Here is a 54,719-nt window from a genome sequence, read left to right as displayed (position 1 = left end):
ATACCAATCTGCTTATATATGGGGTCTATTTAACGTTAAGAAAATTACGCTAGAACTAGGCAAAAGTTTTTATATCTAGTTGTTCTAAATAAAAAACTTTTAACGACGTTATAGTGCAATTTAATTCGTTAAATTGATCAAAGATTTATGCAGGTTGGTATAAAACCAAAAAAAGGGCCTTACGGCCCTTTGAGTTAAATAACGAAAGGGAGGTTATTAATTAAAAACGGTATTCTGCACCTACGTAGTAGTAAGCACCGTTAAATCCAAATGGAGCCGAGCGACGTGAGTAGTCAAACACACCTGAGCTACTTATTACTGTGTTGCCACTAGCATCCACAATAGTACCTGAGCGAGAGTTACCTATTTCGTTTTTATCTGGGTAAACGTCAAACAAGTTATTTGCACCAATGTTTACCGACAAACCTTCAGTAACGAAGTAGTTAACTTTAACGTCAGTTAAAATTTCTGCGCCATACGTTTGACGTCCGCCATCTTCTACTGTGTACTCACCAAAGCGATTAAGTGACAGGTTAACTGTCCAATCATCACGTTGATAAAGTGCACTTAAGTTAATGCGATCCTCAGGTTGCCACTCTTCTATAATAGAGATATCTTCCGCTGAAAATATATCGTCTACACTTACTGTCTCAAGGCTTGAGCCAGCAGGAGAAAATAACGATACAACATCTGTTTTAGTGAAGTTAGCTGCAAGTGTAAAATCAAGCGTACCGCCTAAACCTTCAGTGTTCCACGTTGCTACAAAATCAACACCACGAGTTTCAGTATCAGCACCATTTAAGAAAAACTGCCCTACGCCAGCCCCCGCACTATTTAATGCAGCATCAAGGCTTGTAGATAAACCTTTACCTAAGCGGTCACTAATTACAATACGGTCGTCAATATCAATTGAATAGTAATCAACGGTTACATTAATATTATCTGTAACGTTATACACAATACCTAAACTACGGTTTTGTGATTTTTCTTCTTTAAGCTTTGGAATACCTAAGCTTTGCGCAAGTGTTGAATCATTTCTAAATGTACCAACCTCTTCTGCAACTAAATTACCATTAGTACCAACAACAAATTGCGTACTTACGTTATTAAAGTAAAGCTGCTGCATTGAAGGCGCTCTAAAACCTGAGCTTAATGCACCACGTAGTGAAATATCGTCGGTTACAGACCAGTTACCAGCAAGCTTAAAGTTTACTGTATCACCAAAGCCTTTGTAGTTATCGTAGCGAAGTGCACCCGATAAAATTACATCTTCAATCACATAAGCTTCTGCATCTATGTAAAATGAAATTACATCACGCGATTCATCAACTGATGACGCAGGAGCTGAACCACCAAAACCTTGTGAACCACCTGATGCATCTTCAGAACCAACACCACCACTTAAGCCGTTGTAAATACTTACACCGTTGGTTGTATCGTAATCGCGGTATGCGTACTCATTACCTTCTAAAATGCGATATTCGTCAGTACGGATTTCTGCACCCATTGCTAAAGAATAATCATCAAAGTTTTGCGTAAAATCAATGTTGATTGTTTGCAGTGATAATTCCATGCCGTAAGCGTACGCTTCACGTGGGATAGTTGTACGAATATCAGCAGCACTTAAACCTTGGTCATAACGTAAAAAGTTAGCGTATGAGGCATTGATAGTGTCACTTGTCGTGTAATCAATGCTGTTTTCACCGTAGGTGTAAGACAAATCAAGACTTGCATCGTTATCAAACTCAGTTTTATAACCAAAGTTGTATGAGATATCGTCGATAGTTGTATTAATTTTTGGTAAGAAACCTAGCGGAATTGTCGCATCGTTATCTTGCAGTACTGGGTTACCACCTGCATTTGCATTATGACGGAAAAATGCAGCCGACTCGTTTTCACGTGTTGAGTAAGTAATAAAGCCGTAAAGCTCGCCATCACCTAACTCGTAACCGGTATTAATTGTTAAACCAAACTGCTGAGAATCAGCATCACCAATTCTAAAAGTATCACGATCGGCTGTCAGTTCTCGCGGATCGCCAGCAAGTAAAGTACCGTCACTTAACTCTGTACAACCATAAAACTGACAAGAGCCATGTAAACCTGCACGGTTAGTCGGTGCACGGTCACGGTAATTGATAGTTGTATTTAAATAACCGTCATCACCTAGCGCAAAGCCTTTATTAAAATCAAGGTTGATGGTTTCGCCATCACCTTCTGAATATTGGCCGTAGTTAATAGCCGCTTTACCGCCTTCGCTACCATCTTTAAGTACAATATTAATAACACCAGCAATCGCATCAGAACCATACTGAGCAGCAGCGCCATCACGTAATACTTCAATGCGTTTAATTGCAGAGGCTGGAATTGCATTCATATCAGTACCTGCAGTACCACGCCCAACAGAGCCATTAATATGAATAATACTTGCTTGGTGACGACGTTTGCCGTTAATTAACACCAATGTTTGGTCAGGGCCTAAACCGCGAAGTGTCGCAGGTCTTAAAGCATCAGTACCGTCACTAATTGCAGAGCTTGAAAAGTTAAATGAAGGAGCGATAGACTGTAGCATACGACCAACTTCTGTTTGGCCTGTATTTTCAAGCGCTTCTGCACTTAAGATATCTACTGGAACGGGTAAATCTTCAACTGAACGTCCTGCTACACGGCTACCGACAATAGCTATTTTTTCAATTTTTTCTTGAGCGACTTCTTCTGCTGCGTTTACACCTTGCGAATTAACTGCAAGTAAGGCTGGTAATACTGCTGCACTGACCGCTGAAAGCTTCATCATGTTGTTATCATTCCTGTTGATTTGTTTGAGTTTTATACTCAGTAAACCATTTTGATCAACAACCGCATCGAGCTCTGTCCCACCTAGTAATGCCTCTAGGGCATCTAGTTGAGTGTAAAATCCATAAACTGAATTTGCGTCATACTGCATTGCCAACTCATAAGAAAACACCACTGTTTGCTCTGTTTGTTTAGCATATTCAATTAAGGCTTTGTCTGCTCGCTGCGCTTTTATATCAAATTGCACCATTTGCCCAGTGGTTTGAGTTGCTGCTTGTACACTCAAGCTAAAAATAGCCGGTGCAAGCACACTAAATCCACTCAATAAATGCGTTTGGTTACTGCGCAACTTATATAAACAGCTGACAAACAAAAATCCTCTATGGCTTTGTCTCTTTTTTTTAATGTTTTTTTTACGTTCAATCTTTATTGATGCAACTTTATCTAACATTAGTCTGATTTGCATAACGTCTACTTATGATTCTGTATGGTGTTTTAGCGTTACTACATGCTCACCTAAACGCTCATGATCAATCGAAAAATTAGTTTGTAAACTTTCTAGTAAACCTTCAACGTCACCCGCTTTAAATACCCCAGCTACTTTAATACTGGCAAGCTCGGCTGAAGAAAGCTCAAAACGTGTCGCGGTATAACGACTTACTTCATTTAAAGCATCGCTTAGCTCTTCTCCGTTAAAAATAAGCATGCCATTTTGCCATGCCAAATCGCGTTGTACGTCGTTCATTGAAAGTTGGGTAATTGGCTTTGTAACACTCTGCTCTATAACTACCTTTTCGCCTGAGGTAACAATGTTGGCATTAATTTGACGAATTTTTTGCGTGCTGTTATCTGCAAGTTGATAATCTTTAAAGTCATTTGCATCAACCGCTACACTAGGGTCGGTGATCATCACTTTGCCTTCGGTAACAACAAGCTCTAAATCTGATGAGGTATTACGCTGTACATTGAACACGGTACCGAGTGCGGTAAAGCTTTTGTCGCCTGCCATAACACTAAACGGACGCGTAGCATCTTTTGCTACATTAAACCGCCCTTCTCCACGACTAAGTAATAACTGCCTGCGGCCTTTGCTATAAGCAACTTCTAGCAAGCTATTAGTATTAAGCTGCACTATGGTGCCATCTGGCAGCACATACGTTGCTTGCTCGCCTACTTTTGTTTTGTAAATTTTAGTGTAATTAACTTTAGCAAGCTCTTCGTTGTAGCCATTTTCTAAGTTAATTAATAAGTAGCTGCATACCATTAACGCTGCAAACAAACTCGCTGCAATTGAGTAAGAAAACATCCACTTGTTTTTTGATGTTTTAGTATTGTTGCGCTGAGGAAATAAATGACTTAATTCGTTTAATACTGAAAGCTCATCCCAAAGCTGAGCAAGCTTGTATATAGAGTCTTGATGTGCGGTGCTTTGCATCATCCATAATTTAAATTGCTCTTTTTCATCATCAGTTAAACCACGATCAATCGCGCTTATCCAATCACATGACTTTTCTAAGATTAAATCTTTTGAATTAAATTGATGAACATTACTCATTCTGCGACCCTCTTAACTGATATAGGATGTGCCTGAGCTTTAGGGTTCGTTTGAGGGCTTTGCTCATGTTCACGCATGTACAACATGGTTTGTAACAATCCTTTGGCAATGTGTTTTTCAACAGTGCTTTGGCTTAACTGCATTTGGTCTGCTATCTCTTTTTGGCTCATACCGTAAACTTTTTTTAATATAAAGCATTTACGAATCGATGAGCTTAGTTGCTCAGTAGCTCTACAAAAAAGTAAAAAACGCTCTTTAGATGTGTATTCGTCTTCGAGCTTCATTGATTTGAGTAATACGGGTAATTCGTTATCATTTTCTAACGAATCATTAAATTTGTTGTCCCACTTAGCTATATGGTTGAGTGCTAGATGTTTTGCTGTTTTTAGCATATAACTACGGGTAAACTGGATGTCTTGTTTTAAATCAGCTTCATAGCTTTTTACAAAGGTTTCTTGCACAATATCTTCTACATCGTCGGGTTGAACAATGCGCGATACAAAACGTTTGAGCTGTTTAGAAATATCAACAAATGTTGACGTGAACTTTACTTTTTTCGTCATCCTTAACATACACCTGTTGTTATTTTTATTACCGACAGGTTACGAGTTTTTGATATAAAAACAAGCTCAAATGTTAATTCTGGGTTATTTAAATGGATAGGAAGATAAATGAGTAAATTTTTAGATTACATCCGACTTAGCTTCTTTGCATTCGGTTTACTACTTGGAGTGCAAATTCCTGCATTTGTAAGCGATTTTGGCCAAGCATTATCAGCCCAATTAATTGAAGCTAAAAATGCCATTGCACCATTTAAAAACGATGCCGCTAAGTATTTTAATAATGATTTAGATAAGCTAATAAAACACTATAAAAATATTGATGATGGGATTGTGAATAAAGGTGCAAGCAATATCAGTACACTTTACACGCGACAACAAGACTTACAAATCGCTGTAAATAGGTTTGCGCAATCTCCATATATTTTTACATTGATCAGTGGCATGAGCGATGTAAAGCAACAAGTGTGGCAACGCTTTGAAGGTCAAATCATTTTAAAAAAAGACTCTATAATAGCCGCCATTATTGCAGCCATTATAATTGCCTTACTTGCCGAGCTTACTGGTTATTTGTTGTTAACTGGAGTAAAACGCTCATTCAAGCGCTTATTCGCAGCTCAAAAATAGTGATTTCATAAAATCATAAAACACATCGGTTTTACGGGTAGTTAAGCTATTTTGCGGACGCAAAAACCAAACTGGAGCATCATCTTGTGCCATTACACCGGGCATAACTTCAACTAAAATGCCATTTTTAATATCTTCATGAATAGCTATCATTGATTTAATTGCAATGCCATGACCCGCAATAGCTGCTTGAGTCATATTATCGGAATTAGAAATGGTAAAGCGTGTTCTCGCATTAAAAGTATGTATTTTACCTTGTTCATCAAAAAGCTTTAATTGGCGCTGCCACGGCAGGCAAACCCAATAGTGTTCGCTTAATTGAGCTAAGCTTTTAGGCATACCATATTTTTTTATGTAGCTAGGAGCTGCGCAAAGTATACGTTTGTTGTTTACTATTTTTCGCGACAGTAAACCGGAATCATTTAATTGCCCTACACGAATTGCCACATCTTGTGCGTCATCAACCACATTTACAAAATGATCCGTTATTAAAAAATCAAGCTTTAGTTCAGGGCAAGCTTGCTCAAACTCATTGAGTTTAGGCATTACGTATTTTGAAAAAACCCAAGGCGGCATGGTCACGCGTAGTAAACCACTCACCGATGAGCTACGCGCGCCAATACTATGTTCAGCATCGTGTAGAGCTTCTATTATAGCCCCCACACGCGTATAAAATATTTCACCTGCGGGAGATAAGCGTACTCGCCTGCTATCTCTAAAAACAAGTACTGTAGCAAGCTCACGCTCTAGTTTACTTAAGCGATGGCTCACCGTTGCAGGCGATAAATGCAGCTCGCGGGCAGCAGCAAGCACGCCCTTATTTTCAACTACAGCTATAAATGTTTCTAGGTCGCTTAAATTATACATAAAGATGCCATTGTGCACTTTTCAATGTTTAATATTTTCGAATGAAGCTTTCAGTATTGCAATGTTTATTTAAATATCTAAAACACTATAATTGCAAATAGTCTAATTATTGAGGTTCAATCATGAGTTTAAAAGCGCAAATAGATGCCTATAACGTACAAAAAGATGCCAAATTACCGGCTGACGTTTTGGCACTAATGAACACTACAAACGAAGAGCTAATTGCACAGCATATTAAAGACAATGCATTGCAGATTGGTCAAAAAGTAGAAAACTTTAGCTTAGCCAACCATAACGGCGAAAACATTGAGCTTGCAGATTTACTAAAAAAAGGCCCGGTAATTATTAGTTTTTACCGTGGTGGCTGGTGCCCATATTGTAATTTAGAACTAAAAGCACTTAACGACTACTTACCACAATTTAAAACTCAAAGTGCTCAGTTAATCGCAATATCACCACAACTACCTGATGAAACTCTCTCAACTGCACAAAAAAACGACCTTGAATTTGACGTGCTTTGCGATGTGAGCAATAAAGTAGCTGAGCAATTTGGTTTATTGTTTACACTTGATGAGCGTATTCAAGCGTTATACACACAATTTGGTATTGATTTTGAACACTACTACGGCGATAAAAGCTTTAAATTACCGCTACCGGCCACCTATGTGATAAACCAAGAAGGTGTAATTACATACGCATTTTTAAGCGAAGATTACACCCTACGCGCAGAACCTATTGATGTTATGACAGCACTTGAATCGGAGAATAATTAATGTCTATTTTAAAATCGTTAAAAACACTTACTCTTTCACTACTTGTGGGCACAAGCCTTGTATCTGGTTATGCAGTCGCTGATGAACCAAATGAACAAGCAAAACCTAAAGTGCTTATTTTTGATGTAAACGAAACCCTACTTGATTTAACGTCAATGCGTACCTCTATTGGTAAAGCACTAGGCGGACGTGAAGATTTATTACCACTTTGGTTTTCGACTATGCTGCACCATTCATTAGTAGATACAGTAAGCGGTAGCTATCACGACTTTGGGCAAATTGGGGTGGCGTCACTTCTTATGGTTGCTCAAAATAACAATATTGATATTACTAGTGAACAAGCTAAAACAGCTATTGTTACGCCTCTTTTAACGCTTCCTCCACACAGCGATGTTAAAGAAGGACTGGCAAAACTTAGAGCTCAGGGCTATAAATTAGTAAGCCTTACAAATTCTTCAAACAAAGGTGTAAAGGCACAGTTTGAAAGCGCTGGTTTAATGTCTTACTTTGATGCTCGTTACAGCATTGAAGATATTAAAATTTACAAACCAGACTTACGTGCTTATGAATGGGTACTTAAAAAGCTAAACGTAGCACCAAATGAAGCAATGATGGTTGCAGCCCATGGCTGGGATGTTGCTGGCGCAAAAGAAGCAGGCTTACAAACCACTTTCATTGCACGCCCAGGTAAAGCACTTTACCCATTAGCTAAAAAACCAGATCACGTTGTGAAAGATTTACATGAATTAGCCGCTCTACTTAAATAAGTATGCGCTGATGAATCAATACCCAAGCGGCCAATGTTAGGATGACATTGGCCGCTTTTTTATAACTCCCCCTAAATATGTCTTAGTGTAATTATTTTCATAATCAGTATGTTAGAAATTGAATGTAAACAAAGCATTTAGCCCAGTATGAGTTATTTTATCTGCTAGCAATTTAGTACTCACAACGCTACTATTAAATAAATACGTGGTGGAGAACATAATGAATAGTGAAAGATTAGGTGAGTTTGAGCAGTACTTTCAAATTAATGAAAGTATAAGAGTGAATTTATTCGCTGTATCGAACGGACAAGTGCCTAAATCGCAGCTTGAGCTAGAAGACGACATTCCCCCACTATTTAGATTAGCAAATGAAGTAAGTGAACTTGAGCAAAGCTCGTTACGCCCACTGCGTAACTTGGGCGATATAGCACAAGAGCTTGCTACATTTTTACAAGCCCAGTCACGTAAAATAGATTTAATAATGAGCCATATTTTGGCCTCAGAACAAGCGCAAGATAATGCAATTCAATGTGATAGCTACGGCGGTGGCGGTATTCGCTTTACATCACCCGAAGTACACTCAATTGGCCAAGCGTTTAGAACAAAACTATTTTTGCACCACGAAGCCTCTGCGGTTTATTGTTACACCGAAGTTGTGGCAGTAGAAAAACAAGATAGCGAACATTATCAATACACCATGCTCTTTACCGCAATTAGAACCACTGACCAAGAACTGATTGTTAGAGCGAGTTTACATGCTCAAACCCGCCAACTTAAAAAACGTCAAGAACTTGATCAAAACCAGGCCGACCTAAACAGTGATAATTAGCTGACATCTTTATGTAAAATGCTAAACTAGCGTCATCTTAATTAGTATATAAAATTCATGAACTTTAGACTTTTACCAGAATGGGCCGAGCAAGACGCTGTTATGCTTACATGGCCTCACAAAGACACCGATTGGGCTGATAATTTAGCACGTGTAGAACCTGTATATATTGAGCTTGCTAAGCATATAACAGCGCAACAGCAGCTTGTTATTGTGGCGCACAACAGTGCCCTAAAAATGCATATTACAGCATTGCTAAATAGCGCTAACGTCTCTCTTAATCGTGTTCATTTTGTAGTAACACCTACCAACGATACCTGGGCTCGCGATCATGGTCCGCTTACTTGCGCCGCTATTGATTCACCAGATCAACTAAAAGTATATGATTTTACTTTTAATGGTTGGGGCAATAAATTTGAAAGCGCATTAGACAATCAAATTAATCGTGCTTTGGTAAAAGAGCTAAGTAGCACAAACAACCAATATCAAGCGCTCGATATGGTACTTGAAGGTGGCGGTATTGAAATAAACGAGCATGGTGTGTTGCTAACAACCAGCGAATGTTTGCTTAACAAAAACCGCAACCCAGATTTAAATCCTGCTGACATAGAAGTACTTTTAAAAGAGCACTTGGGCGCGACACGTTTTTTATGGGTTGATCATGGCCATTTAGCGGGCGATGACACCGACAGCCACATTGATACTTTAGTGCGTTTTGCTCCAAATGATACCCTTGTATATGTGCAGTGTGATGATAAAACTGATGAGCACTTTAGCGCACTTGATGCAATGAAAAAACAACTAAAAACCTTTAAAACTGCCGATAACACCCCATATACCTTAATTGAGTTACCGTGGCCAAAAGCCGCTTATGACGATGAGCAAACACGCTTACCGGCTACCTACGCTAACTACTTAATTATTAATAATGCTGTGCTTGTGCCAACGTATAATGATGCCAATGATGAACGTGCTCTAGCACAAGTTCAAAAAGCATACCCACAACACACTATTATTGGCGTTAATTGCCAACCAATAATTGAACAATTTGGCAGCCTGCACTGTATTACAATGCAATTACCTCGTGGATTTTTAGCTGGAGCAGAACAATGACAAGCCCTGCAAAATTAACCGTTGCATTAGTGCAACAAAGCAATACCGATAACGCTCAGCACAATATGGCAAAATCAATAAGTGCCATTCGTGAAGCCGCTCAAAAAGGTGCAAAACTGGTTGTACTCCAAGAGCTACACCGAAGCCTCTATTTCTGCCAAACCGAAGATGTTGACGTATTTGATTTAGCCGAAACCATTCCAGGCCCTAGCAGTAATTCATTAGGTGAGCTTGCTAAAGAGCTAAGTATTGTAATTGTCGCTTCTTTATTTGAAAAACGCGCTACAGGCCTTTATCACAACACCGCGGTTGTATTAGAACAAGATGGCAGTATTGCGGGTAAATACCGCAAAATGCATATTCCTGATGATCCTGGTTTTTACGAAAAATTCTACTTTACCCCAGGTGATATCGGCTTTGAGCCTATTCAAACCTCGGTGGGTAAATTAGGCGTGCTAGTATGTTGGGATCAATGGTTTCCTGAAGCTGCACGTTTAATGGCAATGGCAGGCGCTGAGGTGTTAATTTACCCTACCGCTATCGGTTGGGATCCTAACGACGACATTGCTGAGCAAACTCGTCAAAAAGACGCGTGGGTTATTAGCCAGCGTGCCCATGCTGTTGCCAATGGTGTACCGGTAATTAGCTGTAACCGTGTCGGCCATGAAAGTGACCCAAGTGCGCAAAGCGATGGTATTGCGTTTTGGGGGAATTCGTTCATTGCAGGCCCGCAAGGTGAATTATTAGCAGAGGCTAATAATACTGATGAGCAAATTTTAGTGGTTGAAATTGATCAAAAACGCTCAGAAAACGTAAGACGTATTTGGCCGTTCTTGCGTGATCGACGAATTGATCACTATAAAGACCTAACAAAAATATACCGAGACTAAGTAACCTTAACTCAAGATGGCTCTTACTTGCTAAGAGCCAACTATAAATGGAGTAATAAATGGCGTTTGAGCAATGGGCAGCCTTGCCTTGGGTAAAATCTCATAAAGATAAAATTCAATGGGGCCAGCTAAGCGGAAGTGGTTTAAGTATTGCTATTGCTGAAGGCGTTAAACAACAAGATAACTTAGTCTTAATTGTTACGCCTGATACACCAAGTGCACTGCGCCTTGAAACAGAGTTAGAATATTTATTACCCGATAACCCAGTCATGGTATTTCCTGATTGGGAAACTCTGCCATACGATCATTTTTCTCCCCATCAAGATATTATTTCAGCCCGTTTGGCCACTTTAAACACCTTAAAAAAAGAACAACAAAGTGTGTTAATTGTGCCTGTATCTACTTTAATGTTGCGCACAGCCCCGGCCTCATTTATTTACGGTTCAACAATAAACTTTAAAGTGGGCGACAAGCTAGACACTCATAACTTTCGTGACAACTTAGAGCAAGCTGGTTATTTAAATGTTCAACAAGTAATGGAGCACGGCGAATACGCTATACGCGGCTCTATCGTTGACTTATACCCAATGGGTAGCCCACACCCATTTAGACTCGACTTTTTTGATGACGAACTCGATACTATTCGCTTATTTGATGTAGAAACACAGCGCTCTGATGAAAAAGTAGATAAAATTGAGCTACTTCCAGCGCATGAATTTCCTACTAACGACGCTGATATTGAACGTTTTAGAATAAGCTACCGTGAAAAGTTTGGCGCAAGCTCGCAGCAAGATTCAGTATACATGCAAGTAAGCAAAGGTAACTGGCCTGCAGGTATTGAATACTACATGCCGTTGTTTTTTGAAAAGCTCGCGACTATTTTTGACTACCTGCCAGATACAACAACCGTTATGCAGCTGGGTGATTTAGAGCATGCGGCAGATAACTTTTGGCACGATGTAAATGTACGCTATGAAAACCGCAGAGTTGACCCACTTCGTCCATTACTTGAACCTAATGCGCTTTATCAGCCAATTGAAGAGCTGTTTTCTAATTTAGGCAATTTTGCACGTATTAGATTATCCCTTGCAAAGCTTGGCACTAAAGCGGGTAATAAAAACTTAAGCGTTAGCGAGTTGCCAGCCATTCGAATTGATCATAAACAGCATGAACCTTATGGCGCGTTTATAAATTATGTAGCAGAGCAAAAAAAGAAAAAAGGCCGCATATTACTCAGTGTTGAATCCGATGGTCGTCGCGAATCATTGCTGAGCATTTTAAAACCAAGCGGTTTAAAATTTAAAGAATTTGAAACACTCGAACAATTCACAAAAAGCGCGAGTGATGTAGGTTTAATAGTAAGCCCGCTTGAACAAAGTGTCGTACTTGGCACTAAACCAAGCCTATCTATTATTACCGAGCAAGAACTGCTAGGCATAAAAGTATCTCAGCGCAGACGCCGTAAGCACAAGTACGAAGCCAGCCAAGATGCACTAATACGTAACTTAGCCGAGCTTAAAGAGGGCCAACCTGTTGTGCATCTCGATCACGGTGTTGGGCGTTACCAAGGTTTGCAAACAATTGATGCTGCAGGTGTAATTACTGAGTTTGTTACGATTACTTACGCAAGTGAAGCTAAACTATACGTGCCAGTGTCGGCGCTGCATATGCTGAGTCGTTACTCTGGTGGCGAAGAAGCTAGCGCCCCGCTGCACAAGCTTGGCTCAGATGCATGGGAAAAAGCAAAAAAACGTGCGGCTGAAAAAGTTCGCGATGTAGCAGCAGAATTACTCGACATTTATGCACAGCGCCAAGCAAAACCCGGTAATAAGTTTACGCTAGACGCCCCTGCATATCGCCAATTTAGCGATAGCTTCCCGTTTGAAGAAACTGACGATCAGCGCAACGCCATAGAAGCGGTATTAGGTGATATGCAATCAAAGCAAGCCATGGACCGCTTAGTATGTGGTGACGTAGGCTTTGGTAAAACAGAAGTGGCCATGCGCGCTGCTTTTGTAGCGGTTAACGATGATAAACAAGTGGCAATTTTAGTGCCTACCACTTTGCTGGCTCAGCAGCACTATGAAAACTTTAAAGACCGTTTTGCTGATTTTCCTATTGAAGTAGGTGTACTTTCGCGCTTTAACTCCACTAAAGAGCAAAAAGATACGCTTGAAAAAATGGCAAACGGTAAGCTCGATATAGTTATTGGTACACATAAACTTATTCAGCAAGATATTAAGTTTAACGATTTAGGCTTACTCATTGTCGATGAAGAACATCGCTTTGGTGTTCGCCAAAAAGAGAAAATTAAAGCACTGCGCGCTGATGTAGACATACTCACACTAACTGCAACGCCAATACCGCGTACACTTAACATGGCCATGAGCGGAATGCGCGATTTATCAATTATTGCAACGCCACCGGCTAAACGTTTAGCGGTTAAAACCTTTGTACGCCAACGCGATGTAGAACTAATACGCGAAGCCGTACTGCGAGAAATTAAACGCGGTGGCCAAGTGTACTTTTTGCATAACAATGTAGAAACTATTGAGCGTGTTGCACAAGAAATTAGTGAATGGGTGCCAGAAGCAAGCGTAACCTCAGCCCATGGCCAAATGCGCGAGCAAGAGCTTGAGCAAATAATGACTGACTTTTATCATCAAAAATACAACGTGCTTGTATGTACTACGATTATCGAGACCGGTATCGATGTACCTACAGCCAACACCATTATTATGGATAGAGCTGATAAACTTGGCCTTGCGCAATTACACCAATTACGTGGACGAGTTGGCCGAAGCCATCACCAAGCGTATGCCTATTTACTCACAGGTGACCCCAAAGCACTTTCTAAAGATGCGAGTAAACGCTTACAAGCAATCGAATCATTGGAAGATTTAGGCGCGGGTTTTGCCCTCGCTACACACGATTTAGAAATTCGTGGCGCCGGTGAGTTACTTGGCGACGATCAATCAGGTCAAATGCAAACTATAGGCTTTAGTTTGTATATGGAAATGCTCGAGCAGGCCGTAAATGCACTACGTGAAGGTAAAGAGCCAACGCTTGAAAACCTACTTCAAAAACAAACCGAAGTAGATTTAAAACTAGCTGCCCTATTACCTGATGACTACATACACGATGTAAATGCACGTTTAGGCATGTACAAGCGCGTTGCAAGTTGTGCTAACCTTGACGACATGGACGAATTACAGGTAGAACTTATAGACCGTTTTGGTTTACTGCCAGATGCAGCCAAAAACTTGTTCAGCTTGCAGCAGCTTAAAATGCAGGCCAGTAATTTGGGTATAACAAAAATTGAGGCAAACCCAAAAGGTGGTTATTTTGAATTTAGCCAAGATACCAAGGTTAACCCTAGCTTCATCATTGGTTTGATACAAAGTGCGCCTAAGGTGTACAAAATGGATGGCGCAAATAAATTGCGCTTTGCAATTAGTGAAGCTAACGCTCGCGAACGCTTAAAAATGGTCACTGCAATGATTGCAGATTTCGAAAAAAAGGTTAGCCATTAATGTTGCTAAAAAAATCGCTGGTTATTTTATGCTGCTTGTTTAGCAGCACTGCATTTGCAGAACGCTGGTTTGAGGTTGAGGTGCTTGTATTTAAACAGCGCCCAGCTCCGTATTTGCAAGAAGATTTTAGCCTTAAGCACAAAGCTATTGAGGATAAAAACTCTCTAGATTTAATGACCCCTCTTTATACAGAGCAAGCAATGCAAGCCTGTATAGATGGTGATGAGCGTTTTCAAAAACGCTCTTTTACAGATTCATTAGTAAATTCAAACCCGCAATCGGGTGTATGTGGTGACAGTACAAACTACCTACAAAGCTATGATGAGCTACCTGTTACACCTCTAGCGCCCGCTAAAGATGATATGCAGCAAACTTATTTATTAGCGCCAGAACAGCTGCAATTTAAAGCGCAGTACCGACAGCTAGATCGCAAAGGATTAACACCTATTCTACATACAGGCTGGCGCTTTGAAGGCGCAAGTAAGTCGCGTGCACCAAGCATGCATTTAATCGCAGGTAAACACCTTAAAAGTGACTCTAACTTAACCCCTAGCTATTCAAACCCTGATTTTGTAAGTTTATTAAATTCACAACCTGAACTATTTAACGACCCGGAGCAATCAAAGGCAGAATGGGAACTAGACGGTTTATTTAAAATACACTTACGACATTATTTATACATTACAGCTAATTTTGATATTAGCCAAAAGCTAAAAAATGGCGATATAGAGTCAGCCCGCTTTTCTCAGTTTAGACGTGTAATAAGTGGTGAAGTACATTACTTTGACCACCCACGAATGGGCATGATTGTCCAAATCAGAAAATTCAAACATTAATACTAAGTAGGATATAACAATAAAAAAACTCCTTATCATCGCAGCTACATTAAGCCTTGCGGCTTGTTCTAAGGTAAGTCTTGAGAGTTACGAGAAAATCAAAGTAGGTATGGATAAGACTGAAGTTGATACCATTTTAGGCTCTGCGGATAACTGTGTTGAAAAAACACTGCATACTAATTGTGTATGGGGCGACGAAGCAAAAAATATCGAGATCACGCTAGTATCAAACAAAGTAACTTTATATAGCAAACATGGTTTAGCTAATAAATAAATTTAAAAAAGGGACTGATTTTATCAGTCCCTTTTTTAATTACTAAAATTCACTTTTTGGAGTAGATAAGCTCAATATTGACGATTTTACTTCGATTTAACGTTATTTTATAGCGTTGATAAAGTGTTCTATCTTCCTCAGTTAGCACAAGCACCATGTTAAGTTGGTAGCGCCGTTCAACCGCCTGTTTAGATATTTTATTACTGTCTAAATGATATAACTTCCCTTCACCACGTTTTAAATAACGCGCAAATGGCGCAAGACTAAATTGTAGCGTTTGCTGAAGTGTATCGTACCCAGGTAAAAATTCTTTCGCGCTTACCCGTGTCTCACTTGCAAAGTGTAACCACTGCGCAGCTTGTTTATTTTGTTGACGACGTTTTGAAAATATAGATTTTACTTCTTTAGGGATTTTTTTAAAGCGTGTGTATTCAAGCCAAATTAGCTGACTCGCTATTTTGTCTTTAGTAATACTATTTTTAAAACTAAATCTCCACTTAGGTCGCCCTTGTACAATAGCTCGCCAAATCATACGCGTAATATCTTCTTTAAATATTTCACGTAGCCCGTAAATAACCCCTAAAATTAAAATAAGCGTCGCGGTGACTTCAGTAAACGTTGAGCGGGCATTAAGTATAACAACCATCACGAATGCCATGATAACTGCCGTTACAGTACCCTTAACTAATCGCTTAAGGTAGCTATTAAGAAACCGTGTTTGGCGCTGTAATATAACGCCATGCTCAATCAAGCGTTGCAGCAAGCGCATTTTATTTGTTATTCGATTAGCGTCTTGCATTGTGGTTTCAGAATTATAGTTTTTGTCAGCCCGGTACGCATTTTCGTTTTTACAAAACTGCATTAAATCGTTACGCTCTTTTGCATAATCGCTACTACGTGGGCCTTCATCTAAAAGCTTTAAAAATGATTGCTCAACATGCCAACTTAAATAGTTATCAGCATTGGTAAAAAATGGCAGTAGTTTTTCATCATCTGGCGTATAGCGACGCAGCTTTTTTAGAAGTCCTTCACTTTGTTCATATACTTCGTTAGCGCGTTTATAAAAGTCTTCTGCTTCATCAATTTTTAACGCGTCTTTAATATCGGCATCAAGGGCTAAACGTACTTGGTAACAAAATAAATTAAGGTTTTGACGATAATCTTGCTGCTCACCTTTGTTTTTACTCACAAAACGGCTTCGTACTAAAGGCAAGTGTATATTGTTAGCGTTATACGCTAAGTGTGATTTAAAGTGGTTATTAAAGTAAGATTCTTCGGTAAGTGTTTGCGGATTAATCCCCATTTCATTAGGGATAGAAAAATACAGATCTATGCGCTGTTCAGAACGAGGAGTTAGTTCTGGTTCAATGACAAAAGATAAGTTTTCATCTTGTTTTAACAATCAGTTCTCCTTCTAAAATATCGTTTTAGTGTACTTGTCTCCTTTATTTTGTTCAATAAAAAAGGCTCAGTAAATACTGAGCCTTAATAAGATTAATGTGCTAGTTATAGTTTAATATTAATACCAGCAAATAAACGACGACCTAATGTGTCATAAGTGTACGGGTCAGTATTCGAATCGTTGTTACCTGAGTAGTATGGTGGCTCTTTATCAAACATGTTATTAACGCCTGCAGAAACAGTTAACACATCATTGATCATGTAAGAAGCGCTAATATCGTGATATACGATAGACGGTGTTGTAGGAGCTAAACACGTGTCATCGCCGATACATGCAAAGCTATCCATTCCAGCAATATAACGAGCTTCATATGTAGCATCCCAGTTGTCGCCTTTAACATTTAAGTTAAAGTTAGATTTAATATCTGCATAACCGCCAGCACCACCAGTGATAAAGCCTGAGTAATCAACTACTGCACCGGTATCAACAACATACTCATCTAAATAAGTTGTATCTAAGCCTGTTTTCCAGCTTAAACCTAATGCTTCAAATGCATAAGTAAGGTTTAAATCAACACCAGATGTTTTCTCAGAACCAATGTTACGTAATTGGTTATTAAAAACAATACGGCCGTCAGCTTGGAATACTGCAGAAGTACTTGTACAAATTGCATTAGTGCTGCTATTTGCGTTACCAATACATTGATCAACCACATATTGATTGTTGTAAGTAGAAATAGCATTTTCAATTTCAATGTCGTAGTAATCTAGCGTCATTGAGAAACCATCAAACCACTCTGGCTCGTAAACAACACCCACTGTAAGCGTATCTGCTTCTTCTGGAGTTAAATTACTGTTACCACCAACGGTAACTTCAGCTTGGCTGTCTGCACCAGGGTAGCTAACTTGCTCGTATGATGGCGCGTTACCAGAATAAAGCTCATCAACTGTTGGGGCACGGAATGCTGTAGAACGAACACCACGCAGCATTAACTCGTCATTTACGCGCCAAGTTAAACCTAGTTTCCACGTTTCGTCTGAACCAAATGTACTATAATCAAATGCACGAACAGCTGCACTTAGCTCAACTGAATCAGCAAAAGGTGCATCAGCAAGTAATGGGATTGCAAATTCAACGTAAGCTTCATTTACATCAAAACCACCGCTAGTAGCATCAACGCGAGGATCGTTACCTAAACCCTGCGCTGCAATTGAATCTGGTGTGTACCATGCTTTTTCTTGGCGGCGCTCAACACCTGCTGCAAACGCAGCGTAGCCAGCTGGCATTTCAAACATTTCGCCTGAAAGTGATGCAGCTAAAATAAATAATTGGCTACCACCTGAGTTTTGCTCTGTGTAAATGTAGTCTTGAACATTAGATAAGGCCCAATCAGCCTCATCTAATGGGTTAAATGTTCCCGCTGTAATTGCTGTATTTATTGCAGAAACATTATGAAGGTTACTTAGTTTATCTACTGAATCATTGCGACCAAAGTTAGCAGAAAAATCCCAAGAGTAATCACTTATTACACCCTCTGCACCAACAACAATACGGACTGTATCTACTGTTTGAGATAAACCACGAGCACCACTTTCTGTCATACGACGACGATAACTAATTTCATCACCGTAAGCATAGTTAGTTGGTGTTGTAACATAATTACCATCAGCATCTTCTACAAACGCACCATCAACAACCTGACGTTGATCATACGTTTGACTTAATAAGCTATTACCCATGCTTTCATTATAGTTAAAACCAAAGTTAATTGGTTGTGGAGCTAATTGTTGCTCTGACCAGCGTTTAGTGTAAGTAAACTCACTAAAAAGACTAGTATCATCGCTTAACTCATAAGTACCCATACCAGTAAGATTCAAACGTTCCATTGGCGTGTATAAGTAGCTTTGTTCTGCATAATTGTAAGCATCAGCTTCATCAGTGAAACGATGTAAACTACCACCACGGTTACTTAAACCGCTGTCGTTTGCTACACCTTGTTGCTCAACTTCGCCATCACTGTTAGTAATACCCGTAGTGTTTACGTTATAAATATGGCCGCCTTCACTAAATGATGAACCACCGCAGAAAAGGCCGTTTTCACCTTCAAATAAAGGACAATCTGAAAAGCCACGATCACCTTGGCTAGCTTCTCCACGATTAGTATATTGAGCACCAAAAACAATATTACCTTTATCGAATGAAGTACCCACTGTAAAGTCGATCGACGTTTCTGATGCATCATGCTTTGATGTCATTGCAGAATTAACGTTTAAATCTAAACCTTCAAAATCATTTTTTAGAATGATGTTCACAACACCAGCAACAGCATCCGTACCATAAACAGCAGATGCACCATCTTTAAGTACTTCTATCTGTTTAATCATAGATACCGGGATAGTGTTTAAATCAACTGTAGAAGCTGCACCAGTACCTGAGTTAATCATACGGCGGCCGTTTACAAGTACTAAAGTACGTTGTGAACCTAAACCACGAAGGTCGATTGATGCATTACCACCAGAGCCGTTATTTACGCCCGGATTAGTCATAGCGCCACCAGTAGCAGTCATTTGCTGAAGCACGCTATCAACTGACGTAGCACCTGAAGCTCTGATTTCATCTGCGCCAATAAGTGTAACTGGGCTAGCGGTTTCCATGTCAGAACGCTTAATGCGAGAACCCGTCACTTGAATTTTTTCGATTGACTTTACTGCTTCGTCAGCCGCTAAAGCTTGCACACTTGAGAACATTGGAAACGCTGCGATTACAGCTAAACCAAGAGTTGATTTTTTCATGAAAGAACCCTACTTGTTGGAAATTTACCTTTATTGGTAATGCTCACTTTTTATTAGAATAGTGAGTCAGGTGGGCAACTTAGGCGCCTTTAACTGAACGAAAACTTAACGACGGCTCAATTTATATCAAGAAATAAAATAGAATAACTATAGTAGGTACATAGGTTACATTATGTTTCATTGTTAATTAATAAATACATTTTAAAAACAATGCCTTGAAAAAACAATGAAACATTAGAAACACACCTGAAACCAAAGTGATTCACTTTGTAATCAAATGTAATTAACTGAGCTATGTACCAAAAACAGACAAATTAACAACTTAATCACAGCACATTATTAAAACCGCAAAACTAAATATTAATTAATAACCATATTTATGCATACTTGGCGCTTAAATAGTCTTATTTAGCCATTTTAGAAGGTTTTTTGATTAGATTTTTTATTCATTCACAATTAAAATTGAACTTTTTGAGAGCACTTATTCACCATTGAAGTTTTATCGGTATAAAAACCTAAAAAGGCAATTTTATTGATCTTGTCACTCAAATAATCGTATGTATAAGAAAGCGAACTCACATCAAAAATGCAAAGCTGTATACAATAGTTTGTAGCCGCAACTTTAATAAGTTACGTAAAAAGAATAATTGAGAGTTTGTACTACAGAAGTGGCATTATCTTTAACGGTTAGCTCTAAATTCCAAAGCATATTTTGCTCAGAACAAATGCCAACCATGGTATTGCTTTGCCACAGGCCATTATGTTTTTTAAATTGCTGAGGAATGTAACCCATATACATAGTAATGCCTTTAAGCTTGGCATCTTCAATTGTAAGGTTTGTTGGTAAATCACTAAAAATAGTAAATGGAGTTTCGGGAGAAAGGGTTTTCTCGCTTAACCATACTTTAACATCATTTGAAAAAGCACAAGGCAAATTGGCTGTGCATGTGGCATTTTCTAGAAACTTTTCATCTGTATTTTTGGAGAAATCACATGCTGTTAATAAAAAAAATACCGCCGTGAATAAACTTAATCTATATATAAGCATAACAATTTCGCACTAAAGAAAAGCAAATACTAATAATCGCGACTGCAAATAACAAGTGCGAGTGTTACTATTAAGCCAAATTAGGCACAAACTGTATCAAAAAATAAACAACAAGCTCACAAACATTGATTGATGTCATAATTTTACGTAATTGACCTATCTTTTTTAGGCCAAAAAATTTATCATTTCACCTGCAAAAAATAAGGGTTTCTCAAGTTTTTTTTCTGAAGCTTTCATGTATTGAAAGTTTTAGATAACACGCTTGAGAAAATAGTAGGCCCCACTTTTAAAGGTGGGTAATTCATTTCTAAACGCATTTATTGCAGCGGAAGCCAGAAAATGAGCCAAACAGTAGCATCACAAACTGAGTATAACTATAAGGTTGTACGCCAATTCGCTATTATGACAGTGATTTGGGGCATCGTTGGCATGAGTATTGGGGTTCTGATTGCTGCCCAATTAGCTTGGCCAGCACTTAACTTTGATACACCATGGTTAACTTACTCTCGACTACGTCCGTTACACACGAACGCAGTAATTTTCGCATTTGGTACCAGTGCACTTTTTGCGACGTCTTATTACGTCGTACAACGTACTTGTCAAACGCGTCTTTTCTCAGACAAACTCGCCGCCTTTTCTTTTTGGGGCTGGCAGCTAGTTATTGTATTAGCAGTAATTACATTACCACTTGGTATTACTAGCTCAAAAGAATACGCAGAACTTGAATGGCCTATCGATATTTTAATCGCTGTGGTTTGGATTGTTTACGCTATTGTATTCTTTGGTACTTTAATCAAGCGTAAAGTGTCGCACATTTATGTTGCTAACTGGTTCTATGCTGGCTTTATTATCACTGTTGCAGTGCTTCATATTGTAAACAGCATGGCAGTGCCTGTGTCGTTAACTAAATCATACTCAATCTACGCAGGTGCGGTAGATGCTATGGTTCAGTGGTGGTACGGTCACAACGCTGTAGGTTTCCTATTAACTGCTGGTTTCTTGGGTATGATGTATTACTTTGTACCAAAACAAGCAGGTCGCCCAGTTTACTCATACCGTTTATCGGTAGTTCACTTTTGGGCATTAATTTCATTATACATCTGGGCAGGTCCTCACCACCTTCACTACACTGCGCTTCCTGATTGGACGCAAAGTTTAGGTATGGTTATGTCTATTATCCTATTCGTACCGTCTTGGGGTGGTATGATTAACGGTATTATGACCCTATCAGGCGCATGGCATAAACTACGTACTGATCCAGTACTACGCTTCTTAGTTGTTTCATTGTCTTTCTACGGTATGTCTACGTTTGAAGGTCCTATGATGGCAATTAAATCTGTAAATGCGTTATCTCACTACACAGATTGGACAATCGGCCACGTACACTCAGGTGCACTAGGTTGGGTTGCTATGATTTCAATTGGTGCTATTTACCACTTAATTCCTGCGCTATTCGCGCAAGGTCGTATGTATAGCGTTAAATTGGTTAATACCCACTTCTGGTTACACACTGTAGGCGTTGTTTTATACATTGTTGCAATGTGGATTTCAGGTGTAATGCAAGGTCTAATGTGGCGTGCAGTGAATGCTGACGGTACATTAATGTACAGCTTTGTGCAGTCTTTAGAAGCGTCGCATCCCTTCTATATCATGCGCTTTGTAGGCGGTGTATTCATCGTAACGGGTATGTTAGTTATGGCTTATAACGTTTACCGCACTATTTCAGCTGAGAAAGAATCTCTGAAACTAGACGCGCAAGCACAATTAGCATAACGGAGTGAGATGATGAGCAAGAAAAATTCACAAAACAAACATGAAATAGTAGAAAAGAACGTTGGCCTTATGGCTATTCTGACTGTTTTTGCTATTAGCTTCGGCGCGTTAGTTGAGATCACTCCGCTAATGTTTCAAGACGATACAACTAAACCAGTAGAGGGTTTACGCCCTCTTAACGCTTTAGAAATGGAAGGCCGCGACCTTTACGTGCGTGAAGGTTGTTCTAACTGTCACTCACAAATGATTCGTCCTTTTCGTGATGAAGTTGAGCGTTATGGTCACTACTCTGTAGCAGGCGAATCAGTATGGGATCATCCGTTTTTATGGGGTTCTAAACGTACTGGTCCTGACTTGGCTCGTGTTGGTAAGCGCTACTCGGATGATTGGCATTATGCTCACTTAGTTGATCCACGTGCTGTGGTTCCTGAGTCAAACATGCCAGGCTTTCCTTGGTTAGCAGAGAATACGGTTGATACAAGCCTTACTCTGAAAAAACTACAACTTTTCCGTGATACTTTTGCTATTAACCCAGAAAACCCAAAACATCCGGGTTTAGGTTATGGCGATGATGCAGAGCTTCAAGCAGATGTTGATAAAGTTAATGCTATGAATGATGGCAAAGGCGCAACAGAAATCCAAGCTCTCATCGCGTATTTACAGCAACTTGGTACCCACTTGAAGTAAAAAATTATGGATTACGGAACATACAGAGGCATTTTGACTCTGGTAATTTTAGTATTGTTTATTGTGATTGTTGCATGGGCATATAGCAAGCGAAGCAAAACTCGTTTTGACAGCGCTGCTAATGCCATTTTTGAAGATGAAAAAAAACATGACAACACGCTCTCTAACGAGGAAAAGGAGTCTGAAAAATGACTAGCTTTTGGAGTATTTGGGTTATTGTATTAACCCTTGCATGCTTATGCATCATCTTTGGCCTATTAGTTTGGAACTTAAAAAACTATGCTGGCGTAAAAGAAGGTGAAAGCTGTGGACATGAATTTGACGGCATTGAAGAGCTAAATAATCCACTACCAAAATGGTGGACCTACATGTTTTTCGCAACTTTCATTTGGTCAGTATATTACCTTGCAGCTTACCCAGGTTTAGGCAACTGGGAAGGTTTAGGTAAATGGACTAGTTCTAATCAAGGTATTACGTCTTTAGCTGAATCTAAAAAAGCAGTTGCAGAGGCAAAAGCGGATGGTCGCTTTGTAAAACTTGATAAAGAGTACGAAGCTGCAGAAGAGCGCTTTGGTCCTATTTTTAATAAACTTGCACAAGTACCCGTTTTAGATTTAGTTAACTCTAAATTTGAAGGTGATGCTGCACAGCAAATAGCACTTGATAATGGTAATAAACATGAGCAAACAGATGGCCAAGTAGCCATTGAAATTGGTCAGCGTTTATTTTCACAAAACTGTGCGCAATGTCATGGCTCTGATGCACGTGGTGGTGCTGGCTTCCCTAACCTAACTGATAAAGATTGGTTATATGGCGGAACACCTGACAAAATTAAAGAAACACTTCTTTATGGTCGTATTGCAGCAATGCCAGCTTGGGGTCCTGCTCTTGGCGAACAAGGCGTTAAAGAAATGACAGCACATGTGCTGAGCCTTTCTGGTCGTACTGTTAACCAAAAAGACGCAGACGCAGGTGCCGCTAAGTTTGCTATGTGCGCCGCATGTCATGGTGCTGATGGTAAAGGGTCAGTTGCACATAACTTACCATTTGGCGCGCCTAACCTGACTGATAACATTTGGTTATATGGTGGTTCTCAACGTGCTGTTGAAGAAACGCTTAACCACGGCCGTGCCGGTGTAATGCCTGCATGGAAAGACATTTTAGGTGAAGATAAGATTCACTTATTAACTGCCTATGTTTACAGTTTATCGCAAGATAAATAAGCACGCGGTTAATAAAATGTTTATAAATTAATTTATTTAATTCAATAGATTAATCCAGATCAAAAAAGCCTCCACTGTGAGGCTTTTTTTTAGTCTTTTACGTATAATTCCTATAAAATAAACCTCCCTAAACTAATTTAGAGCAACTATGCAACCTACTCCGTGGTATAAAAATTTTTGGCCTTGGTTTTTAATCTTTTTTCCGTTAGTTGCCATTATTGGCTGTATTAGCTTATTTATTACGGCAATAGGTAACGGTCCAGATATGGTTGTTGACGACTACTACAAAAAAGGTAAAGCAATAAACTTAGAACTGACTAAGTTTGAAAAAGCAAAAGCACTTTATCTACATGGCGAATTAAATGTAACAAACGAGCGTGTAAGCTTTAGATTTTCTAAAGGCGACTTTAGTAATGTACATGCGTTGAAGCTATCTTTTTATCACCGCACCATTAAAGCACATGACTTTGCAGTTACGCTTACGCCTAATGCTAATCAAGAATTTACTGCATTACTTAACGAGTATACGCAAGGTGCCTACTCTGTCTTTATTGAGCCAATAGATGGCAGTTGGAAAATGAAAGAAAATATAACGTTACCAACTGAACAAACCGTTTTAGTTACTCCTAATTATAAGTAGTAATAACTATGTCTAACTCTTGCTTTCATTGCCTTGAAAGTGTGCCAAACGGATTTAGCGCAAACGTTATAATTGACGATAAAGCTCAGCCAATGTGTTGCATTGGCTGCCAAGCTGTTGCGCAAAATATTGTTGATCAAGGTATGACCGATTATTATAAATACCGAACGGTTCGTGCTGGAAAGGTCGAACAGCTGGTACCTGAGCAACTCGCATTTATAAAAAGTTATGACAACGAAGACATTCAAGACGAATTTATAGCCACTAACGATAATATCTCAGAGGTATTATTAAGCGTTGAAGGTATAACCTGCGCCGCTTGTGCATGGCTTATCGAAAAACAACTCTTAAATTTAACCTCAGTTAAGCGTGTTGATGTAAATACATCTACCAACCGCGCGATGATTCAATGGGATAAAACCAGCACCCCATTAAGTGAAGTTATTACTTCCTTAGCTAAAATTGGTTATAAAGCCTACCCATTTCAATCAGATATTGAAGCTCAGCAAAAGCAACAAACTGCAAAAGCCTATATTCGCCGTTTAGGTGTTGCTGGTTTAATGACCATGCAAGTAATGATGTTTGCATTTGCCATGTACTTTGGCATGTTTTCAGGCATGGACAGTAACTTTGAGCAGTATTTTAGATGGATCAGCTTAGTACTTGCCTCCCCTGTTGTTTTATATAGCGCACTGCCCTTTTTAACCAATGCTATAAATGGCTTGAAAGCAAAACAGCTCAATATGGATTTACCCGTATCACTGGCTATTTTTGGCGCATTTGGCGCAAGTTGTTACGCCACATTTATGCAAGTCGGCGAAGTGTATTTTGAATCTGTGTGTATGTTCACCTTTTTACTGTTATTAGGTAAATACCTTGAATTTAGAGCGCGTTTAAAAGCCAGTGAGTTTACTGCCAACTTACAAAAACTATTGCCATTAACAGCCCGCACCATTAACGAAAGTGGCGAAGAGCTTATAATTGCAGCCAAAAAACTAAAACTTAATGACGTAGTACTTATTAAAGCGGGTGAAACGATTCCTGNGATGGCGAACTAATTAAAGGTAAAACCACCGTTGATGAGTCAATGATGACGGGGGAGCATCAACCTGTAACTAAATTTATTGGTCACAATGTTTATGCCGGTTGCGTTAACCACGACGGCGTTATTGAAATAAAAATTAATAAAATTGGCCAAAATACACTTTTAAATCAAATAATACGCCTGCAACATAACGCATTAACCAAGCGCCCTAAACTAGTTGAAATTACTGATAAAGTCGCACAGTGGTTCATAGCTTGTTTGCTTGTATTTGCTTCACTTACAGCGATCGGCTGGTACCAAATTGATCCTGAGCACGCATTTTGGATCACCATTTCGGTTTTAGTTGCTACCTGCCCGTGTGCGCTGAGTTTAGCTATACCCACCGCGCTTACATGCGCAGTGGCAACACTTACTCGAAAAGGCGTATTAATAAAACAAGCACATGTGCTCGAAACACTCTCACAAATCACTTTATTTGCATTTGATAAAACAGGCACACTTACGCAAGGTAAATTTAGCCTTGATGAAGTAGATATAATCGATAAAAAATATACAAAAACGCAAGTGCTAGATATGGCAGCCATGCTAGAGCGTTATTCTGAGCATCCTATTGCCAGCGCTTTTGATGAAATCACGCCCGTTCATAACACTCTTGATAACGTTGAAGTACATCCAGGGCTAGGAATTAGCGCACAAGATACAACTCATCATTACGCAATTGGTAAAAGTGGCTGGTTTGATAGCAAAAAATCGAATGCACAAGCAAGCTTATATATAAATAAACAAGTTGTTGCACGTTTTTACTTTGTTGATAAAGTAAAAAACGATGCGAAAAAGCTTATAGAGTCTCTTCAATCGCAAAACTTAACGTGTCATATGTTAACCGGTGACGCGTCAGATGCAGGGCAAAAAGTAGCTAAACAGCTTAAACTTGAAAGCGTACAATCAGGATGTTCCCCACAGGATAAACAAACCGCAGTTGAGCAATGGTCTTCACAAAGCGAAGTGGTTGCTATGGTCGGTGATGGCATAAACGACAGCCCAGTATTTGCCAGTGCGCATTTATCAATTGCTATGGAAACCGGTGCTGACATATCAAAAAATAGTGCTGATGTAGTGCTTCTTAATAGCGATTTAGCCTCCATTGGTCATTTACTTAATGTTGCCAAACAAACCAGACGTATTATTAAACAAAATCTTGCGCTGTCTTTATTGTATAATGCTTCCATATTACCATTGGCAGCGCTGGGCTTAGTAGCCCCATGGATGGCTGTTATTGGCATGTCTGCCAGCTCAATTATTGTGATTAGTAATTCACTAAGGCTATTAAAGTTATGAGCATAATTTACATTTTGATCCCTATTGCCATTTTATTTGTCATTATTGCTATTGGCGTATTTTTTTGGGCCGTAAAAAGTGAGCAGTTTTCAGATTTAAACAAGCAAGGTCATAGTATTTTGTTTGAAGACGACAAAGAGCAACATAATAAAAGTAATGATTGACCCTCTTTATACCAGCGCATTTTTAATGGGCCTAATCGGTAGCGGTCATTGCATTGCTATGTGTGGCGGTATTGCAAGCTCATTACAACTGGCTAGTGACAAACGCAAAACATTTACCTATTCATTTGCCTATAATGTTGGACGTGCCTTGAGCTACATGGCAGCAGGCGCACTTGTTGCAGGAATTAGTAGTCAATTTGCAAGGCAAAATACGTCCTTTTCTTTAGCCCTTTCATTCATTGCTGCTATTTTTATGCTCCTCGTTGGCGTGTATATAATGCGCTTGGGCCCTACTTTGCAGTGGTTAGAAAGAATTGGCAAAACCTTGGTGTGGCAACACATTGTTAAACTAAATAAATATTTAATGCCTATCAACTCTCCTTTTAAAGCCCTAGGTTACGGTGCTTTGTGGGGCTGGCTGCCTTGTGGTTTAGTATATTCAGCGCTTACATGGGCGATGACTAGTCCTAGTGCTTTAGATGGTGCTTTAGTTATGCTTTGCTTTGCTCTGGGTACTTTTCCCGCGATGATCACGTTAGGCGTTGCAGCGCAAAAACTAAATACTATTATTAACCATCCATGGACCCGAATTGTATTAGGCAGTGTTATAATTTGGTATGGTATCTACTTATTGATTATTGCAACCGACAAGTTGGTACATTAATCTACACAATGTCGTGAATAAAAATTTAAACGGATTAAATTATGGATTTCTCTCAAAGCCGTACTAAAGGTAATTGTGCTATTAGCTGTAATAACTGCAGTATCAGTCAATTGTGTTTGCCATTTTCACTTAATGGCCAAGAAATGGACAAGCTAGACGAAATTATTGAGCGAAAAAAACCTCTCCATAAAGGCGACTATCTATTTGAATCAGGTGCACCTTTACAGGCTATTTATGCGGTACGTTCAGGCTCATTTAAATCGTACACATTATCAGAGCGAGGTGATGAGCAAATTACTGGCTTTCATTTAGCTGGCGATCTAGTTGGTTTTGATGCGATAAATAAAATGACTCATCCAAGTTTCTCACAAGCACTTGAAACGTCAATGGTTTGCGAAATCCCATTCGATACTCTTGACGAACTATCAGGGAAATTACCTAAACTTCGCCAACAAATAATGCGCTTAATGAGTAGCGAAATTACTTACGATCAAGAAATGCTGTTACTACTCAATAAAAAATCAGCAGAAGAGCGCCTAGCTAGTTTTATTTATAACTTATCTGAGCGCTTTGGTGAGCGCGGTTTTTCGCGTAAGGAATTTAGATTTACGATGACTCGCGGTGAAATAGGCAACTATCTAGGCCTTACTGTAGAAACTATTAGTCGTTTATTAAGTCGTTTTCAAAAAGCAGACTTAATTAAAGTAGAAGGTAAATTTATTACAATTTTAGATAATGATGCCTTGGCAAAAACAGCGGCAATTGTTAAGCCTCGTCAAATTAAATAGTTTGATTTAGAACAACAATTTATATGCTACCCCTTTAACTGTTTTATATTTACGTTACACTAAATGTACACCCGTTATGTAAATGGAGTAGCATATGAACACTATTAAACGAATTATTGCGGTTATTGACCCTACCAAAGACGATCAACACGGCTTAGCACGTTCAATAGATTTAGCTAAAAAGTCTGGCGCAAGTATTACCGCTTTTATGACGGTTTACGACTTCTCTTACGAAATGACAACCATGCTATCAGGCGATGAGCGCGAAGCAATGCGTGACGCTGTACTAAAAGATCGTGAGCTATGGCTAAACGATTTAGTCTCTCCTTACAAAGATATAAATATTGAAACCCAAGTGGTTTGGCATAATCGCCCTTACGAAGCCATAATCGATACTGTAATTGATGAAAAGTACGATCTAGTAATTAAAGGCACACATCAACATGGTGCACTTAAATCCGTTATTTTTACCCCGACCGATTGGCACTTAGTACGCAAATGCCCAGCTCCGGTTTTATTTGTAAAAGAAATGGCGTGGCCTGCTCACGGTAATATTTTAGCTGCTGTAAATGCAGTTAGCGAAAATGAAGAGCATGTAGCACTTAATAAACGCGTTATTAAAGACGCACAATTTTTATGTGAACTTGCCAACGCAAAACTTAATTTAGTTAATGCTTATCCTGCAACGCCCATAAATATCGCAATCGAAATTCCTGAGTTTAACCCGGGGCTTTATAACGAATCAGTTAAAAAACATCATCATGAATCAACCAATGCACTTGCTGCAGAGTTTAATTTAAACCCAGAGCAATGTTTTATTGAAGAAGGCCTGCCAGAGGATGTAATCCCTGATGTAGCGAAGCGGTTAAATAGCGAATTAGTTGTTATTGGTACCGTTGGGCGTACCGGCTTAAGTGCTGCTCTTGTAGGTAACACAGCAGAGCATGTAATTGATAGCCTAGACTGTGATGTACTGGCACTCAAACCCGATGGTTACGTGAGCCCACTTGCAAAAAACTAGATTAACCAAAAGATTTTTAGCAAGTAACAGCTCATATACTACTTGCTAAAAATACCGTGTTTAAATTGCTTTTAATTACATCCTAAACTCGCATATTCAGGTGGTTTGGGTATAATACGCCCCTTTATTTTTAGCAAATAACTTTGCTGTATTGTTTTACTAGGGGGCGTAATTGTCACACTCAGATCAAGCTAAAGCTCAATTTAACTTAAATAAGCTGCAAAAGCGTTTACGTCGCCAAACTGGTCAAGCTGTTATGGACTTCAATATGATTGAAGAAGGCGACCGTATTATGGTGTGTTTATCAGGCGGCAAAGATAGCTACACCATGCTTGAAATGCTTCAACATTTAAAACGTGTAGCACCTATAAAGTTTGACCTAGTTGTTGTAAATCTTGATCAAAAACAACCGGATTTCCCTGAACATGTACTACCCCAGTACCTTGATAAACTAAATGTTGAGTACAAAATTGTAGAAGAAGATACCTACAGCATTGTTACCGATATTATCCCTGAAGGTAAAACAACGTGTTCACTTTGCTCACGCTTACGTCGTGGTATTTTATACCGCACAGCAAATGAGATAGGCGCTACTAAAATAGCCCTTGGGCATCACCGTGATGACATGATTGAAACCTTATTTTTGAACATGTTTTATGGCGGTAAACTAAAAAGTATGCCGGCTAAATTAATGAGTGATAATGGCGAGCACATGGTTATTCGCCCACTTGCATACTGCAAAGAAACCGATATAGCCCAATACGCATTTGCACAAGGCTACCCTATAATCCCTTGTAATCTTTGTGGCTCACAAGAAAACCTACAGCGTAAACATACAAAAGCAATGCTTGCAAAATGGGATGCGGAGCATCCTGGGCGTATCGAAAGTATTTTTACAGCAATGCAAAACATAGTGCCTTCACATTTAGCTGATGCTGACTTATTTGATTTTAAAAACTTACAAACAGGTGAAGTAATTGATGGTGGCGATATCGCCCTTGATAAACCTGACATACCTAAAGTACCAGTAAGTAGTGAAATTGATGAACAAGAAGTGCCAAGTGTAGTTACTATAAATCTTAGCTAACTTTTAGTTATAGTTAGCTAAGAGTAAAGGATTAAGGGTTTGTATTTATATACAAACCCTTTAATTTACCAATTTAATCTTAAGCTTTACTTTAACTCTCAGCTAAACCTTGTAAAAACTCTAAACTTAACTTTTCTTGTGCATTGGCCTGGTATGGCAACTGTTGCAAGCTATCGTACGAAAAATCGTTAATATCAAAGTGACTTATTTCACTATTCCCAAAGCTGTTACGCTCACCGGGGCTTGGGGACATTTTCTCAATTACAAAATCACTTAAACGCATATCTGTAATACCTTGTGGTAATACCGACCAGTGAGCTTTCAAATTAAGTGTTTGGCTTCCCTGTGCTAACCGCTCTTTAGATACTAAATGAGCAAGTGGTGTATCGCCACTGTATAAGTTAGCCCTAACACGATACAAACCGCTTTTTATCACTGTTAAATTAGCTGGCACGACCATGTTTTCATCTTGTGCATATGCAGTTTCAAAACCTGTTAAAGTCGCACTCGGCGCCATATATTGAATTTGTGCAACTACAGGGACTTTTTTACCAGCAACATCACCCTCTACAAACACTTGCAAACTACGAGGGTAATCATCCTCTCCTTTAAAGGTGATAGTTGCCTCACCTTCACGTGCATTACCTATATGAGTATTTAATACTTCTTTTGTATCTGTATTTGCAAGCTCAACGACTACTTTACCAAGTCCTTGAGCACTTACTCTTATTATTATTTCTTCTGGGTATACAAAACGATACTGCTTAATACTTAACGTTAAAGCATCACCACTTTCGTCAATAGGGCTCGACACAGGGTAAAACTGGTTTGGTTTTAATCGGTCTTCATCTAGTGGGCTTAATGGTTGAGAATAAGGAGGAAATTTGAGTGCGCTTTGGTATTGCATAAACACTTGCTGCGCCGCTTTTGTTAAGTCTTCATTAAACGCGACTTGCTTTTTTGATTGTGTTTTATTTTTTTTAGGTACATCTATGGGAATCACTTTTACAGGTGATAAATCAGCTGCGTTCGCACTGTGTTTAATCTGTGGTTTTATTGGCTCAGCAGCTTTATGAGCATCATTTTTACCAGTAAACCATAGCGAAAATAAAATAGTGCTAATAATTAAAGCAACGACATAAAATTTTTTCATTTTTATATTTCAATCTTTTATAAGGCGTATAGTTTTTAATACTAATCTGCTTATATATGGGGTCTATTTAACGTTAAGAAAATTACGCTAGAACTAGGCAAAAATTTTTGTATCTAGTTGTTCTAAATAAAAAATTTTTAACAACGTTATAGTGCAATTTAATTCGTTAAATTGATCAAAGATTTATGCAGATTGGTATAACTACACGCCTTCTATGTTATGGAATCACATTATAAATAAGTGCTGATGCACTTAAATTATTTGAATCCTTAATATAACGATATTGTTTTTTCCAAAACCAACTACCTGTAGTTTTATCAAACGTATTAAACCCTACGTTATTACCTTCAACATTTACGTTATTCATGGCTATTGTGACATTACCTTTACGCTGCGCGTTATGTATTTCGTTATGGCTATAACTGTCACTCATCATCATTGGATAATGATTTGGCATAAAGCTACTAACAGCATCACCTTGCGATTTTAAATGGCCATCTGTATCAATACTGCTGCTACAACTTCCAAACGAGCCAGCCGAACTTGCACCACATGAAGAGTGCGATGCTACAACCGAATCATCATTACCTTTTAAAAATCCACCTGTTAAACCTAAATACGCATTACCATCTGCCACAAAGCGTAATCTAGGTGTACGTGCATCAGGAAATGGCGATATTTTACGGGCATTATTCACTTTTAAATCGTGTAATACACCAACAGCTTCGGTTACATCGCTCCCTAGCCACCATTTGAGTGCTGCATCGACCGCAAAGTTCCATGATGCGCCAGTTAAAGCACTAACTGCTACATCAGCCAGCTCACTTCCACCGCCCGCGCCTGCTAAATCAAACGTCGCAACAATATTAAGCGGCTGTAAGCCTGCGTTTTCTAACCAGTTTTCTTGGTTATCAATAATATGGCGTGCAACTAAGTCGCCTGTTGAATGTGTTACAAATACACAGCCATCACTGCATAAATTAGAGCGTGAAATTTGCTTTAACTTTGGCCACACCCAATCGGTAGCAATTTTACCTTCAATTCGCTCATAAGCAGGCCAATCAATTCGCTCATCTGCACGATTATTCCAGTACGATTGCCAATATGTTTCACCGTCATTAATTACATCACTACCCGACTTATTGGTTATTTGCGAAGTTTGTAACCCGTGAATTAATATAATTTTGTAGTCTTTACTCGCTGCAGAAAAGCTCATTAACATAGCAAGTCCCGCAACGATTAGGTGGCTTGGCTTAATTAATTTGTGTGTGTATTTGTTGTTCATACAATTCCTTAATGTTGTGTACTTAATATTTTATTATCATTTAAGGTATTCATGTTGGTCTGCGTAAGCTTGTCAGCCTAAGCGCTCACTAGTATTAGGAACAACGAACAAAAATGCAACAACCTATTATCATTTAGGAAGGGTGGGAATTTATTTCATACTGATTAATGAGTTAACAAAGGTATAGTTGTTAAATATGAAATTATTAAATGAGTTTCAGGGGGATATTGAGGTATAATATTAAAACGAGCACCATTAAAAGTGCCCGCTATAGAATAAGGACAAAGCTAATCTAACCGTTGGCTTTAAGCTCACTGGTAAATTGCCCAATCGCATTTACAACTTCTTGCGCGCCTTGTTGGATCTCTTGCATCACTTCACCAGATTCTTTAGATAACGCCAAGCCTTGCTCTGCTTTTTCTTTACCTTTTTCTATTACAGCAACCGTATTTTGTGTTTGTGATTGATTACGTTGCACAACTTCTACAATTTCTTCTGTTGCTTTTGATGTACGCGATGCAAGCAGCCTAACTTCATCTGCAACAACGGCAAAGCCTCGACCTTGCTCGCCAGCTCTAGCCGCTTCAATTGCGGCATTTAATGCTAATAAATTTGTTTGTTCAGCAATGCTACTAATGCTTTGTACAATACTTGATATTTGCTGCGACTGCTGATCAAGCGCTGAAATCTCATTCGCAGCTTGCTCCATGTTAATAGCCAGCTCAGTCATTACTGCAACAGTGTCTTGTATAACGCTCGCGCCCTGTTCTGCTTTTTTATCCGTTTGGGTTGAGGTGCTATAAGCAATCTCGGCCGCTTGTGAGATTGCAATTTCTTGATTTACTTGTTCAGTAATAACTGTTGCAAACTTCATCACTTTATAAAGCTCATTTGCGTCATTTGAGATTGGGTTATATGACGCTTCTAACCAAACAATATTGCCGTGTTTATCTACGCGTTTAAAGCGCTCAGCAATAAATTGACCATCTCTTAATTTATCCCAAAATTGCAGGTATTCTTGGGAGTTGTACTCTGAAGCCTCACAAAATGTGCGATGGTGTTTTCCTATTAATTCACTTTCTTGATAACCCATTGCAGCTAAAAACTGTTCATTTGCTTTTAAAACATGGCCCTCTAAATCAAATTCAATTACCGCCATAGAGCGATATATAGCTTTAATAGTATCGCTTTGCTCGCGAGAAGCTGTAATTGTTTTTGTAAGTACACTCCCGAATATAGAAAAATAGAGCAACTGATCTTGCTCCCCTTTTACAGGATGTACTATTAAACGTAACCATTCAGCTTCACCATCACCGCGCGCAATTTGTAATGCACCGCCCCAATGTCCTTCTTTTTTTATAGCTTGCTGTAGGCTTTTAAATTCTGAAGATTGACGAGATGACTCAGTAATAAAATCATCAAAAGAGTTATTAGTAAGATCGTCTTCGTTGTAGCCTAAATTTTCTAAAAACCTATCATTGGCGTGCGAAATTCTGCCATCATAGAGAATGTTCAGTACTAACATCTCTCGGTAAAGCCCTTCCCACACTTGTTGTAACGGATAGAGTTCTGCTTTTAAAGAGGCTATTTCATTTTGCTTATTTTTAGAAAAAAACATTAATATCCTTACTAGGGCGTGTTGACCTTTGTGGATTGAAATTTGTTCAATCTAGGGGCGATTAAATCACGGCGCGAGGTTTGTAACCTAGTGGGCTCGATAACTGCTCCTGCGTTATTCTAATGGCTTACATCCATGTAAGAATAAGTAAAAACCGAGCAAAGCTTCCGCGTCCTGCTCACGCCCCTTACCTACATCCATGTACGTCCCTAGAAAGAATCCAAAGGGCAGCGTATGTTTGGTATTTATACTACGTTATCGCCTATTTATGGGGAATACCACACTACATAGGCTCTGCCTTGCCTAAAAACCAAACACACTGCCGCAAATTCACCCACCAAAGATCAACACGCCCGAATACATTCAATATAAAATTAACTTTAGTATAGAAGACATTTATAATAACGCGATAAATAACAAGCAGTTTGAAGCTAAATTATTAATAAAAAATTCAAATTAAGCTTAAAATTGTAACCTTTCATATAAACCAGATGCTCTTGATACGCTTTTATTCATTGCTAGTTGCAGTACTTTTTTGTCAGCCACCAGCTCAAACTTATTTTTAGCGCGGGTTATTCCCGTATACACTAATTGCCTGTTAATACCCATGCGCGCTTGTTTTAGCGGTGGCAGTACCATAGCGGTGTAACTAAACTCTGAACCTTGTGATTTATGAATAGTCATTACGTATACTTTATCGTGTGCAGGGAGTCGTGCTGGCGAAAATGCTCGTTGATTACCTTGCTCGTCAATAAATATGGCTTTGAGCTGATTGCTTTCATCGGGCATTAAAATACCAATATCGCCGTTAAATAACTTAAGCTGGTAATCGTTTTGGCTCACCATAATGGGCATGCCTGTATAATGATGAGTATTAGGGCTAACTGTTATTAAACCTTGCTGTTGCAATACGCGCTCTATTCGCTGATTTAAGCTATGCACGCCGTAATCGCCCTCTCGTACCGCAGCTAAAAGCTGATAACTAGCAAAAGCAGCATGCACCTGTGCAACATCTGCACCTTGGGCAATTAAGTTAAGGTATTTTGCATAATGACTTGCTGCACTTTTAACAAGCTTTTCAATTGGTTTTGCTACAAAGTCGTAATCTAAAATTACATCGTTAAAGCGCCCTTCACTACTTTCTTGCTCTACGTAATTTAAAATACCGGTGTTATTGGTGTTTACCGCAAGTGCGAGTTGACCAATGCCGCTTTGTGCATCAAATCGATAACTGTGTTGTAAAAAGGCAATGCAATCTGCGAGTTTAAATTCACTCACGCTTTGCGCTACGAGCTTATGCTCATTATTAAAACATAAGCTATTTAGCTCATCACAACGTGCTTGCGAGTAGCTTGGCGTTTGCCCAAGTGTTAAACCTTGGCATAAATCGCTCATTACGCTGCCGGTATCTACCGAGGCAAGCTGATCTTTGTCACCTAGGAGTATTAATCGCGCGTGCGCAGGAAGTGCTTCTATTAATTTAGCCATCAGCGATAAATCGACCATACTGGCTTCATCAATAATTAGTACATCTAAATGCAGCGGATTACTTTTGTTATGCCTAAATTTATTAGTAAACGGTTTTACACCCAATAAGCGATGAATAGTTTGAGCGCTTTGCGGGATCAGCGTTTTTATATCATCAGGAATCGTTGTGAGCTTATTTTTGGCACCTAAAATAGATTCACTTAATCTTGCAGCGGCTTTACCTGTAGGGGCCACCAGCTTAATACTAAGGGGTGCTGTTTCATAAAGTGACTGCAAAATAGCCAGCAACTTAGTCACTGTGGTAGTTTTACCTGTACCTGGGCCACCCGTGATCACACTAAAGCCTTTGGTGGCCGCAATCGCACACGCCACTTTTTGCCAATCAGTTTCAATTGTCGAATCAGCAGGAAAATAGGTATTTAAAAGTTCAGCCAATACTTCATTATTAATATTGAGCTTTCGCTCGCTCATGCTTAATAGTCTATCCGCGAGTGTTTGCTCATAACCGGCAAGGCGCGCAAAATAAAGTCGCTCGTTAAACAGCTGCAGTGGTTTATTTTCGCCCACGCTTTCATGGCTTTGTAAATAATTAAGCGCTGTGTGTACATTAAAATCATCACTAAACGGGCTTAGCGTACTGGGTACATTGCCATCGAGTTTATTAAAGTCACTTTTGCGCAAGTTAAAAGGATTGCTCCAGTCAACCTCATTTAAGGTTAGGCAGCTATGCTGGCTTTGCTGTGATAAGCACAGCAATAAAATAATATAAAATAGTTCATTGTGAGTTTGCTCAATGTCATTAGCACACAGTAATTCAGCGAGCTTCACATCAACTACACGCAGTCGGTTTTGCGCTAATAAATACTCAAGTAACGGGACTTCGGTGATCGTATTATTTAACACAATGTCCTCTAATGGGGCATCTTGTGCTACATTTTTTGAAGTAAGAGGCTCTGCGGTTTCATTATTAAGTGTCTCGTCTATATCGTCAAACAAGCCAGGTTGCTCATTTAAATCGCTCATAGCATAGCTCCTTGGCTAAATAAGCCATCTAAAATAATCACTTGTTCTTCAGTTAGCTTTTTAAAGTACACGCCTTGCCCTGTCGGCATTCCACGTAAAAACGTGTAATACACGCCGCCTAAATGGGTTTCTATCGAGTAATCAGCTATACGTTGTTTTAATAAACGATGCAGCGCTACCGTGTAGATTAAATACTGTAAATGATACTGATGACTGCTCATCGCTTGCTCAAGCATATCGCCTTCGTAATCAGCTGGCGTACTGCCTAAATAATTAGACTTATAATCTAAAATATAATATTTGCCTTGGTAGCAAAATATTAAATCGACAAAGCCTTTTAACAAGCCTTTTACTTGTGAAAATTCAAGCTTACTTTGCGTAAAACCAAAATGTTTAACCAACATTTCGTTTAGCTTAGGTGCACTTAAGCTCTCAAGTGGTAAATTAAACTCCATTTCGACTAGGCAGTCGCTTGGTGTAAGTACACCCAATGAAAGAAGGCTCTTATCTAGAGAGCTGTTATCTAGGGGGCACGCAAGAACATCGAGCACCCACTTTTCAGCCACTTCTCGCCATTGCTCACCTATGTGGTATTTTTCAAGGCAGCGCTTAACAACTTCCGATAAGTTTTGCTCAGTATTAGTTGGGTGGACTATTGGGCTAGTAAAATCTATTTGTTCAAATATTTCGTGCAAACAACTACCGGGCTTTGGCCCTTTAGGAAAACTATAAGGTGATGGCAGTTCGTCCTCTTGCACTGCAAACTCGTCTTTTTCATGATCTTCATCGCTTCGCCCTGGGGCTAATTGGTCGCTGTGCTTTTTAAAGCTCAACGCGCTAAAGCTGGTTGCTCGCCAGTTACGCTCAATAGTTGCCGTTACTTTATTAACACTTAATGTTTGCTGCGCAATTTTACTATTATTAAAACTAAGTGTTCCCTGCTCTAATAATGTGTGTGAGGTAAATTGCTGATAGCTCATCGCGCTATTAGCGTCGCAAAACTCACTTAAATACGTACGCCATGTTTGGCTACTGGCAAGTTCAAGCCCTGCAAATAACACATGCCCTAGTGCACTACTTTGCATAGCTAAGCGGCTACTTTGCCCTTGCCCAATATTATAAACACCCAGCGCACAAAAGTGCACGGCGCGAGTAAGTGCTACATACAGCAGGCGTAAATCTTCAGCTAGACGCTCTTGCTCTGCTTTTTGCAGGGCATCTTCGTCTTTACTTAAATCGTAAATCAGCTTGCCATTATTGTGATAAAGCGCTTCTTTAGTTTCGCGATAGCCACTGGCAAATGGCATAAATACCAGTGGGTATTCTAGCCCTTTTGAGGCATGCATAGTAACAATTTTAACTAAGTTGGCGTCACTTTCTAGGCGTACTTGTACTGTTTCACCATCTTGTTGGCTTACCTTTTGTGCAAACCAGCGCAGTAAACGCAGCGTGCCTTCAAGCTCTATTTGTTTTTGTTGAAGTATTTCGCCCAAATGCCTAAAGTCAGTCAGCCAACGCTCAACGTTATACCCTAAACCTTGCCATCTAGCGCTAAGCTGATTATGGCTCATTAAACGCTCAAGCATTGCCATAGCGCCTTGCTTGTTCCAAATATGACTAAGTTGTGCAAAAAAGTTTAAGTAGTCTTGCCATTTATTTTCATCATCGGCGAGTGCATGTATTTCGTTATAACTTAGACAAAATAGCGGACCAGCTAAAACACCGCGCAGCAGTGACTCGTCATATTGCCCATGCAGCGCCGTTAAAAAGTTAAGCAGGTGATGGCTAAGCTCTTGGCTAAAAACGCTCTCGCGCGATAAATACACACTCGCTATTTTGGCATCATCTAGCGCTTTTTTCATTATTTGCGCTTCAACACGGTCGCGCACTAATATACAAATATCGGCAGCACTTACAGGATTACTGCCAATACACGCATCCCCCTGTTTTGCTTTTTCAAGCAGGGTCACTATTTTATTAGCAAAGTGAGCGGCTAAATGTGCTTGCCCTACACCTTTGTTGGTTGGTTTGTTTTTTTCATCGGCGGCTTCATCCACAAATACATTAAATTCGAATGCGGTCGCGGGTTTGCCATCAATTAAAAAAGAGTCTTCCGCTTTTTTACCTTTAGCAGCCACTGCGTTAAACGGTATGGCGTCGTTATAAATAAAGCTGTTAGCGTGTTTGCCAAATAAACTATTAACACTATTTACTATATCGGTGCTTGAGCGAAAGTTAGTACCCAGCGTAAATTGCTGATCAGTCTGTACAGCTTCTTTTGCGCCAATATACGTAAAAATATCTGCGCCCCTAAAGCCATAAATAGCCTGCTTGGGGTCGCCTATCATGGCAAGTGTGGTATTTTGTTGCCCATAAATTTTACTAAAAATACCGTACTGAATTGGATCGGTATCTTGGAATTCATCAATCATAGCAACCGGAAACAACTGCGCAATTTTTTGCGCCAGTACGTCGCCTTGCTCGTTATTAAGCGCACTGTGTAAATTGGTCAGTAAATCATCTGGGGTGATCACGCTTTGCTCTTGCTTGCGCTTAACTATTGCGGCTTTTACCCAGCGCGCTGCATGTTGTACAACCGCTATTTTGAGCCCTTGGTTTATGCTGTTATTAAGTGCGGCAAGCTCGTCAAATTGACTCAGTAATGGATGCACAAATAATGGCTGATTTTTTTTATAATTGCCTGCATCGCTTAGGTTTTCTGTACTCCACACTTCAAACGAATACTTGTTAGTGCCAAATTCAAAAAACAAATCGCCGCCTAAACAAAATGCTTCAAGCGCACCAAGGCTGCCTTTTCGTGCTGGCGTTTTAGACCCGCTTAAACCCGAGCCTTTAATAGCACCGATAAACTCTTGCTCTAACACCGCTTTTTTAAATGCAGGCACACGGGTTATGTACTCGTCACGGGCTTTCCACACATCGTCTAAATTTATTTGTGGCGTAATGTGCGCATTAGCTTTGTTTAAAATACTCGCCACTTGAGCGAATAAAGACTCTGGTGCGGCAAATACATCTAAAATAGCATCGGTGCGTTCTTTATTAAGTGGGTATACAAACGCACGCCAAAAATCTTTAATAGTTTCAAGTAATATGTCGCGCTCATCTAAAATAAATTCGAGATTAAACGCCACTCCCGACTCAAACGCATGTTGTTTTAGCATCCGCTGACAAAAGCCATGAATAGTAAAAATAGCGGCTTCGTCCATTGATTTAGCAGCTGCATCGAGCAAATCAAACGCGCGGTGCTTATCATCAATTTTGGCAATTACGCCTTCAATGAGTTCGTCGTTTGGGTCTTGCCCAAGCAATGCGTCGCGCGCAGCAATAATTCGGCTACGTACGCGGTCTTTAATTTCTTGAGTGGCAGCGTCGGTAAAGGTTACTACCAAAATTTGCTCAACACTGAGCGGCGTATTTAACTCACCTTCTATTTGCATACCTAGTAAGTAACGTAAATACAGCCCCGTAATTGTATAAGTTTTACCAGTACCCGCACTGGCTTCTATTAAACTTTGACCAATGAGCGGCATAGTAAGAGGATTAAGCGCTTGCATGGTCACTCTCCTTTGCGTGTTCAAATAAAGGCGTGAGCAATTTATCACTCCATTTTATAAATTCTTCTTGGCAGTCGTTTAGCGATTGCACCGTTAAGCGAATATACGGGTTTTCGCCCTCGCCTCGCCCTATGTATTGCGGGCTAAATTTGCTCATTGCTTTTGTTATATCGCCGCCGCTTTTAACGTATTCATAACCACTTACCGGAAAAAATGGCACAGGCTCTGCGCGCAGCGCTTTGTATAATTCAAACCAATCAAGTAACAATGCATCGGCATCAGCTTTATTAATTGGCGCAAAGGTAATTTGCTTATCGAGTCCAAGTAACAATGTTTCTACTTGTTGATCCATACTTTGCGCTGCGAGGTGATAAATAAAGCCTTTAATTAAATCTTTCGCTTTAATACTCGCACTGCGGTAAAACACTTGTTTTTGCAAATAAACATGATTGAGCCAGCCCTCTACTTTGGTGCCTTCAATGGTAAGCAAAACTTCTATCGGCTCACTTTTTCCGCCTTTAATGTGCTCTCTTACTTGCCCTGCAAGCGCGTCAACTCGGTGCTCCATACTCTCAAATATGAGGCTGCCTACATTGGCTTGAGGTAACTCACCCCGCTGCAGTATTTGCTCGGTACTTAGGGGTTGCTCGTTTATATTGGCTTTAAGTATTTCATCAAGGTAAAAATAACGGCGCAGCGCATCTAGGCTAAAGGGTTCTTCGTCTTTTGCTACTTCGTTAAATTGTGGCAGGCGTAAGCCCAATGTTTGTTGATAAAAGCTCTCTTGTGCGCTGCACACACTTCTAATAAACACATCAAGATCTAGCTGATCTGGCACAGTCACATCAAGCGCAATAACTGGCTCTGGTTTAATTGACTCACTTGGCAGCCAAATTGGATTGTAACTGTGGTTGCTCAGCACAGTATTTGCTTGCTCATCGGCTAAATAGTAATGGCTATTAAAGGGCTGTAAATGCTGCTGATTAATTAGACATGCGGGCAGCGTTTTTTCACTCTTTTCGCTTAATACAAAACTACGCCCAATATATTCTAAAAGCTCACTTACAAGCGTTGATGGCATGCGCGGTTGGTTATCAAAACACGAGCGACCAATGTAACTCATGTATAAGTTGTCGCGGGCACTCAGTAGTGCTTCTAAAAATAAGTAGCGGTCATCTAATTTACGTGATCGGTCACCTTTTTGCTTTTTAGAATAAGGCACCAAGTCAAAACCAATGGGTTGTACGTTACGCGGGTAGTCGGCATCGTTTAAGCCCAGCATACACACTACTTTAAATGGCACGGCGCGCATGGGCATAAGCGTACAAAAGTTTACTTGCCCAACCAAAAACCGCTGCCCTACGCCTTTTTCTTGAATGCCTTGTTTAACTAAGTAACTAACAATACGCTGCGAAACCGCTTTACTGTAATCGCCGTTGTCGTGGTGTTTTTGTAACTCTTCGAGCACGTTTTGAAGTACTAATAAATCCCAGCTGTCGTCGCTTTCACTTTCGTATATGGCGTTTAATAGCTCGCTTAAAATATGCGCTTTATTAGTGAGCGTGTCATCAGGCGTTAGCTGCTCTTTAAAGCTTTGCAGTACATCAATAAAGTGCACGAGCTTGTTGAGTGTATCAAGCGCCATGCCTTCTACTTCATCAGCGCTGTAAATACCGTTAAACGGGCATTGTTCGTCGCGCATGGCTATACCAAGCAGTAAACGGTTGAGCCCATGTTGCCAGGTATTTAAATCGATAGCGGGTAAATCAAAGCTGCTTTTATGCGCTGCGTTTATACCCCATTTAACGCCTACACGTTCAAGCCAGTATTGAATTTGCTCGTATTCGTGCGCTTCAAGCCCAAATTTTTCGGCTATTTGCGTCACTTGTAATAAATCGAGAATATCCGACACACCAAAGCGCGAAAACGGTAAGTTAGCTAAACTCGTAAATGAGCTAAGGACGGGCTTTTCTTGCTCTATGGCTAAATCGGCCAATGCATAAGGAATAAAGCGGCTGCCTTGTGCCCCGCCAAATACGGCTTCAATGTAGGGGCTGTAAGTGCCTACATCGGGCATCATGACAATTATGTCTTTGGGGGTAAGCGTTGGGTTTTGATTAAATAAGTTAAGTAAGTAGTCGTGCAAGCGCTCAACTTCTCTGAGCGGTGTATGGCAATCGCTGAGCGTAATGCTGGTGTCGGTTGCGCTGATTGGTAACTTACCTTCGTCGTTTATAAACCACTCTTTATTATCGGTCAGTGATTCGCCTTTAAATGCAAGCTGATAAATCTCGCTTTGTACTTGCCCTAGTAAGGTGTCGTCAAACACATCAATAAAGCCATCAATCCAACGAGCATCTAGCTGTACGAGTTGCTCAAAATAGTCGCGACCTAATTTACCCCACGACGATAACAACGGATTACCTATAAAGTAGTATTCTTCATCTGGGTTGGTGTGTTTTTTTTGTTGCGCTTCCACCAGCGGCATTTTAGCGTATTTAGCGCTTATTTTAGCTGCTGTTTTTTCATCTATAATATCGCCCCAGTAATGCTCACTCGGGTTAAAAAAGAATAATATAACCTCTGTTTTTTTACTCAGCGCTTCAAATACGTCTAGCTGGGAGCTGGCAATCGCCGATATACCAAATAAGCTAATGCGTTGTGGCAGTATGCTATTGTCCATAGTCTCAAGTGCTGCAAGTAACTGCCCTTGCATATTAGCGCGATGAAATTGGCTTTGCCCAAGTTCTTGGCTTAGTTTTACAATGCGTCGCCATAAGTCAGGCTGCCATGGGGCAATGGTTACATCTACGTCATCAAGCTCATCTTTGCCGCTATCCCATGTGGCTATCCAGTGCGGTCGGTACATTAAATATTGGTCGTACACATCGGCTATTTTTTCGCATAACGCAAAGGTTTTTTGCCCGTCAATATCGCCCTCTAAATAGGTTTTTAGCGATAAATATAATGGCTCGTCAATACAGTTTGGTAAAATTGCAAACAGTTTCCAAGCAAGATTAGGTTTATTAAACGCCGACTCTTTAGGGACATTTGGCAGCAATTGCTGATACAACTGCCAAATAAAGCTCGACGGCAGCGGAAAATCAACCTGCGCTGCGACCCCTAAGTTTTCGCTCAAACCTATTTTTAACCACTGCGACATACCCGGCGATTGCACTAGCACTACTTCTTTGTCGAACGGGCTTTGCAATGGGTTTACTTTTAACAGCTGGTGGAACTGCGCTTGCAGGGCTTCCATGCGGTTTGATTGAATAATATTTAGCATATAACACTGACCTTGCTTGAGATAAAACCAGTGTAAGATATTTTCAATATTAGGGGTAGCTCAAACGGGTAATTGGCTTTAATAAATCAGAGAGTTAAGAACTAATTTACAGATTTTTATACGCACAGCATCTATTTTATATACTGTGCGTAGTAGTGAGTTTATTTATAAGGGCTAATACTTGATAAACTAAAGTCACTTTGCATTATTACTTCGCCATCAATGCCTTTTAATTTAAGTGAAATAGTGGGATCAATTTGCTGCCAGTCTATGCTTAAATCACCGTAATTTACGTTATGAGTAAAATCCCCTACTCGGTGTTTATTAGGGCTTACGTCTTTCCATTTTTCAGTTAAGCCAGAGCTGGTCATCTCAATTAATGGGTAATCAAGGTTTTGCTGATACTTTGATATTTCACCCCAGTGCGTATCGCCGCTGATGATCACGACCCCATTTACCTTATGCTTTTTAATCAATGCAAATAAACGGTTTCTATCTTCAGGAAAGTTTGCCCATGACTCCCAACCTGTAAAATCGGGTAAAAGCTGTAAGCTTGAGGCAATCAATTTTAAGCTTGAGGCAATCAATTTTATTGCAGCAGGCTTTTTAAGCTCTTGTTCAAGCCATTGCCACTGGGCTTCACCTAGCATGGATGCGCCCTTCACTTCACTGGGACTATACGGGCCTTGGTTATTTAACTTACGTTTAGTGTAGTATTCAAGCTCACCTACATGGTTTAGCGCATCACGATTCCAACGTAAATCAGGCATTATTACTTGTATGGTTTGCTCATTTTCACCATACATGTACGAGGTATAAATTCCATCAGGGCGAGTGCGACGCGCTGAGTTTACAGGTTCACCCCAAAAATTAAGCATAATTTGGCGTGATTGCTCTTTATGCGGATACTCTTTACCGGCATCGTTTTGGCCATAATCGTGGTCATCCCATATAGCAATAATAGGCGTTTGCGCTTTTAACGTTTTAAAACCAGGCTTTGCCCCTAAACGTTGGTACTTATCGGCAAGTACTCCATATCGTTGGTATCGCCGTAAATATTGTCACCCAAAAATATAAACAAATCCCCTTGCTCTTTATTAATTGTATTAAATATGGGTATGTTTTTATCTTGATGCCCACACGAACCAAATAGGATTTTAGATGGCGCGGCAGTAATACTTGCGCTAATAACCGAACTCAACGCCAAGGCAGTTAGGGTTAATGGTTTTAATAGGTTCTTCATTTTAAAATCTCGCTAATAGCAGGCGCCATATTTGAATTTATTTCATTTGGATTCTGCCCAAGCGCCTTTAAAACGGTCGCCGCTATTTGCGCTTGTTTAAGCTCATTTTTAGTTTTAATTAAGCCACTACCTTTTATTGCGGGGCCAATGGCTGCAAGCCAAATATGTTCAGAGCCGACAATTCCTTCTGGGTAGGTATTTTCACCTAACTCTAGCTCAGCAAGTGCACGTTTAGAGCTGTGATGTTGCCAATCATTGGCATTATTGCCACGGCCGTGATCAGTAGTAATAATTAGTGTGGTGTTATTTTTATAACCCGCTGTAGTTTGAATAGTTGCCCATAAGTCTTTTATAAAAGCGTCACTTTGCCTTGCCGATTTAAGGTATTGATCGTAATGACCATCATACGCAAAGTCATCGGTTTCGCCTAAACTTATCACTAACAACTTAGGCTTTTTAGCCAACATATACGCTTTAGCAAAGCGATATGTAAAACTGTCTAGTCGTACGTTATACCAAGGACTGGGGATTTCACTTTGTAGCGCATTTAACAGCGGCGCATCGGTGAATAAACTCTCTTCAATTGACATAAAACCTGCATTTACATACACGTTACTGCGCTTAGTATTTACAATGTATGGGAATACATCCCAACTACCAAATAAGGCTGTGCTACCTTTAAACTCAGGTAACTTATCTAAACGCTCTAAAATAGTTTTATTTGGGTTGAGCACTTTGTTGTTACTATTTATACTTTCGTCAACTTCACCGGTGAGTATTTCGTTGTAACCAGGGTATGAAAAATACCACGGGTTACTTACCGACATAGTAGAGCCGTTAGCTCTATCGCCAATAATTACGCCTTGTTTAGCCACTACTTGCGTTAAAAAAGGCATTAGTAATTGCTGGCGCTCATTTGCTGTTTTTGCCCAAAACTGGGTCTTTAATTGCTCTGGCTTTTTAACAAAATCAGTATTATTAATTAAGCTATTATCAGCCCCATTAAATACTTCTTGCCAGCGTACTCCATCAAGCGTTACCAGCACTACATTTTGCGCTGCTGCTGCAAAGTTACTCGCTAATACACTTAAGCTAAATAGTGTTACTTTTAAAATCGTTTTCATCGCGTTTTGCGCCCTTTCATATAATAAAGCCCATCAATGATGGGCTTTATTTTAATTCAATTACTAAAACTTAATTAAAAGTCAGCGGTAAATGTAACTGCTGCGGTGCGTGGCGCGCCAATGTAATAAGTAGCGCCGTTACCAGTACCACCTGCTAAGTAGCTTTTGTCAGTAACGTTATAAACAACAAACGATACGTCAATGGCTTTAAACGGGCCTGCATCTACGTCAGTTGAATAACCTGCATTAAAATCAAGTACGGTGTAGCCGTCTACTTTATTACGCGTGCGAGTATCTTCGTCTTGCCATGCACCTAAGCGCTCACCAGTGTATTTAGCCGATAAACCAACACGAAAGCCATCGCTAAAGTAATCGGTAGATACCACAAATAAATCTTCTGATGAATCTATTATGCTGTCGCCTTTTCTAAAGCTCGGTGCTACCTCATTACCACTTTCATCTCTTAATATTACACCCTGTGAATCGTATGCATTTGGATCATCGGATGAATACTCAGAACTGCTATTAGTATACGACGAGTACACGCTCCAGCTTGGTGTTAACATATAGCTTGCTGCAAGCTCAAGCCCATTTGAGTCAATACCCCCTACATTTACGTACGAGCCATTTGTACCAATGGTGTAATCAATCCCATCTGTGCCACTACCAGGGGCAATAAAGGTAATGCGGTTATCAAACTTAACACTGTAAGCCGTTGCTGTAAGGGTTAATCTGTCGGCTTGGTAACGTACACCAAAGTCGATGTTGTCGGCAGTTTCTGGCTCTATGTTTATAAGTGTTGAGCTATCTCGCTCAAGTACACCGTCTTTTATTGCTGAAAAATTCTCGCTGTAACTAGCAAATAATTCTGTGCTGTTATTTAGCTGATACAATACACCACCACTAAATAACACGTCTGAGTCGCTATCTACTTTATCTGATCTTTCGTTAGCAAAGTGGTCGTATTTTTGTAATTCAACTAAATATTGTTTTGCACCAATATTTAATGTTAAGTCGCCAAAATTAATCGAGTCTTGTAGGTACCATTTGAATGTATCGGTATCAAAAGTGTTTTTGTATTGTGTCCAGTAAGGCGTGCTATCAAAGTGATGATAAATACGCGCATCAATTACTTTGTGCCAATCACGCGATTCATCACGTTCGCTTTGCTCATACCAAAAGCCCGCTTCGATATCGTGATCACCAAATGTAGCTTGGTAATTTGCCGTTACACCTAAACGATCTTTGTTGTAATGCGTGTGGCGGTAAGACATAACAGGCGTTGCTGTTGCATCGTAACACGCAGGATTTAAACCAGGACCCGACTCCCATGGCCAGCTCAAACTTTGCGTACAATCGGCATTGGGTGCAAGCGGGTTGCCTTCACTATCAGCAAAACCATAAGAGCCTGCATTAGTGCCACCCTCGGTTGTTGGGTTGCCATTTTCATCAACCGGCGTTGTTAAATAAGGTGGGATCCAATCGCCGCGACCTGAATTTTTATGATAATAAGGGCTAACAGTTAATAATGAAGTTGGCGAAATAGCGTATTCAAATTTTAAATAGCCTAAGGTATTTTCACGAAGCGTTCCCCAACCTTCTGCAAACATTTGGTCAAAATGCGGAACTCCTGTCCAATTCCATGTTAGCTGATCCCAATCGGGTGTTTGTTCAAACTGCTCAAGGCTTACGCTGTTATAGTTTGTCTCGCTTACATCATCGTAAGATAAACGACCAGTAAGTGTTAAATCGTCAAAATTAGATACAAACTTAAGCTCTGCGTGTTGGTTGTCTTTGCCCCCATTACTGCCTGAACCAATCCAGCGGCTTGTATCGGTTTGCGAGTAACTTACGTACGCTTGTGTGTTATTAAAAACAGTGCCTGTTTCGTGTTTAATATAATAACGCGTGGCATCGTGACTGCCTGAGGTATAAGCAAAGGTAGTGCCTTTTTCAAGGCTTGGGTCTTTACTTACAAAGTTAAATGTCCCGCCTAGTGCTTCAAGTGAAGCCGACTTAATATCAGACGTACCTTGACCTACTTCTACCGTTGCTAAATTTTCACTCTCCAAGTAACGGTTAGCTTTAGCACCACCGCCGTAATTAGAGCCACCATTGGGGATGCCATCAACGGTCATACCTAATTGTTGTTGGTTTCCATCAATACTAAAACCACGCATAGTGATTGTAGTAGACCAATCGTCGCCACCAAATGCATCACCTTCGTTTATGCTAATCCCTGGTAAGTTATCAATAACCGATAATATGCTCGATACCGAACTTTGCTGCTCAAGCATTGTAGGCTCAATAACATTGTTAGCGTAGCTCGTTGGTTTAGCTACAACGGTTACTTCTTCTATGGTGTTGTCGTTAGCATAAGTAGATGTTGATACCGCCATGGCAATAGCCATGCTCAATAGCGATTTGTTTTTTAAAGCGTACATTGTTGTCCCGTTTAGTTTTAATTATGAAATATGAAAACGAGCACAGTATGAATTTTAAATATGACAACGAGGATGAACTTTATTTACATAAAGGTTAAACAAATATGGAAGATTTATGGCGGGAATATGTACAAAAAAAGACACTCAAAGGTTTAACTTTGGGTGCCTTAATAACTAAATATAATATTTAGCTGTTACTTCAATTCAGCTAGCATTTCATCGCTGTAAGGAACTAACTCTTCACCGTTTGCAATTTTGCTAATGTAATCTGGGTTTGCGATAAGTGGGCGACCAATAGCGATTAAATCAAACTTAGCATCGTTAATTGCCTCTTTTGCTGACTCAAAAGTATAGCTGCCTACGCCTACTAATGTACCTTTGTAGCCTGCACGTAAAAATTCAGACGTCGTTTTACCTTCAAGCGAATCAAACGTTGTACTGTCGTCAAAAATACCGCCGTGTAAATATGCTAAATCTCTCTTCTCAAGCTCTGGTAATAAGTAATCAAATACCGTTTTATCACGGTTATCTTCGCTCATATTAAAATAAGCACCCGGTGTAACACGTAAAGCAGTACGCTCATTACCTACAGCAGCGATAACTGCATCGGTTACTTCTAGTGCAAAACGCGACATATTTTCAGGCGTTTGACCGTATTCGTCGCTGCGTGTATTTGCAGCGTAATGTAAAAACTGGTCAATCAAATACCCGTTAGCACCGTGAATTTCTACCCCGTCAAAACCCGCTTCAATCGCATTTTCAGCAGCTTTTGCGTAATCAGCTACTAGGCCCTTAATGTCATCTATAGTCGCTGCTTTTGGTGTGATATATGTAAGCTCACGCATACGAGGTACAGAGCCTTCAACGCCAATTGCTGATGGTGCCAGTACATCGCCATCAAAAAAGTGAGGATGTGCAACACGGCCAACATGCCAAAGCTGTGCAAACATTTTGCCGCCATTAGCGTGCACTGCGTCTGTTACTTTTTTCCAACCTTGAATTTGCTCACTGGTAAATAAACCTGGTGTATTTGGGTAACCTTGCGCGTCTGGACGAATAATAGTTCCTTCGCTAATAATTAAACCGGTTTCGGCACGGCGAGCATAATATTCAACCATATCTTGTGTTGGCACTAAGTTATCGTCAGCCATACAACGCGTTAATGGCGCCATAAGTACGCGGTTTTTAAGCTCAATCGTATTATTTAGTTTAAACGGAGCAAGTAAATCAGTAATCATTTTTCAATCCTTCATTAAGTATATGCTTACTACAATGTGGCCTTTTTACAAACATTCAAGCTTATTTTGAATGTTCGCTCAAATTAGTTGTGACCTATACTGCTCAATATACAAATTAGATCTGCGTTGCTGAAATTAAATAGCAACTTTTCAACACTCTGTCATATAACTCGATATACTTGTGTGCATATAATTTAGATATAGTAATTAAGAGTGAGCTAATTATGACAACGCCAAATTTAAGCGAAGAACAAGCAGTAATTTTAGGGCTTGGGGCAAAAAAACGCCTAGCCTATATGTTCGAAACCGTACAACAATTTAAACAAGTATGGATTTTAAACGATGATGATGGCTGCGTTATGCTTGCCAACGAAGATGACGACTGTGTGCCAGTTTGGCCAACTCGCGAATTTGCAGAAGCATGGGCAACTGGCGAATGGGCTGGCTGCAGCGCTAAAGCAATTCCACTTGCTGACTGGTTTAGTCGCTGGACACCAGGCCTTGAAGAAGATGACCTACTTATTGCAGCCTTCCCTACAGAGGAAGACGACGGCACGATATTGTTTTCAGATGAGTTTGAAAAACAATTAAAAGCACCAAAGAAAAAATATTAAGGTTCAAAGCCTAAATACTCAGAGTTATTAATTTATAAACGCGGCACTTAATTTAGTGCCGCGTTTTTATTGGCAATTTCTAAAATCCAAATAAGCCTGCGTAATAGCATCTGGATTTTCTACTTGCGGATAATGCCCAAGCTCTACAAGCTCTTGTACGCGCGCATTGGGGACCAGCTTTTTATAATGCTCAATCATGTGCTTACCAGAGATGGGATCTTCTGCGCCAGCTATAAACGTAAGTGGTATATTGCTATTTATGATGGCACCAACCCAGTGTTCTCTGTTTTGCTGCCTGTGCTTTATATAGCTAATGAGTTTAGGCATAACGGCTAAACCATCTTTATAAATTAGCAACTCCCAAAGTGTGTCTACCACTTGTTTTGAAGGCGGTGTACTTTTACTAAAAATAGTCACTAAATTATTGGCAAATTTTTGTTTATTCATTAATTTTGGCACTATCCAACCTAGCTTTGAAAGTAAAAGCTTTTGTATAAATAATGGTTTATGCACCTCAGGAAATAACCCACCATTTAAAAAACACACGCTGTTTATTTTAAAGTCACTTTGGCTAACCACTTGCCTTGCTAATAACTCTTGAGCCACTGTATCGCCATAGTCATGAGCTAAAATATGTACGTCATTAATATTTAACGTTTTTAAAAATTGGGTATATAAGTCGGCTTGTTCGGTAATTTTATAAGTAGCGTTTATTGGTTTATCTGACAAACCAAAACCTAGCATATCGAGCGTAATTACAAAATAATGTTCACTAAGCGTTTGCCACATACCTTCCCAATCCCAGCTAGCACTTGGAAAGCCATGTATTAAAAGCAGCGCAGGCTTAGTTATATCACCAGCTATTTTTGTAAATATTTGATGGCCAGAAATATGAGTGAATTGGCCCTGCGATTGCCACTGTTGAAGAGAAAACATATATTAGCTTTATTTTTATTATCTATTTGTTAGTTTTATCATAGTGGTAATTAATAAAGGAAATAAAACCAATGTATAAATTTGCATTGGCTTATTAAACGTTATTTTAAAATTTAATAGTGTAATCTACATAAACTCGGTGGTCGGCTCTGTCGCCTTTAACACCATCAACGCTGCCTGATTTTTCGGTTGTATAATCTACAAATAACCAGCGCAAACTTAAGCCTTTTATTTTCTCAACTTTATAGCGCGTATCTACAGCCCAATATTTTTCATCAGCTGTGCCAGCTAACTTACCCAGCGCAGAGTTTTCAGCATCGCTACCGCTTGTGTAGTAAAACTTTGTTGTTAAACCTGGCGATACTGCTTTTAAATCAATGCCAAAACGTGCCTGCCACGTTGCCTCGTTTTGATTTGTTAAATCGGCACCAATCAATGAGCGAGTTGGAAATGGGTTTGTACCATGATCGCCACTAAAGTTATCTTCAATCCAAGCATCACTTACCTTAGTAAATGCCGCACCTACACTCCAAATATCTTTTTTCCAATCAGCATCTAAGTAATAGGCAAATCCATCGTTTTCACTTTTAGTTAAACCTGTTAATACACCAGGTGCATCTTCATCATCTAAATCGCCGCCCTCTGCGCCTGTTACAAATAAATCACCATCATCTTGTGAGGTAAATATGCCAGTTGAAAGGGTTAACTTACTTTGCTTAAGTTTAATGCCGTAACTAATTTTTAATCCCATTTTACTTAGCTAATTGTGGGAATTTAAATATTCAGCCTCTAATGTTATGTCGTCTTTTTTATGCGTAGCACCTACGCCCCAAATTACGCTAATGGCGCCAGGTGCCGATTGATCGGTAGAAAAGTCTTCCCATCTTTCATCATGTCGACGGCTCCATTTGTCGTATACGTATACGTAACCATATAATTTAGTGTTGCCAATTTTGTAATCGCCAAAAACGCCTCTAAAAGTATTAGGAATAGCACGGCTGCCTGAGCTTTTTAAAAGCATACTTTTGGTTTTTTGCCCACCTACTTTAACGTGACCGTTGTTGCCCAATTTAAAATCTAAAAAATATTGACCAAATTTAGAAAAGCTATCGTCTACTCCGCCACTCTCATTACCTGCTGGTAAAATATTACCTGCGGCTGAACCTGTAGAGTTAATATTCATTACGGTGTAAGTCGATACACCCACACTCAATAAATCATTTATATAACCCGATGTGTAATTGAGCTCTATACCTTGAGCAAAAGTTGAATCGTCACTTGCGTCGTTATCGTAGTCACGGTCAAAATAAATTGATCTAAGTTTTATATTAAATTCATCTTGTTCTGTCAGCCCATTAACAGCAGCATACGAAGGAATAGAAATACATGTTAATACTGCGCCTGTTGCCGCAAGTAATTTAGATACTCGGTGAGCCATAGTTATCTCCGTTACCTTGTTTTTTTAAGTTTTTACTGTGCAGCACATAGGAATATGTATGCTTTTGACCTACACGGCAAACATGTCATAAGGTAATTACATTTCAAGTAATTACATTTCTTTCATGCTAGTAAATATAGAACAATATAAATTTATAATGTTTTAATTTTGTAACTATTCAGCCTCATCTGAAATGAATATATCAGGCAGCTGATTTTTGAATAATAACTCAAGGGCTAGGCTTGCAGATACATATTGTTTTCTGCAAGTCGATAAATAGCTTCTCAGCAAGCAGAACATTTCAGCTCCTTGCTTACTTCTAAAACACCCCGATATTTTTTGATGAACCTTGGTCATCCTAATATCATTCTCGCCTTGGTTGTTGGTAAATGGCACGCCAGTGCTCATCATGAAACGTAAAACATCATCTTGATAATCTCTTAGTCGTTCCAATAATGCTCGGGATTTGGTTCGCTTTAATCGGCCTCGCTGACCTTCCACTCGGCTACTTTTTTCTGGTGGTGGACATTTAGCGTCACCTTGAAGCAATATTTTTTGATATTGCTCACGATATTTCTGTTTAGCCCCTTTATCTAGGTCGGGATTATCTATTTGAGCTTTATTCATTTCTTTAAGTAAGGTTTGCATATCCTTCGCCCATTGCATGCCGTCTTGCTCCCAAGCCCTTTCTAATTCTCGGATGTGGTGAGCATTACATAATGCATGTTGGCATTGGGTATATTGATAATATGGCTTCCAATGGTCATGACATAGCACACCGGTAAAGTGCGGTAAAATACCGGCCTCATCCATCGCTATTTTTCCTCTTTTTTCATGAGGATAAAAATAAGTCCACCAAGTCGTTGATGCACCATGAAGCCATCGCCGTTTACCGCCGATATTAATGCCAGTCTCATCAACATGCAAAGTTTGATGCGGGCTTTGTAATGCCGCTTTGATGATACCTTCTGCGCCCGATGACTTTACTAGTGCCGCTGCTTGTTCATTAAAGTTAAATAAACTGCCGGCACTGATCGGAATACCTAGTTGGTCACTAAAGTATTCTTCAATGCGGTTATAAGGGAGTAATTGATATTGTGATAAGTAAACCGCATGGGCTTTCACACCAACACCATATTGAATAGGACCGTTAACACCTTGGGGGAAT

38 protein-coding genes and 3 pseudogenes are annotated in these 54,719 nt (G+C 39.7%); 21 read left to right on the top strand and 20 right to left on the bottom strand.

Annotated features, from left to right (window positions below):
• Positions 1-220: 220 nt before the first annotated feature.
• Genes L655_RS0119825 through L655_RS0119815 form a run of 3 tightly spaced genes read right to left on the bottom strand, consistent with a single transcriptional unit; the run spans position 221 to position 4,908 of the window.
• Positions 221-3,256, bottom strand: a complete 3,036-nt coding sequence (locus L655_RS0119825; protein ID WP_024606047.1) for a TonB-dependent receptor — start codon at positions 3,254-3,256, stop codon at positions 221-223.
• Positions 3,257-3,265: 9 nt separating this feature from the next.
• Positions 3,266-4,345, bottom strand: a complete 1,080-nt coding sequence (locus tag L655_RS0119820; protein ID WP_024606046.1) for a FecR domain-containing protein — start codon at positions 4,343-4,345, stop codon at positions 3,266-3,268.
• Positions 4,342-4,908, bottom strand: a complete 567-nt coding sequence (locus L655_RS0119815; RefSeq protein WP_002961494.1) for an RNA polymerase sigma factor — start codon at positions 4,906-4,908, stop codon at positions 4,342-4,344. Before L655_RS0119815 ends, L655_RS0119820 begins: the two co-directional genes overlap by 4 nt.
• 108 nt (positions 4,909-5,016) lie before the next feature.
• On the opposite strand from L655_RS0119815, the gene L655_RS0119810 reads away from it, so the two are divergent.
• Positions 5,017-5,532 (top strand): DUF2937 family protein, encoded by a 516-nt coding sequence (locus L655_RS0119810; protein WP_024599129.1) that lies wholly within the window; start codon positions 5,017-5,019, stop codon positions 5,530-5,532.
• Here L655_RS0119810 and L655_RS0119805 read toward each other — a convergent pair.
• The gene (locus L655_RS0119805; protein ID WP_024606045.1) at positions 5,512-6,399 is read right to left on the bottom strand and encodes a LysR family transcriptional regulator; all 888 of its coding nucleotides are present in this window, start codon (positions 6,397-6,399) and stop codon (positions 5,512-5,514) included. The genes L655_RS0119810 and L655_RS0119805 overlap by 21 nt on opposite strands.
• 122 nt (positions 6,400-6,521) lie before the next feature.
• Here L655_RS0119805 and L655_RS0119800 point away from each other — a divergent pair, with 122 nt between their 5' ends.
• The 8 genes from L655_RS0119800 (at position 6,522) to L655_RS0119765 (ending at position 15,414) form a co-directional block, all read left to right on the top strand.
• The gene (locus L655_RS0119800; RefSeq protein WP_024597236.1) at positions 6,522-7,172 is read left to right on the top strand and encodes a peroxiredoxin-like family protein; all 651 of its coding nucleotides are present in this window, start codon (positions 6,522-6,524) and stop codon (positions 7,170-7,172) included.
• On the top strand, positions 7,172-7,939 hold the full coding sequence (locus L655_RS0119795; RefSeq protein WP_024606044.1) for a haloacid dehalogenase type II: 768 nt from the start codon (positions 7,172-7,174) through the stop codon (positions 7,937-7,939). The genes L655_RS0119800 and L655_RS0119795 overlap by 1 nt, the downstream gene beginning before the upstream one ends.
• A 220-nt stretch (positions 7,940-8,159) precedes the next feature.
• Positions 8,160-8,768, top strand: a complete 609-nt coding sequence (locus L655_RS0119790; RefSeq protein WP_007585675.1) for a PilZ domain-containing protein — start codon at positions 8,160-8,162, stop codon at positions 8,766-8,768.
• A 57-nt stretch (positions 8,769-8,825) separates the two neighbouring features.
• Positions 8,826-9,881: an agmatine deiminase family protein gene (locus L655_RS0119785; RefSeq protein WP_024606043.1), complete on the top strand. Its 1,056-nt coding sequence runs from the start codon at positions 8,826-8,828 to the stop codon at positions 9,879-9,881.
• Positions 9,878-10,771: a carbon-nitrogen hydrolase gene (locus tag L655_RS0119780; RefSeq protein ID WP_024606042.1), complete on the top strand. Its 894-nt coding sequence runs from the start codon at positions 9,878-9,880 to the stop codon at positions 10,769-10,771. The genes L655_RS0119785 and L655_RS0119780 overlap by 4 nt, the downstream gene beginning before the upstream one ends.
• A gap of 59 nt (positions 10,772-10,830) precedes the next feature.
• The gene (mfd, locus tag L655_RS0119775) at positions 10,831-14,304 is read left to right on the top strand and encodes a transcription-repair coupling factor (protein WP_024606041.1); all 3,474 of its coding nucleotides are present in this window, start codon (positions 10,831-10,833) and stop codon (positions 14,302-14,304) included.
• The gene (locus L655_RS0119770; protein ID WP_024606040.1) at positions 14,304-15,140 is read left to right on the top strand and encodes a peptidoglycan binding protein CsiV; all 837 of its coding nucleotides are present in this window, start codon (positions 14,304-14,306) and stop codon (positions 15,138-15,140) included. Before mfd ends, L655_RS0119770 begins: the two co-directional genes overlap by 1 nt.
• 19 nt (positions 15,141-15,159) lie before the next feature.
• Complete coding sequence (locus tag L655_RS0119765) at positions 15,160-15,414, top strand: lipoprotein (protein WP_024606039.1); 255 nt, start codon at positions 15,160-15,162, stop codon at positions 15,412-15,414.
• Between the two features lie 49 nt (positions 15,415-15,463).
• Here L655_RS0119765 and L655_RS0119760 read toward each other — a convergent pair whose 3' ends face one another.
• The 3 genes from L655_RS0119760 to L655_RS0119750 all read right to left on the bottom strand — a co-directional run bounded on the left by L655_RS0119760 (position 15,464) and on the right by L655_RS0119750 (position 20,656).
• Entirely contained in the window at positions 15,464-16,816 is a 1,353-nt protein-coding gene (locus tag L655_RS0119760) for a hypothetical protein (RefSeq protein ID WP_024599138.1), read from the bottom strand.
• 104 nt (positions 16,817-16,920) lie between these two features.
• Complete coding sequence (locus L655_RS0119755) at positions 16,921-19,608, bottom strand: TonB-dependent receptor (protein ID WP_024606038.1); 2,688 nt, start codon at positions 19,606-19,608, stop codon at positions 16,921-16,923.
• A gap of 622 nt (positions 19,609-20,230) precedes the next feature.
• On the bottom strand, positions 20,231-20,656 hold the full coding sequence (locus tag L655_RS0119750) for a hypothetical protein (protein WP_024606037.1): 426 nt from the start codon (positions 20,654-20,656) through the stop codon (positions 20,231-20,233).
• Positions 20,657-20,995: 339 nt separating this feature from the next.
• Between L655_RS0119750 and ccoN the strand changes: the two genes are divergently transcribed.
• The 11 genes and pseudogenes from ccoN to ttcA all read left to right on the top strand — a co-directional run bounded on the left by ccoN (position 20,996) and on the right by ttcA (position 31,086).
• Positions 20,996-22,429 (top strand): cytochrome-c oxidase, cbb3-type subunit I, encoded by a 1,434-nt coding sequence (ccoN, locus tag L655_RS0119745; protein WP_007585649.1) that lies wholly within the window; start codon positions 20,996-20,998, stop codon positions 22,427-22,429.
• A gap of 12 nt (positions 22,430-22,441) precedes the next feature.
• Positions 22,442-23,116, top strand: a complete 675-nt coding sequence (ccoO, locus tag L655_RS0119740; protein ID WP_010554062.1) for a cytochrome-c oxidase, cbb3-type subunit II — start codon at positions 22,442-22,444, stop codon at positions 23,114-23,116.
• 6 nt (positions 23,117-23,122) lie between these two features.
• Positions 23,123-23,308, top strand: a complete 186-nt coding sequence (locus L655_RS0119735) for a cbb3-type cytochrome c oxidase subunit 3 (protein ID WP_010554061.1) — start codon at positions 23,123-23,125, stop codon at positions 23,306-23,308.
• On the top strand, positions 23,305-24,339 hold the full coding sequence (gene ccoP, locus L655_RS0119730; RefSeq protein ID WP_024606036.1) for a cytochrome-c oxidase, cbb3-type subunit III: 1,035 nt from the start codon (positions 23,305-23,307) through the stop codon (positions 24,337-24,339). The genes L655_RS0119735 and ccoP overlap by 4 nt, the downstream gene beginning before the upstream one ends.
• A 148-nt stretch (positions 24,340-24,487) precedes the next feature.
• Complete coding sequence (locus L655_RS0119725) at positions 24,488-24,979, top strand: FixH family protein (protein ID WP_024606035.1); 492 nt, start codon at positions 24,488-24,490, stop codon at positions 24,977-24,979.
• 8 nt (positions 24,980-24,987) lie between these two features.
• Positions 24,988-27,362, top strand: a pseudogene (locus L655_RS01000000125940) (heavy metal translocating P-type ATPase).
• Entirely contained in the window at positions 27,359-27,526 is a 168-nt protein-coding gene (gene ccoS / locus L655_RS0119715; protein WP_002963071.1) for a cbb3-type cytochrome oxidase assembly protein CcoS, read from the top strand. The pseudogene L655_RS01000000125940 and the gene ccoS overlap by 4 nt, the downstream one beginning before the upstream one ends.
• The gene (locus L655_RS0119710; RefSeq protein WP_024596434.1) at positions 27,519-28,190 is read left to right on the top strand and encodes a sulfite exporter TauE/SafE family protein; all 672 of its coding nucleotides are present in this window, start codon (positions 27,519-27,521) and stop codon (positions 28,188-28,190) included. Before ccoS ends, L655_RS0119710 begins: the two co-directional genes overlap by 8 nt.
• 41 nt (positions 28,191-28,231) lie before the next feature.
• Positions 28,232-28,978 carry an FNR family transcription factor gene (locus L655_RS0119705; RefSeq protein ID WP_024596435.1) on the top strand — a complete coding sequence of 249 codons (747 nt, stop codon included), beginning with the start codon at positions 28,232-28,234 and terminating at the stop codon, positions 28,976-28,978.
• Positions 28,979-29,072: 94 nt separating this feature from the next.
• Positions 29,073-29,999 (top strand): universal stress protein UspE, encoded by a 927-nt coding sequence (gene uspE, locus L655_RS0119700; RefSeq protein WP_024606034.1) that lies wholly within the window; start codon positions 29,073-29,075, stop codon positions 29,997-29,999.
• Positions 30,000-30,171: 172 nt separating this feature from the next.
• On the top strand, positions 30,172-31,086 hold the full coding sequence (ttcA, locus tag L655_RS0119695) for a tRNA 2-thiocytidine(32) synthetase TtcA (protein WP_024606033.1): 915 nt from the start codon (positions 30,172-30,174) through the stop codon (positions 31,084-31,086).
• Positions 31,087-31,177: 91 nt separating this feature from the next.
• Here the strand turns inward: ttcA and L655_RS0119690 are convergent, their stop codons facing one another.
• The 10 genes and pseudogenes from L655_RS0119690 to L655_RS0119645 all read right to left on the bottom strand — a co-directional run bounded on the left by L655_RS0119690 (position 31,178) and on the right by L655_RS0119645 (position 50,563).
• Positions 31,178-32,239, bottom strand: coding sequence for a hypothetical protein (locus tag L655_RS0119690; protein WP_024606032.1), 1,062 nt, complete (start codon positions 32,237-32,239; stop codon positions 31,178-31,180).
• Positions 32,240-32,456: 217 nt separating this feature from the next.
• On the bottom strand, positions 32,457-33,524 hold the full coding sequence (locus L655_RS0119685; RefSeq protein ID WP_024606031.1) for a hypothetical protein: 1,068 nt from the start codon (positions 33,522-33,524) through the stop codon (positions 32,457-32,459).
• Positions 33,525-33,816: 292 nt separating this feature from the next.
• Positions 33,817-35,142 (bottom strand): PAS domain-containing methyl-accepting chemotaxis protein, encoded by a 1,326-nt coding sequence (locus L655_RS0119680; RefSeq protein WP_024606030.1) that lies wholly within the window; start codon positions 35,140-35,142, stop codon positions 33,817-33,819.
• A 462-nt stretch (positions 35,143-35,604) separates the two neighbouring features.
• Positions 35,605-37,653: an exodeoxyribonuclease V subunit alpha gene (gene recD / locus L655_RS0119675; RefSeq protein ID WP_024606029.1), complete on the bottom strand. Its 2,049-nt coding sequence runs from the start codon at positions 37,651-37,653 to the stop codon at positions 35,605-35,607.
• Positions 37,650-41,228, bottom strand: coding sequence for an exodeoxyribonuclease V subunit beta (gene recB / locus L655_RS0119670; RefSeq protein ID WP_024606028.1), 3,579 nt, complete (start codon positions 41,226-41,228; stop codon positions 37,650-37,652). The genes recD and recB overlap by 4 nt, the downstream gene beginning before the upstream one ends.
• Complete coding sequence (gene recC / locus L655_RS0119665; RefSeq protein WP_024606027.1) at positions 41,215-44,514, bottom strand: exodeoxyribonuclease V subunit gamma; 3,300 nt, start codon at positions 44,512-44,514, stop codon at positions 41,215-41,217. The genes recB and recC overlap by 14 nt, the downstream gene beginning before the upstream one ends.
• Positions 44,515-44,675: 161 nt before the next feature.
• Positions 44,676-45,757, bottom strand: a pseudogene (locus tag L655_RS01000000125935) (alkaline phosphatase D family protein).
• Complete coding sequence (locus tag L655_RS0119655; RefSeq protein WP_024606026.1) at positions 45,754-46,881, bottom strand: sulfatase-like hydrolase/transferase; 1,128 nt, start codon at positions 46,879-46,881, stop codon at positions 45,754-45,756. Before L655_RS0119655 ends, L655_RS01000000125935 begins: the two are co-directional and overlap by 4 nt.
• Positions 46,882-46,955: 74 nt before the next feature.
• The gene (locus L655_RS0119650; RefSeq protein WP_024606025.1) at positions 46,956-49,325 is read right to left on the bottom strand and encodes a TonB-dependent receptor; all 2,370 of its coding nucleotides are present in this window, start codon (positions 49,323-49,325) and stop codon (positions 46,956-46,958) included.
• A 194-nt stretch (positions 49,326-49,519) separates the two neighbouring features.
• Complete coding sequence (locus L655_RS0119645; RefSeq protein ID WP_024606024.1) at positions 49,520-50,563, bottom strand: alkene reductase; 1,044 nt, start codon at positions 50,561-50,563, stop codon at positions 49,520-49,522.
• 224 nt (positions 50,564-50,787) lie between these two features.
• Here L655_RS0119645 and L655_RS0119640 point away from each other — a divergent pair, with 224 nt between their 5' ends.
• A complete protein-coding gene (locus tag L655_RS0119640; RefSeq protein WP_002962412.1) occupies positions 50,788-51,177 on the top strand; it encodes a DUF2750 domain-containing protein in 390 nt (129 codons plus the stop codon).
• Positions 51,178-51,243: 66 nt separating this feature from the next.
• On the opposite strand, the gene L655_RS0119635 is transcribed toward L655_RS0119640, so the two are convergent.
• From L655_RS0119635 to L655_RS0119625, 3 genes and pseudogenes are all read right to left on the bottom strand, one after another.
• Positions 51,244-52,113 carry an alpha/beta hydrolase gene (locus L655_RS0119635; protein ID WP_024606023.1) on the bottom strand — a complete coding sequence of 290 codons (870 nt, stop codon included), beginning with the start codon at positions 52,111-52,113 and terminating at the stop codon, positions 51,244-51,246.
• A gap of 106 nt (positions 52,114-52,219) precedes the next feature.
• A pseudogene (locus L655_RS01000000125930) lies at positions 52,220-53,551 on the bottom strand (OprD family outer membrane porin).
• 174 nt (positions 53,552-53,725) lie between these two features.
• On the bottom strand, positions 53,726-54,719 hold a 994-nt coding region (locus tag L655_RS0119625), incomplete at its 5' end, for an IS66 family transposase (RefSeq protein WP_024604091.1).

It is taken from the genome of Pseudoalteromonas sp. TAE79, assembly GCF_000498015.1.
Taxonomy (GTDB): Bacteria; Pseudomonadota; Gammaproteobacteria; order Enterobacterales; family Alteromonadaceae; genus Pseudoalteromonas.
The sequence above is the reverse complement of the archived record's forward strand: the minus strand, read 5'-3'. Positions and strand labels throughout refer to the sequence as shown.

Excerpts from the sequence above, each read along its gene's own strand:
- ccoO (WP_010554062.1), top strand. The coding sequence starts at position 22,442 with ATGAGCAAGAAAAATTCACAAAACAAACATGAAATAGTAGAAAAGAAC.
- L655_RS0119655 (WP_024606026.1), bottom strand. The coding sequence starts at position 46,881 with ATGAAAACGATTTTAAAAGTAACACTATTTAGCTTAAGTGTATTAGCG.
- L655_RS0119685 (WP_024606031.1), bottom strand. The coding sequence starts at position 33,524 with ATGAACAACAAATACACACACAAATTAATTAAGCCAAGCCACCTAATC.
- recC (WP_024606027.1), bottom strand. The coding sequence starts at position 44,514 with ATGCTAAATATTATTCAATCAAACCGCATGGAAGCCCTGCAAGCGCAG.
- L655_RS0119650 (WP_024606025.1), bottom strand. The coding sequence starts at position 49,325 with ATGTACGCTTTAAAAAACAAATCGCTATTGAGCATGGCTATTGCCATG.
- L655_RS0119780 (WP_024606042.1), top strand. The coding sequence starts at position 9,878 with ATGACAAGCCCTGCAAAATTAACCGTTGCATTAGTGCAACAAAGCAAT.
- L655_RS0119825 (WP_024606047.1), bottom strand. The coding sequence starts at position 3,256 with ATGCAAATCAGACTAATGTTAGATAAAGTTGCATCAATAAAGATTGAA.
- L655_RS0119795 (WP_024606044.1), top strand. The coding sequence starts at position 7,172 with ATGTCTATTTTAAAATCGTTAAAAACACTTACTCTTTCACTACTTGTG.
- L655_RS0119770 (WP_024606040.1), top strand. The coding sequence starts at position 14,304 with ATGTTGCTAAAAAAATCGCTGGTTATTTTATGCTGCTTGTTTAGCAGC.
- ccoS (WP_002963071.1), top strand. The coding sequence starts at position 27,359 with ATGAGCATAATTTACATTTTGATCCCTATTGCCATTTTATTTGTCATT.
- L655_RS0119785 (WP_024606043.1), top strand. The coding sequence starts at position 8,826 with ATGAACTTTAGACTTTTACCAGAATGGGCCGAGCAAGACGCTGTTATG.
- ccoP (WP_024606036.1), top strand. The coding sequence starts at position 23,305 with ATGACTAGCTTTTGGAGTATTTGGGTTATTGTATTAACCCTTGCATGC.
- L655_RS0119710 (WP_024596434.1), top strand. The coding sequence starts at position 27,519 with ATGATTGACCCTCTTTATACCAGCGCATTTTTAATGGGCCTAATCGGT.
- L655_RS0119755 (WP_024606038.1), bottom strand. The coding sequence starts at position 19,608 with ATGAAAAAATCAACTCTTGGTTTAGCTGTAATCGCAGCGTTTCCAATG.
- mfd (WP_024606041.1), top strand. The coding sequence starts at position 10,831 with ATGGCGTTTGAGCAATGGGCAGCCTTGCCTTGGGTAAAATCTCATAAA.
- L655_RS0119805 (WP_024606045.1), bottom strand. The coding sequence starts at position 6,399 with ATGTATAATTTAAGCGACCTAGAAACATTTATAGCTGTAGTTGAAAAT.
- L655_RS0119645 (WP_024606024.1), bottom strand. The coding sequence starts at position 50,563 with ATGATTACTGATTTACTTGCTCCGTTTAAACTAAATAATACGATTGAG.
- L655_RS0119790 (WP_007585675.1), top strand. The coding sequence starts at position 8,160 with ATGAATAGTGAAAGATTAGGTGAGTTTGAGCAGTACTTTCAAATTAAT.
- recB (WP_024606028.1), bottom strand. The coding sequence starts at position 41,228 with ATGCAAGCGCTTAATCCTCTTACTATGCCGCTCATTGGTCAAAGTTTA.
- L655_RS0119725 (WP_024606035.1), top strand. The coding sequence starts at position 24,488 with ATGCAACCTACTCCGTGGTATAAAAATTTTTGGCCTTGGTTTTTAATC.
- L655_RS0119815 (WP_002961494.1), bottom strand. The coding sequence starts at position 4,908 with ATGACGAAAAAAGTAAAGTTCACGTCAACATTTGTTGATATTTCTAAA.
- L655_RS0119810 (WP_024599129.1), top strand. The coding sequence starts at position 5,017 with ATGAGTAAATTTTTAGATTACATCCGACTTAGCTTCTTTGCATTCGGT.
- recD (WP_024606029.1), bottom strand. The coding sequence starts at position 37,653 with ATGAGCGATTTAAATGAGCAACCTGGCTTGTTTGACGATATAGACGAG.
- ccoN (WP_007585649.1), top strand. The coding sequence starts at position 20,996 with ATGAGCCAAACAGTAGCATCACAAACTGAGTATAACTATAAGGTTGTA.
- L655_RS0119680 (WP_024606030.1), bottom strand. The coding sequence starts at position 35,142 with ATGTTTTTTTCTAAAAATAAGCAAAATGAAATAGCCTCTTTAAAAGCA.
- L655_RS0119750 (WP_024606037.1), bottom strand. The coding sequence starts at position 20,656 with ATGCTTATATATAGATTAAGTTTATTCACGGCGGTATTTTTTTTATTA.
- L655_RS0119635 (WP_024606023.1), bottom strand. The coding sequence starts at position 52,113 with ATGTTTTCTCTTCAACAGTGGCAATCGCAGGGCCAATTCACTCATATT.
- L655_RS0119800 (WP_024597236.1), top strand. The coding sequence starts at position 6,522 with ATGAGTTTAAAAGCGCAAATAGATGCCTATAACGTACAAAAAGATGCC.
- L655_RS0119735 (WP_010554061.1), top strand. The coding sequence starts at position 23,123 with ATGGATTACGGAACATACAGAGGCATTTTGACTCTGGTAATTTTAGTA.
- L655_RS0119640 (WP_002962412.1), top strand. The coding sequence starts at position 50,788 with ATGACAACGCCAAATTTAAGCGAAGAACAAGCAGTAATTTTAGGGCTT.
- uspE (WP_024606034.1), top strand. The coding sequence starts at position 29,073 with ATGAACACTATTAAACGAATTATTGCGGTTATTGACCCTACCAAAGAC.
- L655_RS0119820 (WP_024606046.1), bottom strand. The coding sequence starts at position 4,345 with ATGAGTAATGTTCATCAATTTAATTCAAAAGATTTAATCTTAGAAAAG.
- L655_RS0119690 (WP_024606032.1), bottom strand. The coding sequence starts at position 32,239 with ATGAAAAAATTTTATGTCGTTGCTTTAATTATTAGCACTATTTTATTT.
- L655_RS0119705 (WP_024596435.1), top strand. The coding sequence starts at position 28,232 with ATGGATTTCTCTCAAAGCCGTACTAAAGGTAATTGTGCTATTAGCTGT.